This is a genomic window from Mucilaginibacter myungsuensis, assembly GCF_015222005.1.
Lineage (GTDB): Bacteria > Bacteroidota > Bacteroidia > Sphingobacteriales > Sphingobacteriaceae > Mucilaginibacter > Mucilaginibacter myungsuensis.
Genome location: NZ_JADFFL010000008.1, coordinates 173015 through 230685 on the forward strand (window position 1 = coordinate 173015; position 57671 = coordinate 230685).

General features: G+C 46.8%; 55 protein-coding genes, 1 tRNA gene and 1 riboswitch (2 of these 57 running past the window's edge). Of the genes, 26 read left to right on the forward strand and 30 right to left on the reverse strand.

Annotation, left to right across the window (positions count from 1 at the left end; all coding sequences use genetic code 11):
• The 4 genes from IRJ16_RS18645 to IRJ16_RS18660 form a co-directional block, all read right to left on the reverse strand.
• On the reverse strand, window positions 1-962 hold the 5' portion of the coding sequence (locus IRJ16_RS18645; RefSeq protein ID WP_194113158.1) for an alpha/beta hydrolase. Its footprint begins 28 nt before the window's first position; the window shows 962 of its 990 coding nt (coding positions 1-962); it begins with the start codon at window positions 960-962; its stop codon lies beyond the left edge, outside the window.
• 45 nt (window positions 963-1007) lie between these two features.
• A complete protein-coding gene (locus IRJ16_RS18650) occupies window positions 1008-1187 on the reverse strand; it encodes a hypothetical protein (protein WP_194113159.1) in 180 nt (59 codons plus the stop codon).
• Window positions 1188-1332: 145 nt separating this feature from the next.
• The gene (locus IRJ16_RS18655; RefSeq protein WP_194113160.1) at window positions 1333-3945 is read right to left on the reverse strand and encodes a DUF7133 domain-containing protein; all 2613 of its coding nucleotides are present in this window, start codon (window positions 3943-3945) and stop codon (window positions 1333-1335) included.
• 12 nt (window positions 3946-3957) lie between these two features.
• Entirely contained in the window at window positions 3958-4809 is an 852-nt protein-coding gene (locus IRJ16_RS18660; RefSeq protein WP_194113161.1) for a 3-keto-disaccharide hydrolase, read from the reverse strand.
• Between the two features lie 193 nt (window positions 4810-5002).
• Here IRJ16_RS18660 and IRJ16_RS18665 point away from each other — a divergent pair, with 193 nt between their 5' ends.
• Window positions 5003-5365, forward strand: a complete 363-nt coding sequence (locus IRJ16_RS18665) for a VOC family protein (RefSeq protein WP_194113162.1) — start codon at window positions 5003-5005, stop codon at window positions 5363-5365.
• Window positions 5366-5705: 340 nt separating this feature from the next.
• Entirely contained in the window at window positions 5706-6641 is a 936-nt protein-coding gene (locus tag IRJ16_RS18670; protein ID WP_194113163.1) for a formylglycine-generating enzyme family protein, read from the forward strand.
• Between the two features lie 376 nt (window positions 6642-7017).
• On the opposite strand, the gene IRJ16_RS18675 is transcribed toward IRJ16_RS18670, so the two are convergent.
• The 5 genes from IRJ16_RS18675 to IRJ16_RS18695 all read right to left on the reverse strand — a co-directional run bounded on the left by IRJ16_RS18675 (window position 7018) and on the right by IRJ16_RS18695 (window position 13347).
• Window positions 7018-8679 (reverse strand): serine hydrolase domain-containing protein, encoded by a 1662-nt coding sequence (locus tag IRJ16_RS18675; protein ID WP_194113164.1) that lies wholly within the window; start codon window positions 8677-8679, stop codon window positions 7018-7020.
• A 319-nt stretch (window positions 8680-8998) separates the two neighbouring features.
• Complete coding sequence (locus IRJ16_RS18680; RefSeq protein ID WP_194113165.1) at window positions 8999-9898, reverse strand: SDR family oxidoreductase; 900 nt, start codon at window positions 9896-9898, stop codon at window positions 8999-9001.
• 88 nt (window positions 9899-9986) lie between these two features.
• Window positions 9987-10565 (reverse strand): Crp/Fnr family transcriptional regulator, encoded by a 579-nt coding sequence (locus IRJ16_RS18685; protein ID WP_194113166.1) that lies wholly within the window; start codon window positions 10563-10565, stop codon window positions 9987-9989.
• A gap of 414 nt (window positions 10566-10979) precedes the next feature.
• A complete protein-coding gene (locus tag IRJ16_RS18690) occupies window positions 10980-12200 on the reverse strand; it encodes a peroxiredoxin family protein (RefSeq protein ID WP_194113167.1) in 1221 nt (406 codons plus the stop codon).
• A gap of 16 nt (window positions 12201-12216) precedes the next feature.
• Window positions 12217-13347 (reverse strand): cysteine desulfurase family protein, encoded by a 1131-nt coding sequence (locus IRJ16_RS18695; RefSeq protein ID WP_194113168.1) that lies wholly within the window; start codon window positions 13345-13347, stop codon window positions 12217-12219.
• 81 nt (window positions 13348-13428) lie between these two features.
• Window positions 13429-13533, reverse strand: a riboswitch (SAM riboswitch).
• Between the two features lie 260 nt (window positions 13534-13793).
• On the opposite strand from IRJ16_RS18695, the gene IRJ16_RS18700 reads away from it, so the two are divergent.
• The 4 genes from IRJ16_RS18700 to IRJ16_RS18715 all read left to right on the forward strand — a co-directional run bounded on the left by IRJ16_RS18700 (window position 13794) and on the right by IRJ16_RS18715 (window position 17007).
• Window positions 13794-15257, forward strand: coding sequence for a S10 family peptidase (locus IRJ16_RS18700; protein WP_194113169.1), 1464 nt, complete (start codon window positions 13794-13796; stop codon window positions 15255-15257).
• Between the two features lie 105 nt (window positions 15258-15362).
• On the forward strand, window positions 15363-15581 hold the full coding sequence (locus IRJ16_RS18705; RefSeq protein WP_194113170.1) for a hypothetical protein: 219 nt from the start codon (window positions 15363-15365) through the stop codon (window positions 15579-15581).
• 145 nt (window positions 15582-15726) lie between these two features.
• Window positions 15727-16614 (forward strand): bestrophin family protein, encoded by an 888-nt coding sequence (locus IRJ16_RS18710; RefSeq protein ID WP_194113171.1) that lies wholly within the window; start codon window positions 15727-15729, stop codon window positions 16612-16614.
• Between the two features lie 30 nt (window positions 16615-16644).
• Complete coding sequence (locus tag IRJ16_RS18715; protein WP_194113172.1) at window positions 16645-17007, forward strand: nuclear transport factor 2 family protein; 363 nt, start codon at window positions 16645-16647, stop codon at window positions 17005-17007.
• Window positions 17008-17045: 38 nt separating this feature from the next.
• On the opposite strand, the gene IRJ16_RS18720 is transcribed toward IRJ16_RS18715, so the two are convergent.
• Genes IRJ16_RS18720 through IRJ16_RS18735 form a run of 4 tightly spaced genes read right to left on the reverse strand, consistent with a single transcriptional unit; the run spans window position 17046 to window position 20466 of the window.
• On the reverse strand, window positions 17046-18029 hold the full coding sequence (locus IRJ16_RS18720; protein WP_194113173.1) for an SDR family oxidoreductase: 984 nt from the start codon (window positions 18027-18029) through the stop codon (window positions 17046-17048).
• A 1-nt stretch (window position 18030) separates the two neighbouring features.
• A complete protein-coding gene (locus IRJ16_RS18725; protein ID WP_194113174.1) occupies window positions 18031-18423 on the reverse strand; it encodes a DoxX family protein in 393 nt (130 codons plus the stop codon).
• Between the two features lie 4 nt (window positions 18424-18427).
• Entirely contained in the window at window positions 18428-19240 is an 813-nt protein-coding gene (locus IRJ16_RS18730) for an SDR family NAD(P)-dependent oxidoreductase (protein ID WP_194113175.1), read from the reverse strand.
• Window positions 19241-19257: 17 nt separating this feature from the next.
• Window positions 19258-20466 carry a zinc-dependent alcohol dehydrogenase gene (locus IRJ16_RS18735; RefSeq protein ID WP_194113176.1) on the reverse strand — a complete coding sequence of 403 codons (1209 nt, stop codon included), beginning with the start codon at window positions 20464-20466 and terminating at the stop codon, window positions 19258-19260.
• Window positions 20467-20661: 195 nt separating this feature from the next.
• Between IRJ16_RS18735 and IRJ16_RS18740 the strand changes: the two genes are divergently transcribed.
• The 4 genes from IRJ16_RS18740 (at window position 20662) to IRJ16_RS18755 (ending at window position 24765) form a co-directional block, all read left to right on the forward strand.
• Window positions 20662-22416, forward strand: a complete 1755-nt coding sequence (locus IRJ16_RS18740) for a tetratricopeptide repeat-containing sensor histidine kinase (protein WP_194113177.1) — start codon at window positions 20662-20664, stop codon at window positions 22414-22416.
• Window positions 22417-22467: 51 nt separating this feature from the next.
• Window positions 22468-23115: a response regulator transcription factor gene (locus IRJ16_RS18745; protein ID WP_194113178.1), complete on the forward strand. Its 648-nt coding sequence runs from the start codon at window positions 22468-22470 to the stop codon at window positions 23113-23115.
• Between the two features lie 263 nt (window positions 23116-23378).
• Entirely contained in the window at window positions 23379-24017 is a 639-nt protein-coding gene (locus IRJ16_RS18750) for a hypothetical protein (RefSeq protein WP_194113179.1), read from the forward strand.
• 103 nt (window positions 24018-24120) lie between these two features.
• Window positions 24121-24765 carry a hypothetical protein gene (locus tag IRJ16_RS18755; RefSeq protein ID WP_194113180.1) on the forward strand — a complete coding sequence of 215 codons (645 nt, stop codon included), beginning with the start codon at window positions 24121-24123 and terminating at the stop codon, window positions 24763-24765.
• A 93-nt stretch (window positions 24766-24858) separates the two neighbouring features.
• Here the strand turns inward: IRJ16_RS18755 and IRJ16_RS18760 are convergent, their stop codons facing one another.
• Window positions 24859-25455: a dihydrofolate reductase family protein gene (locus IRJ16_RS18760; protein ID WP_194113181.1), complete on the reverse strand. Its 597-nt coding sequence runs from the start codon at window positions 25453-25455 to the stop codon at window positions 24859-24861.
• 382 nt (window positions 25456-25837) lie between these two features.
• Here IRJ16_RS18760 and IRJ16_RS18765 point away from each other — a divergent pair, with 382 nt between their 5' ends.
• Both IRJ16_RS18765 and IRJ16_RS18770 read left to right on the forward strand, forming a co-directional pair.
• Window positions 25838-26695: a hypothetical protein gene (locus IRJ16_RS18765; protein ID WP_194113182.1), complete on the forward strand. Its 858-nt coding sequence runs from the start codon at window positions 25838-25840 to the stop codon at window positions 26693-26695.
• Between the two features lie 14 nt (window positions 26696-26709).
• Entirely contained in the window at window positions 26710-27894 is a 1185-nt protein-coding gene (locus IRJ16_RS18770; protein WP_194113183.1) for a TonB family protein, read from the forward strand.
• 84 nt (window positions 27895-27978) lie between these two features.
• Here the strand turns inward: IRJ16_RS18770 and IRJ16_RS18775 are convergent, their stop codons facing one another.
• From IRJ16_RS18775 to IRJ16_RS18785, 3 genes are all read right to left on the reverse strand, one after another.
• Complete coding sequence (locus IRJ16_RS18775) at window positions 27979-29001, reverse strand: LLM class flavin-dependent oxidoreductase (RefSeq protein ID WP_194113184.1); 1023 nt, start codon at window positions 28999-29001, stop codon at window positions 27979-27981.
• A gap of 114 nt (window positions 29002-29115) precedes the next feature.
• Window positions 29116-30054 (reverse strand): hypothetical protein, encoded by a 939-nt coding sequence (locus IRJ16_RS18780; protein ID WP_194113185.1) that lies wholly within the window; start codon window positions 30052-30054, stop codon window positions 29116-29118.
• A 93-nt stretch (window positions 30055-30147) separates the two neighbouring features.
• Window positions 30148-30864 (reverse strand): 3-ketoacyl-ACP reductase, encoded by a 717-nt coding sequence (locus IRJ16_RS18785; RefSeq protein ID WP_194113186.1) that lies wholly within the window; start codon window positions 30862-30864, stop codon window positions 30148-30150.
• Window positions 30865-31115: 251 nt separating this feature from the next.
• Between IRJ16_RS18785 and IRJ16_RS18790 the strand changes: the two genes are divergently transcribed.
• The 3 genes from IRJ16_RS18790 (at window position 31116) to IRJ16_RS18800 (ending at window position 32907) form a co-directional block, all read left to right on the forward strand.
• A complete protein-coding gene (locus tag IRJ16_RS18790) occupies window positions 31116-31931 on the forward strand; it encodes a hypothetical protein (protein WP_194113187.1) in 816 nt (271 codons plus the stop codon).
• 85 nt (window positions 31932-32016) lie between these two features.
• Window positions 32017-32601 carry a hypothetical protein gene (locus IRJ16_RS18795; RefSeq protein ID WP_194113188.1) on the forward strand — a complete coding sequence of 195 codons (585 nt, stop codon included), beginning with the start codon at window positions 32017-32019 and terminating at the stop codon, window positions 32599-32601.
• A gap of 108 nt (window positions 32602-32709) precedes the next feature.
• Entirely contained in the window at window positions 32710-32907 is a 198-nt protein-coding gene (locus IRJ16_RS18800; protein ID WP_194113189.1) for a hypothetical protein, read from the forward strand.
• A gap of 19 nt (window positions 32908-32926) precedes the next feature.
• Here the strand turns inward: IRJ16_RS18800 and IRJ16_RS18805 are convergent, their stop codons facing one another.
• Window positions 32927-34426, reverse strand: coding sequence for a hypothetical protein (locus IRJ16_RS18805; RefSeq protein WP_194113190.1), 1500 nt, complete (start codon window positions 34424-34426; stop codon window positions 32927-32929).
• Window positions 34427-34559: 133 nt separating this feature from the next.
• On the opposite strand from IRJ16_RS18805, the gene yiaA reads away from it, so the two are divergent.
• Window positions 34560-35027, forward strand: coding sequence for an inner membrane protein YiaA (gene yiaA, locus IRJ16_RS18810; RefSeq protein WP_194113191.1), 468 nt, complete (start codon window positions 34560-34562; stop codon window positions 35025-35027).
• 68 nt (window positions 35028-35095) lie between these two features.
• Here the strand turns inward: yiaA and IRJ16_RS18815 are convergent, their stop codons facing one another.
• From IRJ16_RS18815 to IRJ16_RS18825, 3 genes are all read right to left on the reverse strand, one after another.
• The gene (locus IRJ16_RS18815; protein WP_194113192.1) at window positions 35096-36730 is read right to left on the reverse strand and encodes an ABC-F family ATP-binding cassette domain-containing protein; all 1635 of its coding nucleotides are present in this window, start codon (window positions 36728-36730) and stop codon (window positions 35096-35098) included.
• Between the two features lie 299 nt (window positions 36731-37029).
• Entirely contained in the window at window positions 37030-38115 is a 1086-nt protein-coding gene (locus tag IRJ16_RS18820) for a hypothetical protein (protein WP_194113193.1), read from the reverse strand.
• A gap of 268 nt (window positions 38116-38383) precedes the next feature.
• Window positions 38384-38471, reverse strand: a tRNA-Ser gene (locus tag IRJ16_RS18825).
• Window positions 38472-38780: 309 nt separating this feature from the next.
• Here IRJ16_RS18825 and IRJ16_RS18830 point away from each other — a divergent pair.
• Entirely contained in the window at window positions 38781-39752 is a 972-nt protein-coding gene (locus IRJ16_RS18830; protein ID WP_194113194.1) for a polyprenyl synthetase family protein, read from the forward strand.
• Window positions 39753-39776: 24 nt separating this feature from the next.
• Window positions 39777-40826, forward strand: coding sequence for a TerC/Alx family metal homeostasis membrane protein (locus IRJ16_RS18835; RefSeq protein WP_194113195.1), 1050 nt, complete (start codon window positions 39777-39779; stop codon window positions 40824-40826).
• A gap of 50 nt (window positions 40827-40876) precedes the next feature.
• Here IRJ16_RS18835 and IRJ16_RS18840 read toward each other — a convergent pair whose 3' ends face one another.
• The 4 genes from IRJ16_RS18840 to IRJ16_RS18855 form a co-directional block, all read right to left on the reverse strand.
• Entirely contained in the window at window positions 40877-41047 is a 171-nt protein-coding gene (locus tag IRJ16_RS18840; protein WP_194113196.1) for a Sec-independent protein translocase subunit TatA/TatB, read from the reverse strand.
• A 34-nt stretch (window positions 41048-41081) separates the two neighbouring features.
• Entirely contained in the window at window positions 41082-41372 is a 291-nt protein-coding gene (locus IRJ16_RS18845; protein ID WP_290246097.1) for a helix-turn-helix domain-containing protein, read from the reverse strand.
• Between the two features lie 450 nt (window positions 41373-41822).
• Window positions 41823-42686: a carbohydrate kinase family protein gene (locus tag IRJ16_RS18850; RefSeq protein WP_194113197.1), complete on the reverse strand. Its 864-nt coding sequence runs from the start codon at window positions 42684-42686 to the stop codon at window positions 41823-41825.
• A gap of 60 nt (window positions 42687-42746) precedes the next feature.
• Window positions 42747-43061, reverse strand: a complete 315-nt coding sequence (locus tag IRJ16_RS18855) for a Dabb family protein (RefSeq protein ID WP_194113198.1) — start codon at window positions 43059-43061, stop codon at window positions 42747-42749.
• 38 nt (window positions 43062-43099) lie between these two features.
• Here IRJ16_RS18855 and IRJ16_RS18860 point away from each other — a divergent pair, with 38 nt between their 5' ends.
• Window positions 43100-43573: a hypothetical protein gene (locus IRJ16_RS18860; protein WP_194113199.1), complete on the forward strand. Its 474-nt coding sequence runs from the start codon at window positions 43100-43102 to the stop codon at window positions 43571-43573.
• Between the two features lie 147 nt (window positions 43574-43720).
• On the opposite strand, the gene IRJ16_RS18865 is transcribed toward IRJ16_RS18860, so the two are convergent.
• Together IRJ16_RS18865 and IRJ16_RS18870 are read right to left on the reverse strand one after the other, a co-directional pair.
• Window positions 43721-44587 (reverse strand): cupin-like domain-containing protein, encoded by an 867-nt coding sequence (locus IRJ16_RS18865; protein ID WP_194113200.1) that lies wholly within the window; start codon window positions 44585-44587, stop codon window positions 43721-43723.
• Between the two features lie 193 nt (window positions 44588-44780).
• Window positions 44781-45656 (reverse strand): cupin-like domain-containing protein, encoded by an 876-nt coding sequence (locus IRJ16_RS18870; protein WP_194113201.1) that lies wholly within the window; start codon window positions 45654-45656, stop codon window positions 44781-44783.
• Window positions 45657-46209: 553 nt separating this feature from the next.
• Between IRJ16_RS18870 and IRJ16_RS18875 the strand changes: the two genes are divergently transcribed.
• Window positions 46210-47298, forward strand: a complete 1089-nt coding sequence (locus IRJ16_RS18875) for a PKD domain-containing protein (protein WP_194113202.1) — start codon at window positions 46210-46212, stop codon at window positions 47296-47298.
• Window positions 47299-47367: 69 nt separating this feature from the next.
• Here the strand turns inward: IRJ16_RS18875 and hemW are convergent, their stop codons facing one another.
• The gene (gene hemW, locus IRJ16_RS18880; RefSeq protein WP_194113203.1) at window positions 47368-48489 is read right to left on the reverse strand and encodes a radical SAM family heme chaperone HemW; all 1122 of its coding nucleotides are present in this window, start codon (window positions 48487-48489) and stop codon (window positions 47368-47370) included.
• A 152-nt stretch (window positions 48490-48641) separates the two neighbouring features.
• Here hemW and IRJ16_RS18885 point away from each other — a divergent pair, with 152 nt between their 5' ends.
• The 6 genes from IRJ16_RS18885 to porN all read left to right on the forward strand — a co-directional run bounded on the left by IRJ16_RS18885 (window position 48642) and on the right by porN (window position 55512).
• Complete coding sequence (locus IRJ16_RS18885) at window positions 48642-49619, forward strand: DUF4271 domain-containing protein (RefSeq protein WP_194113204.1); 978 nt, start codon at window positions 48642-48644, stop codon at window positions 49617-49619.
• A gap of 32 nt (window positions 49620-49651) precedes the next feature.
• Window positions 49652-50410 (forward strand): uroporphyrinogen-III synthase, encoded by a 759-nt coding sequence (locus IRJ16_RS18890; RefSeq protein ID WP_194113205.1) that lies wholly within the window; start codon window positions 49652-49654, stop codon window positions 50408-50410.
• 290 nt (window positions 50411-50700) lie between these two features.
• Window positions 50701-52032 carry a T9SS ring complex lipoprotein PorK/GldK gene (gene porK / locus IRJ16_RS18895; RefSeq protein ID WP_194113206.1) on the forward strand — a complete coding sequence of 444 codons (1332 nt, stop codon included), beginning with the start codon at window positions 50701-50703 and terminating at the stop codon, window positions 52030-52032.
• Window positions 52033-52098: 66 nt separating this feature from the next.
• On the forward strand, window positions 52099-52905 hold the full coding sequence (gene porL / locus IRJ16_RS18900) for a type IX secretion system motor protein PorL/GldL (protein WP_194113207.1): 807 nt from the start codon (window positions 52099-52101) through the stop codon (window positions 52903-52905).
• 56 nt (window positions 52906-52961) lie between these two features.
• Window positions 52962-54485 (forward strand): type IX secretion system motor protein PorM/GldM, encoded by a 1524-nt coding sequence (gene porM / locus IRJ16_RS18905; RefSeq protein WP_194113208.1) that lies wholly within the window; start codon window positions 52962-52964, stop codon window positions 54483-54485.
• Window positions 54486-54492: 7 nt separating this feature from the next.
• Window positions 54493-55512 (forward strand): type IX secretion system ring subunit PorN/GldN, encoded by a 1020-nt coding sequence (porN, locus tag IRJ16_RS18910; RefSeq protein WP_194113209.1) that lies wholly within the window; start codon window positions 54493-54495, stop codon window positions 55510-55512.
• A 118-nt stretch (window positions 55513-55630) separates the two neighbouring features.
• Here porN and uvrC read toward each other — a convergent pair whose 3' ends face one another.
• Both uvrC and IRJ16_RS18920 read right to left on the reverse strand, forming a co-directional pair.
• Entirely contained in the window at window positions 55631-57433 is a 1803-nt protein-coding gene (gene uvrC, locus IRJ16_RS18915) for an excinuclease ABC subunit UvrC (protein WP_194113210.1), read from the reverse strand.
• A gap of 149 nt (window positions 57434-57582) precedes the next feature.
• Window positions 57583-57671, reverse strand: partial view of a transglycosylase domain-containing protein gene (locus IRJ16_RS18920; protein WP_194113211.1) — the final stretch only. The gene runs 2140 nt beyond the window's last position; the window shows 89 of its 2229 coding nt (coding positions 2141-2229); its start codon lies off the right edge, out of view — the gene reads right to left on this strand; it ends in the stop codon at window positions 57583-57585.

Genomic DNA, 57671 nt, shown 5'->3' on the forward strand with positions numbered 1-57671 from the left:
TACGCCCCGGTCTTAGCCGTTCCTTTCATCACCAGATGAAAAAAGCAAGCTGTATTACTGGCAATAACGGCGGCGGTATGCTCTTTAGGGCCGTGCTTGCCACCAATGGAGGTATTCAAAATAGCTACTTGCCCGGCAGCGATGGTTTGCCGGTACAAGCAGGCCGAGCCGTATAATTCGGGTACGCGGGTGCAATCGGGTATGTAATAGCCTTTATCGTAAGGGACGGTCTTATCGGCCGTGCCGTGGAAGAATATCGTTGGGACAGCGGTCTGTTTATTGATCAGGGTCGAGTCGGTCAACGCGCCCCATAGGTTACAGATGCCTTTGATCTTAAATTTAGCGGTCGACTTGTTGCTGGCTTTATCCAGGTCACCAAGGGTTTTGGCAATATCAGCCAATTGTTTGTCGGCGGTCTGTTGGTTCAGGTAGGCCACATCCAGGGCCATAACGCCACCGGCGCTGCCTCCGCCAATGAACATCCAGTTCTTGTCAATATGGTATTGCTTGGCATTGTCCGCAAGGTAGCGCATGGCAGCATGGGCATCCTGCACGGCGCGGTAAGTGGCCTTGGTCAGGCTGGCTACATCTACACCGTTGCAGCCGCTCATCATGCTTAGGGCGTTCCAACCCTTGCGGTAATTGATGGTGACGGCCACAAATCCCGAGTCGGCCATTTGCTTGCAGATGGGTACCATATTCTCTTTACTTCCGGTCAGGAAAGTACCGCCGTGTATCATCAGTACAAGAGGATAGGTTTTGCCTGTCGCCATGTTGGGCGGAAGGTATATATCCATGGTCAGGTCCTGCTTGTTGCCCTCAAAGTTGAGGTTGTTGCCGTAGATAACGTTGCGGATGATGCTGTCTGGCACCGTCGAGGGAATCGCGCGTGGTGCCGGGAGCATGGCGGCCAATGCCGTGATCGTGCAAAATATTAATAGCAAAAAGGTTAGCAGTTTCATTTTTTCGTGATCGTAGATAATTGTAGCCGGCTAATTGACGTTTATTCAGACCTGCGGACCAGCCCCTTGGTCCGTTCCATTATTACCCGGACCATCTTTCTTTTTGGCAGGTATCATTGCCCCGAATATGATACCAAAGCAAATACCCAAAGCCAGGTTGTGGAATAATAGCCCAAATACTACACCCAGAGCAATACCTAATCCAATGTTGCCTTCTCTTTTCATATGTGTGAAGATAAGCGATATAGATGTATTTTGAGTAGGCATTGCACAATATATTCGCCCCAAAATGGACTTAGCGGTCTTTCAAAACAAAATAGCCTGCCGATCTTACGACGGGCAGGCTATCTAAATTATAACTTGTGGATGCTTATTTCTTCTGCTTAGACAAGAAAGTCACCAATGATGCTAATTCCTCGTAAGACAAGGCGTTAGCCAAACCTGCCGGCATCATGGATTGTTCCATCTCTTTACGCGAAAGGATATCGCTCGACTTTACGGTGTAAACATTGCCGCCAATATCGCGCAATACTACACGCTCCGCGGTCTCTTCGGTCACGAAACCCATGTAGCTCTTTTTGCCTTTGGCTTCGATCATAACCGTAGCGAAACCTTGCGAGATAGACGCGCTGGGTTTCAGGATAGACTCGGCGATCTGCTCACGCGTCATGATCGAACCGATCTGACCCATGAACGGACCTTTCAGCTTTTCGCCTTTATCCAAGCTGTGGCAGGCGATGCAACCTTGCTGGGTGAACAGCGCGCGGCCTTTAGACGGATCGCCCTCTAATTTGATCACAGCCAGCAGCACGTCCTCGATAGACGACTTGCCTACCTGTCCTTTTTGGTTCTTGATCTTCTCCAGGTCAACCTTTGGCTCGTTAGCGGCGATAGGTTTTTCCTCTACACCAAACTCAGGGATCTGCATGCGGTGGCGTTCGTTCAGGTCTACAAATACTTGTTTACCGGCGGCATCAGCTTTGGTCCACTCGGCTTTTAGCAAATCGCCAATACGCGGCGATGCCGACCATGTAATGGCCTTATAGAACGGACCATGCGAATCGGGACGGGTACCCCACCACCATGATGCATCGTAAGGTGCTTCCTGACGGTACAGACGCGATAAGTTGGTCAGCAATTGCGACTTCAGCTTAGCGTCGTTAGTGTTTTTGTAAGCGGCGATCAAACCGTCGACAGCTTTATCGTTATACATGTAACGCAAAGCCCATAAAGCCAGCGTAGAATTTTCGGTACCTATGGCGGCAACACAAGCGTCGGTCGCGTTAAGCGCTACCAATGCCTTTACAGCCAGGTGGGCCGGGATGATAGCCGAATTTGGCGTAGCATGCGGACCTTCGGCCACGCCTTTAGCAGGCGCAACAAATGAGGCCGGGACTTTAGTTTTTAACAATTCAGCAATAGCAGCCGGGTTACCGATACGGCCCAAGCCAATGATAGCTTGTGCCTGTACCCGTGGATCTGCATCGCTCAAACCGGCCAGGAAAGGCTCGATAGGGGCTTTGGCAGCCCATTCCGGGCGGTCGGCTAAACAACGTAAAGCGAACTCGCGGATCTTAGGGTCTTTGCTCAAGGCTACTAATTTCTCGATACCTTTTTCGCCCACGATCTGCGCGTAGGTGAACACACCTGCGGCGCGGCCTTCCAAAATAATTTCAACGTCCGATGCGATCTTTAGTGCCACGTCAGCCGCTTTTTTAGGGTTGCGGGTCAGCAACTCTTGCGATGCGGTTTGGCGGGCAACCGCACTGGCCGATTTTAACAGTTCGCCTAATTTTTTCTCGTTCAGTTTAGCAACGTCTGGGAATGCTTTGTATTTCCAGTCGTTAGGTACAACACGCACCACGTAGCCTTTGCTTGGGCTGCCGTTGTAACCAGCGCCATCCCAGGCCGACATGAACAAACGGCCCGAACCGTCTACATCAAGGTCGGTGATCTGTGGCAGTTTGATAAATTCTTCGTCCTTTTGGGTAAACGATGCGCCATCAGGGGTAACACGGTGTATGTACAGCATGCTGCGGCCCCAGTCGGCCATCATCGGTACCTTATTGTATTTGGCAGGCCAGTTAGGCTCGTCCATAAACAGGTTACCTGTGCCTGATCCACCGCCAACGTCTACCAATGCAGGCAGCATCTCATCTGTAAAATGTTGGAACAACAGCGGATAGCCATACTCGCCCGATTGAATGTAGTGCGAGAAACGGATATTCCAACCGCCGCCATCGTTGGTATTTTCGCGGGTGAAGATGTTCATGAAAGGGTCGATAGTGACATCATACACGTTACGCGTACCGTGGATGAAAACCTCCATCCCGGTACCATCAGGGCGAACACGAACAACGCCGCCACCCAGCATGGTCAGCTTTTTGCCCGAACGATCGACCGCGTTATAGAAGCCAAAATCGCCTACGCCAACGTAGATCCAGCCATCAATACCCATTCGGATACCGTTGGTAGCGTGGTCCGTACCACGCTCCTGGATGTATTTGGTGTTACTGAAATTTTGGATCAGTGGCTGCGCCGGACCATCGGCTACGCCGTCGTGGTCTTTATCTTCAAACACTACCAGGTCCATGCCGGTAGCAAGCTTGGTCTCTTTAGAGAACGTGGTATGCAACACAAAAACCTTATCGCCATTGATGACGATACCGCGCGGGTTATCAACTACAGCAAAATCGGTATGCTTATCTATCGTGCCGTCGTTATTGCTGTCGATCAGCTTCACAATGCGGCCTTTGCCCGGGTCTTTACCCAGTGATCCGATCATATCCACACCAACATAAACCTCGCCATTCGGGGCCACGGCTAAACATGCCGGGCTTGGTACTAAACTTGGACCAGCGATCTGCGTAATGGTCAGTTCGGGCGGATTAACGAACTTTATTTTCGGCTCGTCCTCAAAGAATTTACCGGTAGTGATGAACACAAATAAGGCCGATACAAGGCCTGCGGTTACTTTTAACATATGGTTATTTTGTTACTGTACTGCTACTCTTTTTTGGGACATTAATTTCTCGATCACAGCTTTCAGTTTAGCTGGGTTCATAGCGTATTTCTCCAAATCAATGATCTCTATCTTGCGGAAATCCGTCGGGTGGCTTTCGGCCTGGATAGATATGGTGCCGCTCTTCAATAAAGTGCCTTCTTTTTGACCTTTGGCAGGGTCCGTCTGCGGCTTGTTATAACGCATAACTTCTTCGCCGTTGGCATAGTGAACTACTACTGAATCGCCCAATACCAACAACTCAGCGCGTACCCATTGGTCGCCGTTATAGGTCTGCGACTTAGAGTCGGTGCAGTGGTTGGTGATGATCTTGCCATCACGCTCAAATTGAGTACCCGGGGTGCAAAGGTTCACCGTGGTACGGTTGCCTTTACCCGTGCCGCCTAACAATTGCGCCTCCATAGAGTTAGGAAAATCCTGATCCTTGGTCATGCTCTCGGGCGTTTGGCCGTGGAACATGATACCATTGTTACGGAAAGCCCAACCCGGACCGCCTTTTACCTGATCGCCCACAAAGCGGTATTCGGCCGCAATGAGGTAGTGCGAATATGGCTTTTTATAAAACAGGTGACCGTAGGTCTCGTCGAACTTGTCCCACTTGTCGTAACGCACCTCCAGGATGCCGTTCTCTACACGGAAAGTATTGTTAAAGTTCTCGCCCAGATCATGATAGCGGAACTTTGGTGTCCAGCCTTTCATGTCCTTGCCGTTAAAAAGCTGCTCCCATTTTGGGTCGGCATAGTTGTTGTTGATGACAAAACCCGCCGTGACTACGAAAGTAAGGGCTAATAAAATGAAGTTACGTAAGTTGTAATACTTAGACATTGCTGAAATGGGTGAATATCGTTGTTGCTTGATCAAATTGGCAAAGCGTAAACTTACAACAATTTTATCTTTTAATAATTGGCTTTAACTTAACAGGATGCCAATATCACTGAATTTTTACCGCAAACGTTTGCATTTATTGGCTTATGTTTACGTTTAATTGGCATAGCCAACTAACCCATTATTGAACAACATGCACAACGCCACATCCATCCGCCCATTCATCGGTGCTAAGGATTTTGAGATATCCCGTCAGTTTTACCGCGATTGGGGTTTTGAAGAGGTAGCATTAGGTCCGCAAATGTCGGTCTTCAAGACCGGCGCATTGGCCTTTTACCTGCAGAACGCCTACGTAAAAGATTGGGTGGATAACACCATGCTGTTTTTAGAGGTCGACGATCTGGATCGCTACCATGCCGAACTATCCGCCTTAGGCTTGGCCGATAAATACCCCGGCGTAAAGTTATCGCCCATCCGTAACGAACCTTGGGGACGGGAATGTTTCCTGCATGATCCGTCGGGCGTGTTGTGGCATATCGGGGAGTTTGCGAATTAGTTTTTGGGCTCGTCAATGGCTGGCTTCTTCATTGGCAATAGCGAAATTTTCCGCCTTTTAAAGTGCTCGATATTTGGCGCGTTTTTGATCAAAAAAAGATCATTTTGATGCGTTTTTTCGCGTTTCGTAATTTTTTGAAAAAACGCGCAACCAAGTGGTTGCGGACGGGAATGACCAGCCCCAAAAGTTCCAATATTTTTTGCTATTTATTTTGGTAATTTGAAAATGTTTATGTATCTTGCATAGCAATAAAAACCTCCGACATCTAAACCCGAATTCTCAGGTTTGATCTCAACTAACTTTATAGACACTACATTCAGAACTTATCAAAGTTTCGTACATGAACACAAAACCATGCCCGTTTAAAAACTCGACCCTGATCTTGTCGATCATCCTCGGCATGTTATTGTTCGTTACACAAAACGCCTTGGCCCAGCAGTCCGTTAAATTAACGCTAAAGCTTGGCGGTAATGTTGATCTGCTATGCACTTATATCAAACCCGGAAAGTTTATGATGGGTTCGCCGGAGAATGATACGCTCGCGGATAAGATAGAAAGACCACAGCACGAGGTTGCCATTGATCGGGCGTTTTATATGGGTATTTATCCCATCACCATCAAACAGTTCAAGGTTTTTGTACAGGAGACCGGCTACAGAACGGTAGCCGAAACGGACGGCATCGGCGGTCACGGTTATAGTGAAGCGAACAGGAAATTTGAGGGCCTGTTCCCGCAATATAACTGGCAGCATCCCGGGTGGGAACAAAGCGATGAGCACCCGGTGGTGAATATCTCGTGGATAGATGCCAATAAGTTTTGCGAGTGGGCATCGGCCAGAACGGGTAAAAAGATAAGCTTACCTACCGAGGAGGAATGGGAGTACGCCTGCAGGGCGGGCACAACAACGTTGTTCTTTACCGGGGATGACCCCAACAGCCTTAAAGGTTATGCCAACATCAGCGACGACGCGCTTAGGGATAAACTGCAACAGGAGCAAAAACCCGATCGCACTTTTCCGTTCAATGATGGTTTTCCGTTCACATCGCCGGTGGGTAGTTTTAAACCCAACCCCTGGGGCTTGTACGATATGACGGGGAACGTTTGGCAAATATGCGATGGTACTCTACCCGGCAGTACGCCTAACCAGGTAGCGGGCCATGTAGCCAAAGGCGGCAGCTACAATGCCTATCCCGAGTTTGCCCGCTCGGCCGTTCGCGGGCGGATAAAGGCAAGCAGTAAGTACGGTTATTTCGGTTTTAGGGTAGTGGTGAAGTAAGACTGTATGCAAAGCCGCTCTGCTTATCGGGGAGCGTTAAGTGTGCTACCCATGCCATGTTTTGTTTTTAGGGTGTCATGGTGAGCCCGTCGAACCATGGTGGGGTGGGCTTGACGCTATGCAAGTGGTGACCATGCATAGCGACTATGCCCCGCGCACGTCGCCCTTCGACAGGCTCAGGGTGACAGCCCTTGTCATACTATGCCCGTCCAAGGCTGCGCCTTGGATGCCATCCTGATAAGCGTCCCGCTTATAGCCACTAAACATCAGCTGAGGAAATTTCCATTTAAGCGGAACGCTTAATTGGAAATTTATTACAAGTCACAGACTTGTACGGGCGGTAAAGAGAGGAAAGCAACAGGTAGCCCCGCCACACTCACCTACTCATCCTGTCAAATCGCAAATGCATCATCCCGCCTTTGTTCAACTCCAGGCCGATCAATTTGCCGGCTTTGTTCCTTATCCCTTTAAAATGTCCGAAGCTGTCGTTGTCGGTCGATAGGTGCCCATTGTGGTAAACACGAACTTTATATTCCTTCTGCTCTTTCGTTACGAACCAGAGCGCGCCGTTCTTTGACATGATGTCGAAACTATATCCCAATTCGGGCGAGGTATAACTGCCGATGTAGCTGCCCGATGCTTTTTTGTCGGTCAGTTCGGTCGATCTGTCCATTTCGATAGGGGTTGCCAGTGCCGGACTATATAGCAGCAGTTTATCTATGCCGCCCCCGGATACAAAAACGTAGCGGACGTATTGGTTATTCAGCAGGGAATAACTGTCTGCCGAGTCTTTCTTGAGCATCACCTGTCTGTTGATCCACAATTTATTGCGAATAAGTGAGATATCCACCCGGTAACCATCGTCGGCTATGTAAGTGCCGATGCGTTTGTCGGCTTCGGTACGGTCGGTCACCGTAGCTAGGGCCGAGTCGCGCCGGGCGGGTGTCGGCAGTGTAGGGGCAGTGCTTTTTTTAGGGGCGATGAAGAGGGCCGCTAATTGGGTCAGTTTGCCGGCCACTTCGCTTTCGCCGCCGTTACCGAATATCATAAAACCCATTTTTTGCTCAGGGAACACGCCAATGGCTGTGCGGTAACCCGCCAAACTACCGTTATGGAAATACTGTTTATGCCCTAACGACTCTTCGATACTTATCCCGAACGCGTATTTAATGCGCTCGCCATTGTTCAATATACCTTGCTGCAACAGTTGGTCCACTACGGCTTTATCGGCAGGGCGATAAAGGTTAATTGCCCATTTGGCCAGGTCATTCATGTTGGTGAACAAGCCGCCATCGCCCATGGTGTACACATCCTGCAAGGATAAGCTTAACTTGCCGTTTTGGCTGCTGTATGATGATGCCCGGTCGCTGATCAGCTCGTAAGGGTCGTCCACAAATTTGCTGCTGACCATGCCCAGCGGCTTAAATATCTGTTGTTCTGCCACCTGTCTAAAGGGTTTGCCCCACACGGCCTGCACGATCTCGGCCAATAAAACGTAGTTTGAATTAGAGTAAGCGAATTTTTGGCCGGGTGTAAAGTTGAGGGAGCGTTGTCTTTTTAATATTTCGATAGCCCCGGCTTCGGTCAGCATACCCTTATCCCATTTGTCGGTCATCCCGGCAATGGTAATATCATCGCGGATGCCGCTGGTGTGGTGCAGCAAGTTAGCTACTGTGACCTTAGCGCCCAAGTCGCCCATCCAGGGCAGGTAAGTGCGTATATCTGCGTTAACATCCACTTTGCCCTCTTTTACTAATTGGGCTATCAGGTAACCGGCAAATTGCTTGGACACCGAACACATATAATACATACTCGCGGCGGTATTAGGGGTGTTATGCTCCACATCGGCCAGGCCATAACCCTTGGTATAGATCAGCGAATCGTTACGGACAATGCCTATAACCGCGCCGGGTTTGGCCGGGTCGGCCCATTTTTTAAAGATGCTATCTATTTGTTGGCGCTGGTGGCCGGTAATTGGTTGGGCTTGGGTAAATAGCGAAATGGTTAAACAAAAGGCAATGGCGAAGCATTTTTTCATGCTCTAAGAGACGTAACGATCAGGAGAACGTTACATGTTGCGGGTAAATTAAGCGGGACGCTTATATGAGGAGTTTCGTACAAGTCACAGACTTGTACGGGCGGGGCGGGTGGTCGAAATTGCTTTAAAGTCTCGCTTCCCCGCTTGAGCGAGGTCAGGGGTGTGTCCTTCAATTGCAAGGTCTGCGAAAGGACACACCCCTATGAAAGGTTCTGCTTTACGTTCATTCATTGCTTCCCCGCTCGAGCGGGAAGACTTGGCTTGTCATCTCACCTTCAAAGTCCCTCGGGATTTACAAACTCACGATGACGGGATGTTGTTATTTCCCTTCAAAATAAGTCCCGTTCTCCACATCCTCTAACAAACCAACGTGCGTCGGCTGCCAATCCAGTTGTTGTTGGGTCTGCTCGCTTGATGATGGGTTGTCGACCCCGGCAAAGTGGGCCATCCAGCCAAAGTATTCGGCGGCTTGTTCTTTGGTTTTGGATACGACGGGGATGCCCAGCTTTTTGCCAATGATGGTGGCGATATCGCGGAACGCTACACCGCTGTCGGCTACGGCGTGGTATTTGGCACCTATGGCGCCTTTCTCCAAAGCTTTGCGGTACAGTGCTGCCGCGTCAAAACGGTGTACGCCGGGCCAGCGGTTATTGCCGTCGCCTACGTAGGCTGCTTCGCCTTTTTGGCGGGCAATGTCTATCAGCATGGGTACAAAGCCATGGTCGCCATCGCCGTGGGTAGAAGGGGACAGGCGCACGATAGACGCGTGGATCCCCTGCGCGGCCAAAGCGTCGGCTGCTTCTTCGGACGCGGCGCGAGGGATCAGGTCCGAACCGGCCGGAAGCCCGTCATCCTCTTTGGCAATCGGATCCGACTTTAATAAAGCCGTGCCCGATGTTACGATGAGCGGTTTTGTGGTCCCGGCCAATACCTCGCCCATGGCAGCGATCACGCCGCGGTCGGTCTCGCAATTTTGTTTGTACTTACTAAAGTCGTGGTCAAAGGCGGTGTGGATCACACCGTCGGCCAGGGCCACCCCGGCGCGGATGCTGTCCAGATCATAAATAGATCCGCGGTATACGTTGGCACCAACGGTCTCAAGGGCTTTAGCGCCCTCGTCGGTACGGGCAAGTCCGGTAACGGTATGCCCGTTGGCTAATAATTCTTTTACTATGGCCGAGCCTACAAAGCCCGTTGCGCCGGTCACAAATACGTGCATAATGCTTAAATTTTAATTACTGATAAAATGTTAAGCAAAGGTGCAGGTAAGCGGCGCGGCCAACGAGGACATTTGTCCTCATTTTAAATTAGCGTTGCAGTTGCGCGTGGCGGATGCGGGTAAGGGTTTTTACTGATACACCTAAATACGATGCCACCATATGCAAAGGTATGCGGCTGAGCAGGCCGGGATAAACCCGCATAAATTCATCATACTTTTCCTCGGGCGTGGCGCTGATGGCGCTGAAGATACGCTGACGGTGCAGATCCATATTATGGGCGATGATACCTTCGGAATAAGCCTTCAATCCGGGGATGTTGGCGTTCAGATGGTCAAAATCCTTTTTGGTCCATTGCAGCAGGTGGCTGTCCTCTACAGCATCAATGTAGTAGGATGATGGTGTTTGCTTGTTCAAGCTTTCGGGTTCGGTACACCAATATTGCTCGGGCGAAAATTGGATAATATGCTCGCTACCATCCTCGCGGGTACGGTAAATGCGCAGCAAACCCCCGGTCACGAACATTTTATGGCGGCATACCTCGCCCTCGCGCAGCAGAAAGGTCTTTTTAGATACTTTCTGCTCGGTAGCCAGCGATAGCATCAATTGAACGTCCTGATCGCTTAAAGAGATGTGTTGCCTAATGTATTCTTGAAAAGCCGCCTGCATAGGGGCCAAATGTAAAAAAAATATGCAGAGATGGTGAGTTGTGGGCAATGATGGCTTTTAAACTATAAGTTTATGTTGACCTTATAGGTCTTTAGAATATTGGAGGCAAGATAAGAGGGTGTTACCCTGAGTTTATAGATTCCCGCTGGGACCTTGAAGCTGTTATGGCAAGGGCTGTCATCCTGAGCCTGTCGAAGGGCGACGTGCGTGGGGCATGACCGATATGCATGGTCGCCACTTGCATAGTGTCAAGCCCACCGCACCATGGTTCGACGCGCTCACCATGACACCCTTAAAACAAAGAATCATGCTGAACTTGTTTCAGCACCCCACATGCATAGCTTGTTTGGCAAACCTGTATAATGGGGTCCCGAAACAAGTTCGGGACGACCTGTTTTGCGTATGTCCCGGTGTTTATATCGCAGGTTCTTTCAGCAACCTATCCACCTCATCGTTAAATTCTTTTACAAAGCGGGTGTAATATTCGCCGGTGGCAGGGCCGGTAAAGCCTGTGTAGATCTTGGCTACGTCGCCTTTTTTATCGATGAACAATATCGTTGGGAATGACAGGAAGGCATTCAGCGCAGGGAACGACTCGGCCACCGCTTTTTTATCTACCAGTCCGCCGATCACTTCGTCGTATTCTACACCGTAGCGTTTTTTAAAGCTGCCAATGGCGGTCTTTAAATATTCGGGATCCAGTTTGCGCTCGTAGTGCACGGCAATGGCTTCCACGCCGCGGGTCTTGTTCTTTTTGTACCAGGGTGCAAGGAAATTGGCCTCGTCTATACAGTTAGGGCACCAGGTGCCGGTGATGGTCACGATGGTCACCTTGTTCTTATACTTCGGGTCCTTTAGCGATATTTTTTTACCGTCCACATCCGGTAATGAAAAGTCGAAGCTGGTATAGCCTTCTTTCAGGTAGGTCAGCTTGTAGGGATCAGGCAGAGCGGCTGCCTCGCTTTTTGTGGCGGTAAATGGTTGACCGCTTGCTGTGCCGTTCAGTTTGCCGTCGCTGCCGATGTAGCCGGTATAGTAAGCCGCGCCGCTGCCAATGAAGGACGATAGGTAGAACTTGCTGCCCTGCACCACGCCTTCCAGATAACGCGAATCGCCGGTGATGCTAAGGAAAGTGGCGTATAGTTTACTGCCTTTTTGTTGGAACAGGCCCACTTTTTTATCCTCAGCGCCGCTCCGCGATTTGAATACTACCTCGTACTTGCCCGAAATATCTGCCAATGGTTTCTCGCCATTATCCGCAAAACGGAAGGTCTCGCCAAAAGTAGCGTCGATAGCTGTGGTGCGGCCATTTTGGTCTTTTTTGCGGAGTACGCCCGATAGCTTTTTGTCAGCGATCTTCAAAGCCAGCTCGTTATCGAACTGATCGAACGCTACAAATACCGAGTCGCCTTTTTGGGTGATGGAGCTGGCCTCGAAACGTTCCTCGCCGTTGATGAGATAGAGTTTCGCAGCGGCTTTTTTGCCTTTGGTCTCAAAGTTAAAAGGTACATCGGCATTTTGCTGGTGGAATACCCCGCGCCATGTGCCCTCGGGTAAGGTAGTTTGTGCCGATGCGCCTGCTGCTAAAAATGTTGATGTTAAAGTGAGGATACCTAATGTTGATGTGATCTTCATGATGATGGTGATGCTATTATGCTGCTATGAGTTGGTAAATGCCGGCCAGTTTATTGGCCACGTAGTCCAACTCTTGTTTAGTATTGAATTTGCTGAACGAGAAACGGATGGTGTCTCTACCCGGTGCAACGCCCAGCGCCTGTAACACGTGCGACGATGCCCCACTGCTGCAGGCACTCCCGCCCGAAACAGAAATTTCGTACCCGTCCAAACATCGCAGCAGATCCAGGTTAAGGGCGGGCACGTTAATGCTGAGCACCGTGTACAAACTTTTTTGCGCGATGGCCGAGTTGCCGTTAAAACTTACATCGGGCAATATCTCGGTCAGTTTGCCGATCAGCTGGTCCTTTAGTTTTTGGATGTGTTTTTGGTGCGCGTCCATATCGGCGTAAGCCAATTGCAGGGCTTTGGTGAGGCCGATGATGCCCGGGATATTTTCGGTACCTGCCCTCGACCGGCCTTCCTGCCCGCCGCCGTGGATGAGCTTGCTCAGCTTTAAACCTTTACGGGTGTACAAGAAACCGATGCCTTTTGGCCCGTGGAATTTATGTGCTGATGCGGTGAGGAAATGCACTTTCAGCTTCCTAAGATCGTGGCGGTAGTGGCCCATGGTCTGCACGGTATCGGTATGGAACAGAGCGTTATATTTTTCGCAGATGTTGCCAATACGACCGATATCGTTCAGGTTACCCACCTCGTTATTGGCGTGCATTACCGATACCAAACTACGCTGGCTGGTCTGCAACAGGTGTTCAAGATCGGCCAGGTCCAGGTTGCCGTCGGCATCGTTAGCGATGTAGCTCACAAAGATCTCGCCCGATCGCTCCAGTTCTTCTAATAGGTGCAGTACGGCGTGGTGCTCAAAACGAGTAGTGATCACGTGATGGATGCCCGATCCGCGCACGGCTGCCAGTACGGCGGTGTTATCGGCCTCGGTACCACCCGACGTAAAAATGATCTCGTCGGGCGAAGCGTTAATGAGTTGGGCGATAGCCTTGCGGCTGTTCTCGATAGCTTGTTTAGCCTCGCGGCCATGCTGGTGATGCGATGATGGATTGCCAAAATGTTGCAGCAGGTAAGGCGTCATGGCCTCAAAAACTTCTTTGTCAAGCGGGGTAGTGGCGGCGTTGTCTAAGTAAACTTTCATCGTGTATCAATTTTATGTCCTTATGATAGCTATCCGGAAAGCGCCCTAAGGCTGCCGCGCCTGCAAGTGTGGTAACTTGCTGTCTTATCTGTCTTCTGTATCGGGAAGAAGTTGGATTTAGCACCTTATCAATAATAGGTTGCTAAGACGTCATCGGGCCAATCCCTCGGTCTTTCTGGATAAGTATGTAAAGAACGTTCTGCTGCAAATATATATCAATTTCTATAAAGTCTATCTTTTTTGTAGATATTTTTTGCAATTGTAAAATGAAGCATTACTTTTGTCCTGTCCGCCACCCGCGGATGGCTATTTTAAAGATGTCAAAACACGATATTAAAGGTCAGTTTTTTATGCGAATGTCTCTTGCTCAAGAGGTCATGTGTTGCTGCTGTTGTTAACGCGCGCGCACTAATTCACATATCAAAAAACACTTTTAATATCTTTCCATGTCCGGCATAAAATTCCCTCGTACAAGCAACATTCAATTTTTCGGTAGCCTGTTTTTGGCAGGTTTGGTGGCATTGCTGTTCGGTTCGGCCAGCAGGTTAGCGTCCGATAAAGCCTTTAGGTTATCGGTTACCCGTCACCACATCAGCATCGATGGCCGCGATGTAGAATATCTGGCCAAGACCGGCTACCTTACCGTTAAAGACAAAGCCGATCAGCCTTTTGCACACATCTACTACACTGCTTACACTGCCGACAGCATCCGAAACCCTAACCGCCCCATCACCTTCGTTTTTAACGGCGGACCGGGTTCAGCATCTATTTGGCTGCACATGGGGGCGTTCGGTCCGGTAAGGGTAGACGGTAAAAATGGTCTCCGTAACAACCCGCATACCTGGCTGGGTTTTACCGATCTGGTATTTATAGATCCGGTTGGTACAGGTTACAGTAAACCAGCCGAGGGCATCGAAGCAAAACGTTTCTTCGGATACAAAGCTGATGTGCAGATCATAGCCGCGTTCATCAAGCTTTATCTGGACGAGCACCACCGCCAGGCAAGCCCTAAATTTATAGCCGGCGAAAGCTACGGTGCTTTGCGTGCGGTTGGCCTGGCCGATTATCTGAAAGATAGTTTGCAGGTAAAGCTTGCGGGCCTCACGCTGATATCGCCCGCGCTGGATTACAAGCTGATCAGTTTCCGTAAGGGTAACGATCTGCCGTTCGCCTATTACTTGCCAAGCTATGCGCTTACCGCCCATTATCATCAGCGCTTATCGCCTAAATTGCAAAAGCTAAGTGCGGCACAATTACAGACCAGGGCCGAGGCATTCAGCAAAGGTGTTTATGCCGAGTTTATCAGATCAGGTTCAACGGCAACAGCTGATATCATCGACAGCTTACATTATTTTACCGGATTAGATAAAGCTTTACTGACCACGCTTAACGGCCGTATCACCGATGGGCAATTCACCAGTGCTTTGTTAAGTGCAGATGGCAGGAAGATAGGCACCTTTGATAGCCGTGCTATAGGCAACGATCTTAATATCGACCCAAGCGAAACAGCTATCCGCGGCACATTCACCAAAGCGTTCGGAGATTATGTGCGGTCGGGTCTGAAATATGAGAATAGTCAGCCTTATTTGGCTACTGCCGCTGTCGGCAACTGGAATTACGGTCCGGACGTTACCAAAGGTTATTTAGATGTTTCGGCGACGCTGGAAAAAGTGATCAGGAATCAGCCTGAATTGCAGGTGAAAGTTGTTGTTGGCGATTACGATCTGGCTACACCATCGGCTACTACGGCCAAGGTGATCGGCGGATTGAAATTGGATGCATCGCAACGTGAGCGTGTCTCGGTAGATCGTTATCCGGCGGGGCACATGATCTACTTGAACGATCAAGCTAACGCCGGCTTTGCGGCTAACGGAAAAGTGTTTTACAAAAAGGCATCTAAAACAAGCTGAGCGCGTGTTAATAAAATAGCACATTTCATGGTGATCTAACGATAGCTTAACCGAACCATTGTACTATTGGCGTGTTATTCAATTGAACTAAAAACACAGTACGCCATGAAAAATGAATTTGCAGAACAAGAAGAACAAGATGTGATCTACGACGAGCGTCCGGAAGAAAACGATGATCTGGATACCGACGAGACCGATCTGGCCGACGACGAGGACGTGATCGAAGACGATGAGGAAGACCTGATCGACGATGATGACGATCTTGATCTGGATGAGGAAGACGACCTGCTTGACGAAGAAGTTGACGAGGACGACGAGTTGTAAGCCCTCCCCCACAAAAAATGCGGCCGCTATACCCGGCCGCATTTTTTGTGATACCAATGACATTTTTTGCCCGAACTTTTTTTTACCGGCCGTGTTATCAAGGCGTTCGCTATATTTAACTCAACCTAATTAGTTATAACGCTTTATGCTGTTAAAAAAGAATATCTCTATAGTTTACTTCCTTAAGCTTATTAAGTGGGATGTAATGGCCATTACCCTGTACTCAATCATGGTGGGTACGCTGGATCATTTTGCTTTTTTTAATGATATCGATATACCCTTGTCGGTCTCGGCATTGGTGGGTACGCTGCTTTCACTTTTGCTGGCTTTCCGTACCTCACAGTCGTACGAGCGTTGGTGGGAGGCCCGTAACATCTGGGGCGCTATTGTGAATGATAGCCGGTCTCTGATCCGCCAGCTGATCCATTTTTTACCTAACGACGATATGAAGACGCAGTACATACAGTCGTTCGCTATACGCCAGTACACCTGGTGCTATGCGCTGACCGAAGGTTTGCGTAAAGTACCGGCATCCGACAAAGTAGATAGTTATTTTAAAGCCTTAGGAGCCGATAGCGATAACCGTCCCAACCTGCTACTGACCAAACACGCTGAAGCAATGGCCGAAATTACAGACCATTACCAGCTCGACCCCAACAGACAGGTACAGATAGATAACACCATTGTGAAACTGACCGACGCGATGGGTAAATGCGAGCGTATCAAAAACACGGTGTTCCCGCGATCGTACAGTGTGATGATCCATTTTTTGATCTATGTGCTGATGACCATACTGCCTTTTGGTTTAGAGGATAATCACTACATCGTCGAGATCATGGTTGCCACTTTAGTGCCTGTACTATTCATCGCTATAGAGCGCACCGCGATCCTGATGCAGGACCCGTTCGAAAATAAACCGACCGACACGCCGATGTCATCCCTGTCGGCTACTATTGAGCGCAACCTTACCGAGATGGCTGAACTACCTGCCCATCCAAAACCTGCCGAGGCAGGGACTTTTTATGTGATGTAAACCTTTGGTGACCATAGCTGTTGCTTAATTATGGCAACAACAAAAGAACTGATCGAAAAGATCAACAGCTTTTTTAGCGACGGCAACATGGAAGCCTTTATGGACTATGCAGCCGATGACATGGTTTGGGAAATGTACAGCTCAACCACAGGGCACACCACGCTTAATGGCCGCGAAGCCATAAACAGCATGGAGATGCCGCCCAATATGCCCGAAAAGATGGAGTTTAAGTTCGATACCATTGTGATCGAGGGTGATATTGCTTCGGTACAAGGGAGCAGTAGCGGCACCCGCCCCGATGGCAAACCCTACAAAGGCCACTTTTGCGATGTGTACCATTTTAAGAATGATAAGATCGCGAAGATGGTATCGTATGTGATAGATAGTGAGTAAGGTTGTTTCCTTATGATCGCGGGCAGGTCGGTGTCTATCTATCTCCTTGCAAAAAACACACCCGCCAACACACCCGCGATCACCGCCGCAGCTAAATATTTGCGGTGCGCTTTAGGTTCGCCGGGTATGCCGGACACACCGTGGGTTGACATTCCGTAATCAACGGTTTGGAAAGCGTTCCCGTCTGATAAGGCTATTGGTTTGGCTACTTTAAAATAACGGCGCATTACCCAGGCGGTAGTGTTGGTTACTAACTGCGGGAACAGGGCATGGCTAAATTTCAGTAATGGTGATACACTGCCTATATACTTTGTGGCTACCGGCCAGGCCGCTACCTCTACCATAGCTTGGGCCAAGCGGGCAGGGTCGTAAACAGGTGGAGCGGGCTTTAGTTCCTTGCCGGTGTAGTTAGCTGCATGCTTTATCCCGGGCGTATCTAAAAATGCAGGGAACAGGTCGCACACGTGGATGCCGGGCCATGGTGTCAATTCGCCTTTCAGGGCTTCGCTGAAGCCACGCAACGCGAACTTGCTTGCGGTATAACCACTACCATAGGGTACGGGCAGAAAACCACCGATGGATATATTATTGATTAACACACCGGCTTTTTGCTTTTTAAAGAAAGGCAATACCGCATGTGCCCCATTCATATATCCCAATAAATTGGTTTTGATCACCTGCTCGTGCAAAGCCATTGGCATCTCATCGAACGGACCGGCGGCTAATACCCCCGCGTTATTTAGCCATACGTCTATGCTGCCCTGCCAATCATTAGCGGCATTAGCCAGGTTGATCATGGCTTTGGGGTCGGTAACATCTGTAGGGACTACCAAAACATCAGCGCCAAGTTCACGGCATTCGTCGGCGGCTTCTTCAAGCGCGGCCTGGTTTCGGGCTGCCAATACCAAATTTACCTGGTATTTAGAAAACTCCAATGCCGCTGCCCGGCCGGCACCGCTTGATGCGCCTGTGATCACGATGGTCTTTCCGCGTAATTTATCGGCAATGCTTTTGCTCTTCATCTTATTTGCTTTTTTCGGTGCTTTTAATAGCCCATAACATTAATACGGGCTGAAAGAATAACCGCGCCAAACGTTTGTTGTCGGTATCCAACCCAAAGCCATCCCGGTGATGTGTGTACTGTGCGATGTTACCGGGGAACACTGCAGCGAAAAATCCGGCCGCTGCTTTGCCTATAGTATCCTCATGCTTTTTTGGTGCAAATACCAACGCGGCACCTAACGCTATTTCTGCAAAGCCCGAGTATAACACGGTGTCATCCTTAGCTAATGGCACCCAATTGGGTACTTGCGCCCTAAACTCTTTTCGGGCAAAAGTGAGGTGACCGATCCCTGCAAATATCAAATTGGCGCCCAGCAAAATGCGGGCGCCTTTTTTTATGGTTTGCTCATCCATGCTGTTATTCGTTCTGTTGCTGTTCTTGCTCGGCCGGCTTTTGCATTTCGCGCATGTTGTTGGCGACCACACTGTCCGGCATAAGGTTAGACATGCCAACCTGCACTTTGTTTTTAAAGCCTGCTATCACTTTGTCATCGCCGTTCATCAGGGCGTCGTAACCAACTTTAGCAACATCAGCAGCCTTATCCAGCGACTCTTTATCCTGTACCACCTTGCTGCTCAGCATATCAGCTTTGTTAAAAAAGTCGGTATCAGTCGCACCCGGCATCAGCGCGGTGATGGTAATGTTGGTCTCGGCTAACTCGGCACGGATGGCCTCGGTGAAAGACAGCACAAAAGCTTTAGTACCATGATAAACCGATTGCCATGGCCCGGGCAGTTTACTGGCCACTGAGGCAAGGTTAAGGATCTTGCCATCGTTACGCTGCACCATTTGCTTAACAAAATGCTTGGTGAGCATCACCAGCGAATTGATGTTCAGGTTGATGATCGCTAACTCCCCTTCAATGTCGGTATCTTTAAATTCGCCGTATAGGCCTTGTCCGGCATTGTTCACTAACACGTCTACTTGTACACCAAGTGCCTCAACCTCTTGACACAAAGTATTGACCTCATCTTTATTAAAAAGGTCTTTAGCGATGGTGGTCACCTGAACGCCCGACTGGCGGAACTCGTTAGCCTTGTGTTCTAACTCATCGGTATTCCGGGCTACAATGATCAGGTTGTACTGATCTTGGGCAAATAGCTTAGCCAACTCGTAACCGATGCCGCTTGTGGCACCGGTTATTAACGCTGTTTTTATTTGGTTTTCCATTGGTATGGTCTTATTGCTTAGTTCTCTATTTTAACAGGTTCGGTATTTTCGGTCGGTTTTTGTTGCTCCCATGGTTTCAGTACCACTTTCACACAATCCTCTTCCTTTTTGTCAAATATCTCGTAACCGCGGGTCACCTCGCTTAAAGGTAAAGTGTGGCTGATGATGTCATCCAGTACCACTTTTTCGGTAGCCACCAGATCGATCAGATGGTCGATGTAATTTAACACCGGGGCTTGTCCCATTTTTAACGTAACGCCCTTATCAAAAATGCGGTGTAAAGGGAAGTTATCATAAGGGGATCCGTAAACGCCTACAATGGTCACCGTGCCGCTGCGGCGGACTGCTTTAAAAGCCATATCCAGCACCTTCATACTACCCACCTCAAAATTGATGAGTGCTTTGGCCTTATCCATAATGTTACGCTCCGGTTCAAAACCTACCGCGTCCACACAAACGTCGGCACCACGGCCGCCGGTCATTTCGCGGATAGCTTCAACTACGTCCACCTCATTCGGGTTCAGCGTTTCTACTTTATTTACTGCTTTAGCGCGCTCTAAACGGTAGTTCAGCGGGTCGATAGCGATCACCCGGCTTGCACCGTTCAGCCAAGCCGCTTTTTGTGCCATTAAACCGACAGGGCCTGAGCCGAAAATGGCCACTACCTCGCCGCCCTTAAGCTGCGCCCAGTCGATAGCCGACCAGCCGGTAGGGAAGATATCGGTTAGGAAAAGCACCTGCTCGTCGGTCATGTTATCGGGCACTATACGCGGACTAATGTCGGCATAAGGCACACGCACGTACTCTGCCTGACCACCCGAGTAACCGCCATACAGATCGGTGTAGCCAAATAAAGCCGCACCTTTTTGATCGGCAAGGTCGCCGTTAGGTCCGTAGTGCTTGTAGTTAGAGTTTTCGCAAGAAGGCGAAGCATCGTGCTTGCAAAAGAAACATTCGCCGCAAGAGATCGGGAACGGCACTACCACGCGGTCGCCTTTTTTGAGTTTGGTAACACCTTTACCAACTTCCTCTACTATACCCATAAACTCGTGCCCCATGATCATGGGCTTGGGTTGTGGTACACCTCCGCTCAGGATGTGCAGGTCAGATCCGCATATAGCGGTAGAGGTGACCCTTAAAATTACATCGGTGTCTTGTTCCAGACGCGGATCTTCGACGGTATCGTAGCGGATATCGCCGGGTTTGTGAAAAACAGCTGCTTTCATAGATATTTTGTTTGTGGTTTCTATGAGCAACTTGATAGCAGAGCTAAAAGTTTTACTATTTTGACAAATATTTTAATTAAAAATTAAATAAAAATAGAGTAAGAATAGTGACAGAAAGTTATGGTCATCAACACCGAGGGTCCCTTTCATAGAAGCTAAACCTACCATCTTACTTATAATTTCTATCTTTATTAAATGCTTAAGCCGCTCATCGTATTTTTGATATGCTTGCCCTCTCTGGTTTTTGCGCAACGCGATCAGCTACCGCAAAGCGCCGGCGGCGACAAGCAGATCCTAAATGCCTTTAATAAAGCCGATGCCCACATGACTACCGGTCAATATGATTCGGCGCAGTTTTGGCTAAATAAGATCTACACCCAGGTGAGTTATCGCCGGCCGTCGCTATTCTCCTACTACCTTACTTCGCGGCAGGCCGAGGTTTACTACTACAACAACCTGCACGAGCTTGGCCTGCTGGAAGCCAACAAAGCGGAGACCATTGCCCGTGTGCTTAAAGACAGTACGCTGCTGTTAGATGCCTACAATTTTAAGGGCCTGTTCAACCTGAACAAGAATAAATATGTAGAAGCTATCCGGAATTTCAAGTTGGGGTTAAAAGCAGCGCCTAAGTTGCCGCATAAACCACACCACATCGAACTGTCCGAACTATACCATATCTACGGCAACCTGGCCGAAGCTTTTGAGAAATCGAACCAACCCGATAGCGCTATCCGTTACTGTCGACTGTCATTAAAAAAAGCTAAAGAGATCGCATCAGGCAGGGGCGAAGCTACCGCGACACTTAACCTGGGTATGGCTTTTATCCAAAAACAAAGTGTGGATAGTGCTTTAAAATACTTTGAACTTAGTCGACAATATGCCGACGCGAGCAAGGCCTTTGATGTGGAACTAACTACCTATGGCGGTTTGGCCGAGTGCGCCGCTATCAGCAATAACAGGCCACTGGCTTTAGCGCAATTGGATAAAGGCTTCGCGCTGTTGAAGGCGTACCCGCAAACCAATGATTATTACTTGTCTATCTTTTTAGATGCGGCTGTAAAGATCTACCGAAAGTATAGCGACAACGCCGCCCTGAGCAGGACACTGCAACTACGGACCGACATACAGAAGGCTACTTACGATCGTAGTAACATGCAGATACAATCGCTGGTGTTGATGGGCTTGCAGAACGAAAAAAAGATCTTCGAACTTGAACTGGCCGAATCGCAAAACAAGCAGAATTTGGCCATTACGCGGTCATACATTTTAATGCTGATCATCCTCGTGATCGTGATTGCCTTTATCGCTTACCGATACTACGCTTTGCAACGATTGAAAATGGCCAACGTACGCAGTAAGATCAGTCAGGATCTGCACGATGAAGTTGGGGCGACCCTCAGCGGAATTGCCATGTACAGCTACATCACCAAAGAGCAGGTAAAAAATGGCGAAGCCGTCGCGGTAAATAACTCACTGGATATCATCAAAGATAACGCCGGCGAGATGGTAGCCAAACTGAATGATATTGTTTGGGCGGTCAACCCTATCCAAGACCACCTTTCGGCTTTGATCGATCGTTTAAAAGAATTTGCCATCCAGATAGCCGCCGCAAAAAACATTAAGGCCGAATTTGTTTACGATCCCGGTATGGAAGATCTGAAGCTACCGATGGAGGCACGGCAGAACGTCTACCTAATCTGTAAGGAGGCGATCAACAATAGCGTAAAGTATAGCTGCGGCAATTTGTTAAGGGTTACTATAACGGTATCGGGCAGGCAGTTAGAAATAGAGATACAAGATAACGGCGATGGTTTTGCGGTCGATAACGGCGGTAGCGGTAACGGCTTGATGAACATGCGCAACCGGGCCAAAGATATCGGCGGAAAATTGACAATAGATAGCAAATCGGGTAATGGCACCCGCATCAATTTAAATTGCAAAATCACCTAATGGGGTATGTTGGCTTAGCGGTAAAACCATAATATTTGAGGCACACTAACAATGGAAATTAAAGTAGCCATATTTGAGGATAATAAGCTGATACGCGAGGCCTTGCAAACCATTATTAATGGTACGCCGGGGTTTATCTGTACGGGCACTTTCGCCAATGTGAACCAGGTAGAGGCCGATATCCTTTTTTGCCGCCCCGATGTGGTGCTAATGGATATCGAGATGCCCGGCCGCAACGGCATCGAAGCTACGCAGATCATTACCGATAATTTCCCGGATGTTAAGGTGCTTATCCAAACCGTTTTTAACGATAACGATAAGATATTTAAGGCACTTTGTGCGGGCGCGTCGGGCTACATTTTAAAGGCCGATTCGCCGTTGAAACTGTTGCAGGCATTGGAAGAGGTGCATAAAGGCGGCGCTTCTATGTCGTCGGCCATAGCACAAAAGGTGCTGCAATTTTTTGTGCGTAAAAATGTGATCCTGGTACAACCCGAAGAGACCGACTTTGCCCTGAGCGCCCGCGAAAAAGAGATCCTATCCCTGATGATGGAAGGCTACAACTACCGCGATCTGGCCGATAAAGCCTTTATCAGTTACGAGACCGTGCGCACCCATATTAAGCGCATCTACAAAAAATTGCACGTGGCCTCCCGCTCCGAGGCTATTATGAAGGCAAAGCAGCAGGGGTTCGTATAATTATCTATTCTAATACCCAATGCCAGTTCAAGTGTCTACGCCTGAAATATGCTATCTTTCGAGCGTCCACGCTCCCGTAGCTATGCCTTATATGTAAGCTTAGACGCTTAGATGGCTAAAGGTTTTTTATATCGCCACCTTATACCCCAACGCAACATTCCTATAACAAAAACCGCATTTAAATCACCCAATGTGGTATTTCCTGCCCCGTCCATAAACCTCAATTTTGGGTATCATTCAAAAACATTAAAAATACCCGAGACATGAAAACATTTACACAAAATTTACGATGGACCTTGGCGACCGTAATGGTTGTTATAGTTGCTTTTGCATCTTGTAAAAAAGACACACAAAATGAAGCGGTGGATGCAATAGTTAAACAAGAGGAACTAAAGAAAAAGATAGCTGATATCATTCCCAAACAATATCAGGATACGCTGGCCAAACTGGGTCTGGTGTTGAATACCGAGACAGCCCCACCAGCATTAGAAGGGTCGTTCGCATTTAAACCGTTAAGGTTATTAAAGAGTAACCGGCCACAGGATAGCCCAAATCTTTCATTTGCAGATGCATCCGTTAGATTCTTTGCTCAGGATAAAGACAACAACATCAAGATAATAGGCAATAACCTGCTAAATACGGCCGATACCAGCATTGTTACCGCCATTAGTGGAACCGGTAACAGCTTCACGGTGTATGGAAAAGTTAAGTCGGTAGCGGGCACCAACTCTGCCATATTCGGCATCATTATTTCGGGCGAGAAAAATGGCGCTACGCTTAGCAACATCCGTTATGGGATAATCAATATCGACAACTCTAATGGTGGCACCCGATTCATTAAGCAAGGTGATGCACGGGCGGTATTCGATACAGACTTTGTTTCCCAGGCCATCACATTTTAACCACCCGTTGAATCAAAACTTTTGAGTATTAGAGATCACCATCTCTATGTAATATTTCCAACTTGGTCATTAATACCAATTACCGTTAACAAATAAAATTAACATGAAAACCATAACACAGAACCTAAAACAGTTAAGTGTAATTACACTGTTAACTATAATCGCTTTTACATCCTGTAAAAAAGATACCCAGAACGAGGTTGTCGACCAGATCAATAAGGAACAGATCCTGGAGAAAAAGATATTGGATATCATCCCTCAGCAATATCAGGACACGCTGGCTAAATTGGGTATAACCCTTAACCGCGAGACCACCCCGCCTGATATGCAAGGCGCGTTTACTTTTAAACCTTTGCGTTTGCTGAAAAGTAACCGACCGACCGATCAGGCAAACATGACCTTTAAGGATGCCGACATTAAATTCTTCGAGCAGGATAAAGAGACCGGAAGCATCAAGCTGATCAGTAAATTTTTGCTGAACGATGCCGACACCAGCATAGCTACTGCCGTAAGCGGTAAGGGTAACGCTTTTACCATTTATGGTAAGGTGAAGTCGGTAAGCGGATCTAACTCAGCCATATTTGGGGTGATCATATCCGGCGAGCGGAACGGCGCGCTGATCAATAACCTCCGTTTTGGTTTGATCAATATCGATAATACCAACGGTGGTACCCGTTTCATTAAGCAAGGAGAAGCGCGCGCCATTGTCGATGCTGACTTTGTTTCGCAAAGCATTCCTATGTTTTAAAATCCTGAGCGTATTCTTGTCGTGATAGTTAATAGTTAAGCAAAAAGCCTTGTACCGTCGCACGTACAAGGCTTTGCTATTCAAGGCTGGCAGCTATTCTGGTCCCGCTTTGCCCGTTTTTACTTCTCCGTCTTTTTTATAGTTCACCATGATAACCCCTGTAGATGTGATGGTACTTTCTACGATCCGGAAAGAGGCCGGGACAGCGCTATCATCGAACAGGCGTTTACCCTTACCCAATATCACCGGGTGAATGTTTAGCCAAAACTCATCTACCAGATCGTGCGCTAACAAAAGTTGCACGAGGCCGCTGCTTCCCCAGATCCTGATCTCGGGTCCGTCGGATGCTTTTACTTTTTTGATGTCCTCGATATCTTTAACGAAAACTACATTGGTCCATTCGGTACTTTCTACGGTGTTGGTCAGTACGTATTTGGTTACCTCGTTTACGCCGGGCCAGTATTCGGCGTGTTTGGGCCAATAGTTTTCCCAAATATCAAAGGTTTTGCGGCCCAGCATCAGGTCGGCGCGTTGCAGTTGTTTTTCCATAATGGGGCCGGAGTCCCCGTCTCCAAAAGGCGCTACCCATCCCCCGAGTTTAAAATCGTTGGCGGTATCCTCATCCGGGCCACCCGGGCCTTGCATCACACCATCCAGGGTGATGAATGACAGAACGGTTATCTTTCTCATGTCGCTATGGTTTTAATTGTAACAATGTAAAAGTCGGTATTGTCAGTTCATGAAAAGCGGTGCAGATACGTCTAAGTTAGGGTTTAATGCGACAGCAGCGGAAAACGGAAGAACCAACGAGACTGATTAAGTTATGTTTTACTTTAACGCCTCACTTGCTTATCTTTACAACAATTTACTCATGAGATCACCTATACCTATTCTGTCTTTTTTGTTGCTTTTATCTGCGGCCAATTGTTTTGCCCAATCATTGGCGGATGTTAAAGCAGTACCCTTACCATATGATATTACGCCTTATATCGGGCAGCGATCGCAAAGGTCTGTCAAGAAAAGTGTTCTGATATCGGAACTTGATGTTAACAAGCCCAACCGTGCAGATACCATGGCAATAACCGAATATGACAGACAAGGGAGGCCCCTGAGCATGGTCTCTTTTTTATACGGTAAGCGCTCGTTAATTGCAAACTATAGTTATCCTATGCCCGGGGTTGCCATTTGGCGCAGTCAAAGGCCCGGCAGCCGCTCAACAACGGTATGCAAGATCGTAACTCTGCCTTCGGGCAAAACAGATTATTTTATTACCTGGGAGTTAATGGATGCAGACACCACCTCGCGCGTCTTGTCCAGGTTCTTTTATGATAAGGATAGCCTGTTAGTAGCCGCAGAAGATAGCCGCCTGGGTAAACCATACCAGGTAACCAACTATCAGTATAAAGATAAACGTTTGGTAATGGCTGAATTTAAGACTTTAAGCAGCCCTAATACCCGTTGGATAGGTCTTATTTACGATAAAGAACATTTGCTGCAAAAACAGATACAGTATGGTTTAAGGGGGAGCATCGTAGATTCGACCACGATAGGGACTTACGAGTATTTAGGTAAGAACATATTTGCGCAAACCCGGCCGGACGGTTCAGACCCTAACAAAATGATCCGGACAACTTACGCTTACGATCTGCAGAGTCGCATAGTTGGGCTAAGCGCTACGCTTGATACACTTTATCAAAAGATAATTTACGAGTATAAGGATAAATATTTAAGCCGAACTACGGTAAGCACCAATACAGGCAGGACGTTGGCTCCCGGCTTTTATTCACCGTACATCAATTATTCAAATAAGGCCTCCGTAACACTGGTTACAACCTATAATTACGATAATAAGGGCTATCTGGTCAGGACAGAGGAGACGCTAAACGGCGTTCTGCAGTCGCGAAGACAAAATGTTATCGAATATTATTAAGCTTTACCTCAGCAATGAAAAATGTAAATTATGCAAAGATCGGCTTGCTTGCGATCTGCTTTTTATCAAGCCCGATCATAGCGTCGGCACAAACAGCCGCAGAGAAGGTATACAGTGTGGTAGACATCCCCGCTGCCTTTCAGGGTGGAGAGGCCGCGCTATCGAGATATATTAAAAGCAATACTAATTATCCGGCCAAGGCACTTGAAAACGGCATTAGCGGAAAGGTGTCCCTGTATTTTACAGTAGAAAAAGATGGCAGTTTAACTGATATCAAAATAGCCCGTGGCCTTGGCTACGGCTGCGATGAAGAGGCGATCAGGCTGTTCAAAGCTTCACCAAAATGGATGCCCGCTAAAAATAACGGTGTTGTGGTAAGGCAACTTGTTACAACCTTGGTCCCGTTTGGCACAGGCACCGAACTGAGCGCGGAAAAAAGGGCCCGTATCACTCTGGCTAACATGGACGGTGTCAGGATAGATGAGCCTGTGGGAAGCAGTGAACGCAAACAACCAAGCACTAATGAGATATTTAGCGCTGTAGAACAAAGCGCCGAGTATCCGGGTGGTATAAGTGTTTTTTATGATCAGGTTGAAAAGAACCTTCGTCGCCCTAAAGACCAGGAGAGCAATAGGGGTTACGGTAAAGTGTTTGTAACTTTTGTGGTTGAAAAAGATGGCAGCCTTACCGCGTTTAAAGTACTACGCGGTATCGGCACTTTTTATGACGAAGAAGCCCAACGGGTTATAAAGTCGCTGGGTAAATGGAACCCGGGAAAGAACAATAACACCGTAGTAAGGCAGCAATATACGATCCCGATAAATTTTGCCGAAAGCAATAGCCCCCAAGCCACAGCTGTAGCAACACCGCGTATGGATAAAAATACTACGATCTACAGCGCTGTGGAACAGCAAGCTTCGTATCCGGATGGGGCCCAAAAGTTTGTTGAGTATGTTAAGAGCAACATGCGCTATCCGACCGCGGCCCGGGCCAACAATGTGCAAGGGAAAGTATTTTTAACTTTTGTGGTAGAGCAGGATGGCTCTTTAACCGATATTAAAGTACTGCGCGGTGTCAGTAAGGATATAGATGAGGAGGCTGTGAGGCTGGTAAAAGCTTCCGGTAAGTGGCAGCCCGCAAAACTTGGCAGCTCGGTAGTTCGTCAGCAATATACTTTGCCTATTTCTTTTGATCTTTAGTAAAGGCCAAAACCGGATATGAAAAAAGGCTTTGATGCAGGGATGCCCTCATCAAAGCCTTTTTTAATTATAGATCTATAGTGCTTACTTCCAACCCAATCCCGGAGCCACATGCTCCAGTATGGATGATAGTACATGCACATTATAATCAACACCCAAGGTATTCGGGATGGTCAACAATAGCGTGTCCGCTTCCTGGATGGCCTCGTCCTCGGCTAATTGTTTGATCAGCTTGTCCGGTTCAGCGGCGTAGCTTTTGCCAAAGACGGCACGTTTTTCGGGTTCAATGTACCCGAACTTGTCGCTGCCTTCGCCTTGCTGACCAAAGTACATCCTGTCCCGATCATTCATCAAGGCAAATATCGAACGACTTACCGATACCCTTGGCTCGCCTTTATGACCGGCTTTTTTCCAGGCCTCTTTGTACAGACGGATCTGTTCGGCCTGTTGGATGTGGAACGGCTTACCGTTCTCGTCAAACTTCAAGGTCGAGCTTTGCAGATGCATGCCTTGTTCGGCAGCCCAGATGGCAGTAGCGTTAGATGCAGCCCCCCACCAAATGCGATCGCGCAAACCGGCCGAATGCGGTTCTAAACGCAACAGACCAGGAGGGTTAGGGAACATGGGGTAGGGGTTCGGGTTAGCAAAACCTTCGCCCTTTAGCAGATCCAAAAACTCCAGGGCTTTACTGCGGCCCATCTCAGCATCGGTCTCGCCTTCGGCAGGTTCGTAACCAAAATAACGCCAGCCATCGATCACCTGCTCGGGCGAACCGCGGCTAATGCCTAATTGCAACCGCCCGCCTGATATCAGGTCGGCAGCGCCGGCATCCTCAACCATGTACATTGGGTTTTCGTAGCGCATATCGATCACGCCCGTGCCTATCTCTATTTTGCTGGTCTTAGCGCCAATGGCCGATAGCAGCGGGAACGGCGATGCCAGCTGCGCAGCAAAGTGGTGTACCCTAAAGTACGCCCCGTCCACACCGATCTGCTCGGCAGCCACCGCCAGATCTATGGATTGCAGCAAAGTATCGCTGGCAGTTTGGGCCTTGTAGGCCGGATGGTTAGACCAATGGCCGAAGGATAAAAATCCTATCTTTTTCATATAACCTCTCTTTGTAATAGCCTAATGATAACTTATTCAAATTTACGTGTTGTAACCGATATTTCAAAGAGCGGTTTGTCATGGACGGGGCATTTTTGTGTGAATCTAAGACGACTATTTTTTTAAGTGGATCTTCCAGGCAACATCCAAACTGATCAAATGCTCATATGTTGACGTGTTATTACCAAATCCGACAAAACTTGGGCGATAGATAGCGCCAACATTGAACGCGTTACTAAGCCGCCAATAGCTATTAAATAATAGTCCGCCGGCATAATTAACCATAGTGGTCTGCCGATCAGGGTTTGCGGGGATGCCTGTAACATCAGAGGTATAGATCCAAATATTTTTACTGTACGACAGGCCGTATCCTAAAGTGAACCGCCCCAAAACATGGTTATTCGTCGCCCCTAACCAAACAGAGCGCATATCGTCGTAGGTGCCCAGTCTGTCGTACGGTGCTGGGAATGGGAGTGCGAAGTCCAAAGCGCCACCAGCCGTCAGGCTAATGAATCTGTTTTTGCTGTAGTACTTGTCCAAGCCCATCGAAAAACCTAAGAAGCCGATACTGTTTTTTCGTGGTTCGTTAGCCGGCACCATGCTGAAAGTATTTACATAAGGTAGGGAAACGTGCAGTAACAGATCGCCTTTTTTTGCGTTACGGAACGGCTTATGATTGAATACGGTATCGGTAGTGATGTAAACGTTGCCGGGGTAAGTGTATCTTTTAGGGTGATGACGAACCAATATCCCCGTCCCGAACATGGCCATATCTGTATAATAAGTAAGCGCGTTTTTAGGTTTGACGGTTACCGTGCGTTGCCCGGTATCCAAAACAGCAGTAACGGGTAGCGGAACACTGTCTTTCACCAACGTAAATTCGGCCCTGTTCTTTTTCGTCTTTTTAGATGTATTGCCTATGGTAACCGTCGCCGGGCGGGTGGTGTGTATGGTAGTTACTTTGTTGCGTTCTTGTAATAGTGTAAAGCACGATGATAACAAACTGCCGCAAATGATCATGGCGATAGTACTAAAGGTTCGGTTAAGTAGCATACGGATAGTGTGGATCAGAAAAACGGTGAAAATAACTAAGCCTGACGCTGTTTTTGCCGACTTAAATAAGTACGTGTTAAACCTGTTATCCGTTTACGGATTCGTTGAAAATATCGACCCGTTAGCGATCAGCGCCCTGCGGTTCATTTTCAGGATGTCGCGTACCCATTCGGCAAAGTCTTCGGGTTGCAGTACTTTTTCAGGGTCGCCGTTGGTCAATCCGGCGGTGATGCTCATGTCGCTGGCAATGGTGCTCGGGGTTAGGGTGATCACGCGGATGTTCTGCTTACGCCATTCGGCCATCATGGATTGTGATAGCGATATCAAGGCCGATTTAGATGCCGCATAAGCCGACATGCCCGCGCCACCTTTTAACCCTGCCGATGACGATACATTGACCACATCGCCCTGGCCATTCTGTAACAAGTGCGGATATGCTGCCATAGCCACATGATAGGCGCCGAACAGGTTGGTCTGTATCACCTGTTTCCAATCGGCAGATGACATGTCGGTAAGGCTACCCATATTGCCTATACCGGCATTGTTGATCAGGATATCCAAACCGCCAAGTTGGGCTACCAGCTTGTCAATGTTGGTCTTTACGGCGGCCTCGTCGTCCACATTAAAAACCGCGTAGGCGGCGTTAACGCCAAGGGCCTCGATCTCGGATGTTACGGTTTTAAGATGTTCCTCGTTCCGGCCGGTAATGGCTACGTCGGCACCGTCGGCTGCTAATAGCAGCGCCACGGCTTTGCCCAAACCGCGACCGCCGCCGGTCACTATTACTTTTTTCCCTTTTAATGTTTGCATAGGTTTGATGTGTTGGTATGATGAATGTTTATCTGTCGTCCAAAAATAAGTGTTAAGACGGATACGGGAATCAGGTGTTTGTCATGATGGTAGAATTTTCTCATCGATAGCTTGGATATGTCAAAACGACCTAATATATTAGTTCAACAATTGCAAACTAAGCCGGATCGTAGATAGATCTTGAAGACCAATATCACATTACCAATTACTTTTTATAATTATCCCTTATCAACTTATAAGCTTTGATTTTTATGAAAAAAAGATCGATCGTACTTATACTGATTTTAACATTTAGTTATATCGCTTTGTATAGCCAAAAACTCCCCACTATCCAGTCGAAATATTTACAAGCACCAAAAAACGTAAAGATCGACGGGAGACCAGATGAATATGAAGTTTTGGGTGCGTATAATAAATTCAATAGATTTTATTATGCCATCTCAAATGATGACAATGCTTTATACTTAATGGTTAAAGTTGACGACAATAAAACCATGCGAAAATTGGTCAACGGGGGTATCACTTTGCGGATAGCTCCTGAAAAAGCATCGTTAAAGGAGGCTGGTGCTATTACTTTCCCTAAATTTTTGGTTCATGAAAAACCGTTGTTTATGACATTCTCCTATCAACCTAAGATATTGGCTGAGAATGAGGGAGATCAAGAACAAGAAGCTAAGAGACGATCCTACATCGACCTGCTGGGTACGCGACTGAAGTTGATCGGCCTTAGAAATGTAAAAGATGTTCAAGATAGTGTTGTCTCTATCTATAACGACCAGGGGGTTAAAGCAGCGATAAGTTTTGATAGAAACTTGTCATGCTGTCTCGAATTAGCTTTACCATTACGGTTATTGAACTTTGATCTGAGAAGCGAGAAGTCATTTCAATACCAGTTGCAATTGAACGGGTTAGCAGTTAACGGATCTGATGTGCGGCAAGCTCCAAGAGGCGATATGCTGGTTTACACAAGGTCCGACGGGATGATTCAGGAAATTGGTCAAGGCAGCGCAACGCTTGACCTTGCTTATCCAACATCGTTTAAAGGATTAATACACTTAAAGAAATAAATACTGCTGTCGGATGATCTATAAACCAGCCTGTATGATCTCTATTAAAGTGCATAAGTGTCTGATGTTAAAGTTTTTTTTAATCATGATAATAACCGCTTGGGGTTTGACAGCTTGTGCCCAACCTATGGCCGAGGCCCCGCCAAAAAGATTTAAGCCCTGCCCTTGCGCCGGTTTTAGTTTAGACCGTAGTGGCGTATGGCAACCCGACCCGATCGTGAACTCAACAGCCGATATTGAATTGAGACTTTTGACCAAAGGGAAGTACGAGGACCGACTAACGATCTTGAAAAGTTTGAATGGTAGGTGGAGGTCATTCATTTATTACAGAAAAGGTATGGATTATGGGGTGGTTTTGAATAGACCAATAAACCCCAAACAGTATTTCCAATACGAATTGCCAACACCCAATACCGAAACGCTCTTCTCTAAATTAGATTCTATGGGGGTATTTGATCTGAATGCTGAACGTAGCAAACGTTTTCCGGAACCGGATGCCTGCAAGTTCGAATTTAAGATAGGCACTAAGACGGGCGCAATCAATTTTCCATACCCCGACGTAGTTAACGGTAATCCTAATTTACCTGACCTTCAGATCGAAAAACAGATGCTTGACCTTTTCCACGATCTTACCAAAAAGCATTTCCCGCAAAGTTGGCGAGACTATTGATCTGTAACGGACCGTCTTGGTCCAATTGAATTTAACTGATATTTAAATTAATTCGTATTGTTTTAAACCAAGCGGGCTTATTCTTGTTAGGAATGTTCAAATTAACCCATGAAAAGAAAATTGACTAAAAGTTTTAACTCTACAGATATTTCCTTTGATGATTTTATGTCGCATCCGGATTCACTTGGTAAGACCGATAAGTCGGTTGCTGAACTTGCCTTGGAAGCACAGGAAGCCGAACTCATTGCAAAAAAGAAAGACCGCGAACTAAAGGCGGCTAAACAGCGGGAGAAGCGTGCCAAATGATCTGACGGCAAATTTTGGTTTAGGGCTGCTTGCCGGGTTGAATGATCTTCAGTATTACATCGTAGGCAGTAGCTTTCTCCCAACGCGCTATTAACCAGGCGATAAAGCTCAGGGTGAAAATGTCATCATTCCCTACGGTGTTGAGCAGGTCCAAAACTCTTTTTTGGTAGGCTGTATCGGTCGCCATGTCGGGCCTGATCAAATATTGTTCAACCAGCTTCAGGTAGGCTAATACGCGCTCCTCTGATGTTTGTATCAAATACTTTTTGTATCTCCGGCGAAAACTGCTTAACCGCGACATGGCCGGTTCTATATTGCCGAACTGCGCCTGCACCAATATCTCCATCAAACTTTTGCGGATGATCCACAGCATGCCTAATTTCTTTTCATACCAGGCATCGGTGCGGGTGAGCAGGTTCAGTTGTTTTATACATCCGCGATCGTTGCATAATGCTAAGAACATGGCCAGGCAGATCCGCAGGTCTTCTATATCCTCGGGTTTGTGTGCTTTTGTAATTTCAGCGAGCGACGTTTGCAATAGTTCGATCGCATCCGGGGCCGAACCGGTAAAAAATAAGTTAAGTGCTGATAGTAATTGATAACGCAAATAAAACGAGGTATGGTAGCGGCTATCCTTTTGCATTAAAGCTATCATTTCTTGCAGGTATGACCGGCTCTTTGCAAACCCCTTTTGCCTTAAATGAAAGTTGGCCAAATAATACAGGATGGATATGTGGTAGAACAGATAGATCCGTTTATATCCGCTTTGCGTCTGCATAAATTTATTGGCCCGGTCAACATAGCGCTCTATGGTTGCATAGTTTTGCTGTATGGCCGCGTATTCGTTAGCGATGTACAAGATCTGGTAAATGGACTTGTAGGTCATCAGGTCCTGCTCGGATATCTTGTATTTGCGGATGGTGGTGAGCATTAGTGCCTTCAGGTTTATCACTTTGCCTTGTAGATGTACAGCCTTAAGTTCTTGTCTTAAAAAGGCATAGGCCAGGTTAAGTCTGGCTTCGCGCTGCATATCGGTCTGGTTGCCGAGGAAACGAGCGGTCAATTTCTCCAGGTCTTCGGCCCGGGGTAAATGCGCGTATTGTATCCTTAATAGCAAGATCTCATTCAGCAGGTTGAATTGTTCCAGCTCCTCCGCTAAACGTTCGGCTTTAGCCAAACACTTAAAGGCGATCTTGGGTACATTATTCTCTAACAAAAACCGACCTACAACCAGCAGGCGCAGGGCATCATAGCTTTGCGAATGGTCATTCTCGAACGTGCGTTGCGATAGGAACTGGAGCAAGCTATCCTGCAATCTTTTGCGTAAGGCGTGATAAGCATCCTTGTTTTTAGCGGTTTCATATAGTTTATTTTCGCTATTTATATCATCAGTTTCTATTAATTTAAGGAACTGAAGATTTTTTACGTCTGTGCGTTTGTTTTTACGCGTTAAAAACTCTTTAAATAGCTTTATATCCGAACTATCAAACAAATTTACTAACTCCGAAAGTGGGTCCATGACGATATGATCTGACTTAGGTAAATGTAATATATCTATTTAATATATTGTCAGTATTTTGATGATATTGATTTCTCCGGCATTATTTTGCACCGCACATTTGCTTCCATATTAACAACAAAAACAACATATTATGGAATCGCTACAAAACCGTACAGAAGAAAATTCAGCTTACGCTAATTTTGGTCAAAAGAAAAACAACCCATTTAAGCCTACCGGCGCATTTATAGGCGCATCATGGTTGGCTTTATTATTAGGCGTGGCAGGTTACTGCATAGGTTTGGGCAACGCCGCCATGGGCCTGAACGAAAAGGGCTATTATTTTACCATCTTGTTATTCGGCCTGTTTGCCGTGATATCGGTACAGAAAAGTGTGCGCGATCGCGCCGAGGGACTGGCCGTGACCGACCTTTATTACGGCATCAGCTGGTTTGCCACCATTGCCGCCATGGTGCTGCTGACCATCGGCCTGTGGAATGCCGATATTGACCGAAGCGAAAAAGGATTTTATGCCATGGCGTTTTGCCTAAGCATGTTCTCGGCCATCGCCGTACAAAAAAATACCCGCGACGCTAAGATGTTCGCGGATAAAGAGCAGTAACGTAGCGGTTGCCAAACCCGCGGTGCTTTGCCTTAGGCAAGCCCGCGGGTTGTTTTATTAAAAGGTGTTTAGCTTTGCTCTATTTGCTTTAAGCTGTCCATCTTTTTGTAAGCCAAAAAGCCTTTAATATCTTCAAAGTGCTCGCGCACGCGCTTGTTGCCAAATTCAAATACTTTGGTTGCAAGTCCGTCTAAGAAATCACGATCGTGAGATACCAGGATCAACGTGCCATCAAAATCCTTAAGAGCATCCTTGATGATGTCTTTGGTTTTCATGTCCAGGTGGTTGGTGGGCTCATCCAGTATCAGCAGGTTCACAGGCTCCAACAACAGTTTGATCATGGCTAAACGGGTCTTTTCACCCCCCGAAAGTACCTTTACTTTCTTAGTGGTATCATCGCCGCTGAACATGAATGCGCCTAACAGGTCTTTGACCTTTACCGTGCCATCACTCAACGGGATCTGATCAATGGTCTCAAATACGGTCGCGTTCTCATCCAGCAACGCGGCCTGGTTTTGGGCAAAGTAACCGATCTTGGCATTGTGGCCAACTTTTAAGCTGCCTTCAAAGTCAATTTCGCCCATAATGGCTTTGATCATGGTAGATTTACCTTCGCCATTCTTACCAACAAAGGCCACTTTCTCGCCACGTTCTATCACCATAGCTGCGTTCTTGAACACCACATGGTCGCCATAGCTTTTGCTCATGTCTTCCACGATCAAAGGGTATTGACCCGAGCGCGGCGACGGTGGGAATTTCAATCTTAAAGCCGAAGTATCAACCTCGTCTATCTCAATGATCTCCAACTTCTCCAGCATCTTTACGCGCGATTGTACCTGTAAAGTTTTAGAATAGGTACCTCTAAAGCGGTCTATAAACTCCTGGTTATCGGCAATAAAGCGTTGTTGCTCTTCGTAAGCTTTCAGTTGGTGTACGCGTCGGTCGGCACGTAGCGTAAGGTAATGACTATATTTAGCTTTATAGTCATATATGCGGCCCATGGTCACCTCGATTGTGCGGTTGGTGATATTGTCGACAAAAGCCCTGTCGTGCGATATGACCATTACCGCCTTGGCCGAGTTGATCAGGAAATCTTCCAGCCATTGGATACTCTCGATATCCATGTGGTTGGTAGGCTCATCCAATAGGATCAGGTCGGGCTTTTTCAGCAGAATCTTAGCCAGCTCGATACGCATTCGCCACCCACCCGAAAATTCCGATGTCGGCCGGGTAAAATCCTTACGCTCGAAGCCTAAGCCTTTCAGCACTTTCTCGGCTTCGGCATCGTAGTTGGTATCCTCAACACTGTAAACTTGTTCGCTTAATTCCGACACGCGTTCGATCAGTTTCATGTACTCGTCACTCTCGTAATCGGTGCGGGTGTTCAGTTGCTCGTTCACGTAGTCCAGTTCTTTTTGCAGTTTGTTAACTTCGGCAAAGGCTTTCATGGTCTCTTCAAAAACGGTAGCCTTATCTTCGGTAAGCAAGTGCTGCGGCAGATAAGCGATCACTGCTTCTTTTGGTCCGGTCACGTTACCGGTGGTGGGCTTGGTCTCGCCGGCAATTATCTTAAGGATGGTTGATTTACCGGCACCGTTTTTACCCATCAGGGCTATTTTATCGTTCTCGTTGATGGGGAAGGTAACGTCACTAAAAAGGGTGGTCCCGCCAAAAGAAACAGAAATGTTATTTACGTTGATCACAGTGTGCTGTTTTGAAATTTGGCGCAAAGATAACTTTAATTAAGGGGTTTGCGGAATGGAGTGCGGAAATATCCGAGTAAGCGAAAAGCTTGACGGGCCGGCAGTTTGGCGTAAATATAGATGTTGTTTGTTTTATAGACCGAGCGACCCGCTGAGGATGCAAATAGCACCCGGCAGCATTCAGCAAGCTATTTGAACAGAAAACAGATTATCCCCTTGGACTTAGGGCGGTCTTTTAATTGACTTTCACCGTAAAACATCGGTAGTGGCGATCCACTACCGATGTTAAGTATATTTTATTAGTGTTCAGACTGCCCCGGTATCTCAGGTATCCCCGGGTCATCTAATACCTGCACTGCGGTCCCGTCGCCTACGGCTTTCCAGTCGTGCAGTACCCAAACCACCTTTTTATCTTTAGTTACCTCGATCATTTGAGGCCCTTTGCCATTTTCGCCGCGCGAGGTGAAGATCGTATTCCCGTTAGCCAGCCTGGTACAGGTTTGCGGTGCCGATGCAAATTGATATTGGGCCGGTAGGTCTGTCTTGCAATTGAACTCCCACACGGTCTCTTTTTTAGCGTTAACTTCAAAGGTGCGCCATTCATTTTCGTCGGTTATCAGTGTGTTGCCGTTCTTCAGGCGGATGGCGGCCCATGGCTTTGATGTATTGTAACTCCATATCTCGTTAAAGTCCTTATCGTATTCAACTACTTTTCCCTGGCTCAGATAGGATAATAGATAGGTACCCTGGGCGGTCAGCCTGCCACGCCTGAACTGGCCATGCACACCACGCAGATCCGCGTTTTGATAGGGTATCTCGCGCTCCAGTTCTGTTTTACCTGTCTTATAATTAACAATGTATATTTTAGGCTTTGCAGCATTCACTACAAACATCACTTTATCTAAGCCGATAGGTTGGCAGGCATGCACTTCGGCATGATCCGGACCGGTAGTAGGGAAGTCCATTTTCCATAATACCTTTTTATCAGGCGTAATGATGGAAATGTACTTCATGCGTGTAAATACGATGTTGCCGTTCGATAGCATCCATACATCGTCATACTCATAACCCTTGCCTGTTTGGTATGTCCATATCACTTTACCGTCTTTGATCAGCGACATGCGGGTATTGTTCTCACCCACATACAGCATTGGATGCTGTGCAAGACCTTTCCCCGGAAGGTTGGCCGGTTGTTCTTCGCCCGGCTTGATCATGGTCGATGGCTCTTCTTGAGGTGCCATTGCGGGTACGCCCGGGGATGTGAATAGATGAAGCACGTCCATACAAGGCGTTGCGCTTGGTTTGTCTTTTTTTTGCGCCGACACAGGCACGGCCGAGGCTGATAATAACAATGCTATCATCAAGGTGTTCTTCTTGGTCTTCATAAAAGGTTGAATAAGATCTGTAATTTTTTTAGGCTAATTGGTGACGCTATATTACCGGTTTTTATAACATAAAACGCTCAATGCCAGTGTTAAATCAACGCAATCGTTGCCGTTAGCTAACAAGGTGTCCGGACAAAAAAGCCCTGACGCAGGATGGTCTGCCGAAAGATCTATGTCTTAGTTTTGAGGAAATTGAACAGTGTAGAAATTGAAAAACCCACTTAATTGTAGTTTTAAGTGGGTTTGACCTGAATTGGATATTGATCTGCGGAGAGGGAGGGATTCGAACCCTCGATACACTTTTGGCGTATACACACTTTCCAGGCGTGCTCTTTCGACCACTCAGACACCTCTCCGTGTCGCGATAAACAAAGTAAACACTCTGTTTTGCGGAGGGCAAATGTAATACAATTACCAACCATATTCAACAGAAAAAGCGCTTGCTTACGCAAACGCTTTACAAACAAAATTCTATATGCTAAATATCAATGCGTCCGGCCAACGCACCACCATAAGCCGAGGCATTTATAGGTAAGACGATGCCATTAAGCTAAGGTTTAACCGTCAAAAAAATATTTGTGTAAATGGTGTACGGTTTTTTTAACTTATGTTTGCCGATAATATAACACTAACATCATCAACGGAAACTACGCTGCTACCGCCCAATGCTAAGCATTAACGAGATCAAGAAACCCATTGCTACCGATATTGACGTTTTTGAGGGCCGTTTCAAGGCCTCGATGCAAAGTTCGGTGCCGCTGCTTGATCGCATTACTCACTACATCGTTAAGCGCAAAGGCAAGCAGATCCGCCCCATGTTCGTATTCTTTTCGGCCAGTTTGTGCGGCGGCATTAATGAGTCGACACACCGCGGGGCCGCTTTGGTAGAACTACTGCATACCGCTACTCTGGTGCATGACGATGTGGTAGACAACTCGTACCAACGCCGGGGCTTTTTCTCTATCAACGCTTTGTGGAAAAATAAGATAGCTGTACTGGTAGGCGATTACCTGCTATCTAAGGGGTTGCTACTCTCTATCGATAACGGCGATTTCGGCCTGCTCAAGATCGTATCCGAAGCGGTAAAACAAATGAGCGAGGGCGAATTGTTACAGGTAGAGAAAGTGCGCCGGATGGATATAGACGAGCCGGTGTATTACGATGTTATCCGCCAAAAAACGGCATCGCTTATTGCGGCTTGTTGCGCTTGCGGGGCCGCATCGGGAGGTGCTGATGAGGCTACGGTAGAGAAGATGCGTTTGTTTGGCGAGCATATTGGCATCGCGTTCCAGATCAAGGATGATATGTTCGATTTTGGTACCGACGATGTGGGTAAACCTTTGGGTATCGACATCAAGGAGAAAAAAGTGACCCTCCCGCTCATCTACGCGCTGAAGAATTGTACATCGGCCGAGAAGAAGGAGATGATCAACCTGGTGAAGAACCATAACGACGACCCGATCAAGATCGGCCGTATCATCGATTTTGTAAAAAGCAAAGGCGGACTTGAATATGCCGGCACACAAATGAAGGTTTATCAGGATGCCGCTTTCGAGATACTGAACACTTTCCCCGCCGGCGACGCACGCACGGGTTTAGAGCAATTGGTACGGTACACTACCGAGCGTAATAAATAATACAATACCCCACCACATAGATATATGAGCAACGAGCTTTGGATAATGATAGGTTTTGTAGCCTTCATTTTTTTAATGATGGCTATAGATATGGGCTTGTTCGGCAAGTCTGAGCATGCCGTGTCGCTTAAACAGGCTGGTATTACCAGCGCCGTTTGGGTGGGTATGGCTATCGGGTTCTACTTTTTGGTACTCAACTTTGGTGATAGGATACATGGGGTGGACAATATGGCCCGCCTGCAACAGATCAACGCCGACCACTTTCATAAACTCAAACTCCCTGATAGTTTTGACGCGGCATTGTTGCTCTATAAAAAGAACCTCGCGTTGGAGTTCATTACGGGTTACACTATCGAGTACGCGTTATCGGTAGATAATATCTTTGTGATGGTGCTCATCTTTTCGGCGTTTGGGGTAGAATCAAAATACTATCATAAGGTATTGATATGGGGCATTATCGGTGCGCTTATTATGCGGTTCCTGTTTATTTTTGTGGGTGCGGCATTGATCAATAATTTCCATTGGATATTGTACGTGTTCGGCGTGTTCCTCATTTATACGGGCGTGACCATGTTCATTAACCGTAATAAAGAAGACAAGGTGGATCCGCAAAACCACCCGGTAGTTAAATTTGCTTCGCGATATTTCTCTGTTCACCCACGGTTCGAGGGCGGCAAGTTCTTTATTAAGATAGATAAAAAGAAACTGATCACGCCGCTATTCTTAGTACTGCTGATCATTGAGGCTACGGATCTGGTATTCGCTATCGATTCTATCCCGGCTATCTTCTCGGTCACTAAAGATCCTTACATCGTGTTCTTTTCAAACATTTTTGCCATTATGGGCTTAAGGTCGATGTTCTTTCTATTAGTGAATGTGATAGATAAGTTCCATTACTTAAAGACAGGACTGGCGGTGCTTTTGGCTTTCATCGGTGTAAAAATGCTGGTGGGTGAGTATGCCGAACACATCGGGTTGACGACCATGCGGTCGCTCATTATCATATTGGCCATTTTGGTGGTCAGCGTGGTGGCATCGTTGGTGTTCCCTAAAAAGAAGGTCGGGCGCGCTTAAAAAAAGCTTTAAAACAAATAAGGGGCATCTTTTGGATGCCCCTCTCTTTTTTAGACCGCCTTGGCCTCTTCGGCTTTCGGCTCCACTTCATCTTTCCCTTCCTGGGCGGTCTTAAACTCTTTTACGCCTTTGCCTAAGCCGCGCATTAGCTCCGGTATCTTTTTACCTCCGAACAGCAGTAATACCGCGCCGGCTATCAACATTATTTCGGGTGCTCCCATGGTGTTATTGTTTTAGAGTGAATGAGTAATTTTATCAGGCTACCTTTTCCATAACGGCAGGCGATGTCTTTCTGTTGTTAAGAGCCGGCCCTAACAGGTCAAGCAGGTCTATATTTAATATGTTGGCTATGCCGGCCAATCGCTCAACCGTGATCTTGCACTTACCAAGTTCTATTTTACTGTAAGCATTTTGGCCGATGCCTAATTTAACGCCCATATACTCCTGTGAATAATAAAGGCTTTCGCGTAGTTGCCTAATGCTGGTGGCTAATTGTTTAATGTCTATCGCGTTCATTTTAATGTTGTGCGATGATATCGTTGTCACCGCTTTATTGGTTTATATGGTTATGTACGATAAAAACACCCGGCAGATCTTAACTATTGATAAAATTGAACGTTTATACTACTCTGAAAAGTAGTGATCGGCGCGCTCCTATCAATTAGCCTGATACTCCGTTGTGGACCATCGTGTTAACACAACCAGCGGCTATATACAATGTTTAACAATAACTTAACCTTTTTAGGAATAGGTAAGGTTGGGCTTTTAGCCATGAATATCGCGGTAATATTCACGAATGTTGGTGTTCGGTCAAATAGGTAGATGGAGCACAAAAAGCTACGAACGGGAGTCCTGATCGACACTATTTTTATCTGAACCCGATCTATCGAGTCAAGTAACTGCCGGAATTACCTTGTAGACCGTCTACTGGTCAGAGCATTTAACCCCGACCAGTAAACGATCATTGTGTAGCAAATGAAGCCGAAGGCGTAATGACTACAGTAATCCTTCGGGATATACCGGATTTGCGCCGCGTTGGGTGGCAACGTAAGCGCCTACTTTGCAGGCGCGGTCCAATATTTCGGGAATCGGGCGTTCATCCAGCAACCCGGCAATAAACGTGGCCAAAAACGAGTCGCCGGCGCCAACGGTGTCTACAGCGTTAACGGGCACTCCTGCATGTTCGTATAGCTTTTCATCATGCCAAACAATAGCGCCATCGCCACCACGAGTGATCACAATGGTATCGTTATGGTACGTTTTTTGGAACTCAATGATCTTGGTTTGCAAAGCATCGCCGTTGCTGCTGCCGATGAGTAGGTTGGCCTCATCCTCGTTCATCTTAATAATGTCGGCCTTGGCAGCAAAGAGTTCTAAAGTACTTAGTTCATAATGTGGTGCACGCAGGTTAACGTCAAAAACCTTTATCGCGTCGCTTTCATCCAGTAGGGTGTGTAAGGTATCGCGGGTAGTTTTATCGCGTGCGGCCAGGCTGCCAAAAACGATCACGTCGGTCGCTTTGGCGGCATCCAGCAGCTTATCATCGGCTTTAATGTTATCCCATGATACGGGCTGAGGGATAATATAGGTAGCATGCCCGTGATCATCCAATTGAACGGTCACCTCGCAGGTGGGTAATTCCTTGTCGTGCTGGATCAGGTCCGAATACAGACCATTATTTTTCAGGAAACCGGCCAGGTCATAGCCCGATGCATCGGTACCGATCCTGCTGGCGAATAAGGTATCCACGCCTTGCTGCACCAGGTGGCGGGCCACATTCATAGGCGCGCCGCCTGCCATTTTCTCTTCGCCAAAGGCGTCCCACAAAACTTCGCCGAAGCTTAAAACTTGTTTTCCCATAAAAGGATGGTCATCTATTATTGATGAGTTGTTGTATCGTCAAATTGTTTTGATAGTAGCTTACGCGTCCACGCTATCCAGCACCATCACTTTTTTACAAAGCGGACCTGCATATTGCTCACGGAAGATATCGTGCAGCGGATCTACCTGATAATGATCGTGATCGGCCAGGCTGTCAAATAATACCAGCAGCGATATATCGTAGCTGCGTTCTATTACTTCGCGCTCTTCGCTCTCGGCAGGTACACCGATGTGGATCTGGCGGATAGAGGTAATGGGTAACATGATCTTAAGGCCCTCGATCAGTTTGGCTTTGTCGGCTTTATCGTTCAGCCAAAAGTAAACCTGGTGGCTAAAGGTGTTGGTTAATAGCATAGGTCAGTAAAAATTGATATCGGTAAATATAGAATAAAATGGCGGCGTGCAAGGTAGCCGATCGATGCAAGAATAAAATTGATAATTTTGTGGCGATGAATATCGTACCATTTACATCTGTTGGCAACCTTTATTTTACCGATACACGGGAAGGATTGCGCGAGAAAATAGGCGAGGAGTATCAATCAGGCATCGATGACCTGGGCGGATATAAGTCGTACTACGATTTTTACCAGGGCCGCGACCTGCTGATCTATTTTGACGAGCAGGACGTAGTGACCGCTTTCGAGTTCTTCTCTCCCGAGGCTGAATATCGTGATATCGATATCCTAAGTGAAAGTTATGATAAGCTGATCGGCTTATTTAAAGTATTCGACCCGGGGATCACCATTGATGAAGGTGGTTTTGATGCTCCCGAATTAGGCTTACGTGTACACACGCCCGATTCGGAACAAGGTGGGGACGTGCCCGAGTCGGTACTGATCTACAGGCGGGATTATTATGAGGACTGAGGTTTGAGGAATACGGCACCAAAGGCCTTCAAAAGATCATTTGCATTGGATGGTCAGAAATATCTGCCGCAGAATTATTAAAACGGTAAAATTCAGTGGTAATTTAAGGGTATATAGTGTATACACTCGCTCCGTATACACCTACGGTCATCGTATCGACCGCTCTGCCCGCTTAATTGCCACTCGTTCACGGTAGTTAGCATACTTGCCTTTAAAAGCCATCTTAAGCATACTATCCAAGCCCCCTTTAACCGCCAAATTGTACAAACTTGCTAATTTTCGACTGATAGAAGCATCCCAGGCGCGCAGGCTAAGGGAGTAGGACCCGTCTACATATTTCATCCAATGCCAGTAGCCTGTCGGCATAAACAGGGTGTCGCCGTGCTCTAAAAATACTTCCTGACCTTCAACGCCTTCCAATGCCGGGAATTTTTCGGTGTTGGGGTTGGCTACGTCGTAATCTTCTAAGGCGTAGGTGGCATTGGGCAGGCAATACAGGCGGCGTTTCCATTTGTTCTCGAACAGGATGATATGCTTGCGGCCACCAAAGTGAGTATGGAAAATATGCGGCAGGTCGATATCATAGTGCAGGAAAGTTACCGAATTAGATCCGCCGAAGAACATGCCGGGCATGCTCTCAATAAAACCACCCATCAATTCTTTAGGCATCTTAATGTCGTTCAGCAGTTGCGGGGCGTGTTTAAAAATGTTGAAGAAGAAGATGCGTAGCTCTGTCGGCTTTGAGCGGATCAGGTCCATATAGTCGCCAAATTTCATCTCGGCTACCGACGAGTTGATTGGTTTGGTAGGGTCGGCCTTAGCGTTATTGTAAAGCGGGACGGTGCGGTCGCCTACCACTTGTTTTAAATATTCGGGGGTCCATTTATCGCGGGCGGGCCAATCTTTGGTCAGCCCTTTGATCACCAATGGACGGCGCGGTTTCAGGTAATGTTTAACAAAATCCTCCCTGCTGATGGTGTCTACCACATCAACTGGTGCCAACTTAAAGCCCATGCTAATATATAAGTGTATTGATGCGCTGAAAGCCGAACGCCCGGTCCGCGAAATACGAGCCAAAGAAACAAATTAAAACTTTGGCGAATATTATCGGTGGGTTAAGTTAAGGTTAGATTTAAGATGTGAGACATGAGATGTGAGATAGGAAAGGGGCTAACCCTTTCACCTTTCACCTTTCACCTTTCACCTTTCACCTTTCACCTTCTATGGCTTTGTTAGCACGCTTGATCGCCAACTGTTCTTTCCAGTCCATGTATTTGCCCTTGAAGTTCCTTTTCATGATATCATCGAACTTGCGCTGGATGGTAAGGTTGTATAAACTCTTAGCCTTAATAGCCCAAGACTTATCCCAAGCCCTCAGCGATATAGAGAACGATCCATCCAGGTACTTCATCCAATGCCAAAAACCGGTCGGCATAAATAGCGTGTCGCCATGCTCCAGAATGACCTCTTGGCCTTCTACACCGTCCAATGCAGGGAACTTATTAAAGTCGGGTTTCTCGATGTCGTAATCCTCTAACGCATAAGTGGCAAATGGTATCTTGTATAGGCGCTCACTCCATTTATTGTCGAACAAGATCACATGTTTGCGACCGTTGAAATGGGTATGAAAGATATGCGCCAGGTCGATATCGTAATGCAGGAACGTAATAGATCCCGCACCACCGAAGAACATATTTGGGTATTTATCTAAAAAGCCACCCATCAGGTCGGTAGGGGAGCGGTAATCATCCAGCAGGGCAGGGGCATGTTTGATCGGGTCGAACAGGAATATCCGCAGATTGGTCGGTTGGGTTTGGATCAGGTCGATATAATCCGCGAATTTCATTTCGGCCGCCGATGCATTGATCGGTTTTGACGGGTCGGCTTTAGAGCTATCGTAAAGCGGTACAATTTGGTCGCCCACTGCTTCTTTCAGGTATTCAAAGGTCCACTTTTGCAGGGCGGGCCAGGTCTCGGTAGCCTTGCGGATGACCAAAGGGCGGCGTGGTTCTAAATAGTTCTTTACAAAATCTTCTTTACTGATGGTATCGACACGGTCGATAGGGGTAAGTATCAAACCCATAACAATAATTTAAACGCGCCAAAATTAGGCAAAAATACAAATGCTCGAAACCCAAAATAGTTTTTGATATCCTGTTGACAAATTTGTCCTCACCATTAAAAGTTGTAGCCAATTGGCGAGTGGTTCGATAATAAAATACACTAACTGTAATTGGATTGGTTGCCGGTTGAAATTAATTAAAAGTGGTTAAATGTGATAAATACATTTATTTTCGGTATCGATTGCGTAAACTTTTGGGAACGTTTGCGTGAATTTATATAGAGGTTTCGGTACACTATCCCAATAAAAACTACTAATATAGTTTAACCAAAGGCCCGTCCCCGGGGCTAATAACCAAAAGAAACCATTTATGAAAAACCACCAGACCCCTATCTCCACCCTAAAGTCAGGCTGATAATGCCCGCCAACTTCGTGCCTCGGTACTGATCAGTTCCTGAGGGTGTCCTTCTTAACAACATCCAATAGGTGTTGACAGGATAACCATTGCCCAAATTCTGGGCTTGCAATTCATAAAATAACCCTTTATAAACCTTTTAATTTTAAAGAACCTATCATGAAAAAGATGTTGACCAACGCGCGCAACTTACGTGCGCTACTATTTGCCGGCTGCCTTATCGGGGCATCGGCCTGTAAAAAGACTGATCTAATAGTACTGCCTGAACCCAATGTGGTAAACCCGATAACCGATTTCGAGATCACTCGCGATCCTAACGATATCTTTAAATACACATTCAAGAACAAGTCAGAAAAGTTCAAAAAACTGGAATGGCGCTTTGGCGACGATACGCTTAAGACCGACAGTAACCCAACCCATCGTTATTTTACTACCGGTAAATACCTAATGAATTTGACCACCATATCGGCCACCGGTCATAGGTCAAAAAAGCAGATCGATATCAATATCCACCCGGATAGTGTAATGCGCATCACTACCCAAAAGCTGCCGGGTAATCAGATCAGATATGGTTTGGTTGCAAAAGCGCCGATCGGATCGGTAACATGGACGTTTAATGAGGTATCACCGGCGGTTACCACCACAGAGGCTAACCCAGTGCGCACATATGAGCCGGGTACTTTTAATACTTTCACTGTAAAAGTGACCACTGTGGCCGGGTCTACGGTAAGCATCACCAGTAATAATGCCACAGCCGAAGGCGTTTTGCAGGACATTACTCAACTTAGGGAGGGCTACACCATATCGGCCGAAAATACTTACGGCGCTAATGAGAACTCGACCAAATTGCTTGATGGTAGCGTAGAGACCAAGCTTACCATGGGCGGCCGGGACGGGCGTTGGTTCACCTACCCGTTGCAAGTGAGTTTGAATTATACAGTGGCGCAAACGGTTAAGATGTATTGCATTGGTAACGCTAACGATCTGCCCAATCGTGATGTAAAAAGCTGGAGCGTACAAGGATCTAACGATGGTATCACTTGGGAAATCCTTGATCAGCGGGTAATGGCGAAAACATTTTTTGCGCAAATGACGGACAAGGGCGCTACCACCGATGCACAACGGTATAAGAAATTATTTTTCTACGCCATAGCGGATCCAAAACCATTCTTTAAGTATCGCTTGTCTATCGAATCTAACTGGGGCGAAGCTGCCGTACACATAAGCGAGTTCAGAATATACCGATAGATCGGTATCCGGCCATATGTTAAAGCCCTTATCCGCAACATGCTGGTAGGGGCTTTTTGATGATAGACGTTAAAAGAATAATTCGCCCGCAATGTGGTCGGCGTATAGTTTGCCGCTAAGGGTAAGTGTTAGTGTATCGTTATCTTGTTTCAGCCAGTCCTTGGTAAAAAATGGGCGGGCCTCTTTTTGCAGGATGGTTTTGGTACCGGCTGCAATTTGCTCCAACTTGCTTAGGTCCAGCCCCCATTGGGTACGGAGCGATGTCATGATGTATTCGTTCAACCTGTTCTCTTCAGTCAACTCTTCTACCTCAAATGGTAATTTATTATCGGCAAGTGCGGCTAAGTATTTTGCGTTGTTGGCAACGTTCCATTGGCGGGTATCGCCGTTAAAACTGTGTGCCGACGGGCCTACGCCAAGGTATTTTACACCTTTCCAATAATTAGTGTTATGGCGCGAGTATTGGCCGGGTTTGGCAAAGTTAGATATCTCGTAATGTTCAAAGCCGCGTTTTTCCATCTGCTCCATCAACATCAGAAACTGGCCAGCGCTCTGCTGGTCACTAAGAGGAGGTGTTTTTTTGTTCTTTACAAAGGTTGCCAACGCGGTGCGCGGCTCTACCGTAAGTGAGTAGGCCGATACATGTGGTATATCAAGGCCGAACAAGGTATCCATATTATGCTTCCATTTAACGTCAGTAAGCATGGGGTAGCCATAGATCAGGTCGGCGGTGATATTCTCGAAGCCTGCATCCTGCGCCCGTTTTACCGATGCTTCGGCCTCGGCGGCGTGATGTGCACGGTTCATCCAAAGCAGGTCCTCGTCAAAAAAAGACTGTATCCCAATACTGAACCTGGTCACCGGCGTTCGGCGTAAACTTTTAACTGCGGCGGCATGCAGGTCATCCGGGTTAGCTTCGAGGGTGATCTCTGCGTCCGACGCTACCGTGTGCAAGCCTGTGATGGTATTAATAATGCGGTTTATCTCATCCGCATTTAATAACGAGGGTGTGCCCCCGCCAAAATAAATGGTGTTGATGGTCTCGCCCCCAAGGTAATCCTTTTGCAGGGTGATCTCCTTTGCGATCGATCCTACCATTTCGTCCCGGTACTTCAGCGAGGTGCTAAAATGGAAATCGCAATAGTGGCAAGCTTGCTTGCAAAAGGGGATATGGATATAAATGCCTGCCATGGAAGGGACAAAGGTAGGTATTTTGCTTTGTTGTCATGTGTTAGGCTCTCATTAGTCTAAATACCAAAGGTAGAATGACAGCGCAGCGAAATGACAACGAAGTAAATGACAGCACAGCTTAATGACCCAATTAAAATTTTTACCTTTGCGCCGTGAAGCGGTTTATGATCCTTTGTTTATTGATGCTCGGGTTTTTCGGGCAGGTCAAAGCACAGGATACATCTGCCGTTACAGCGGTTGTTCAACAACGCCGCGATTCCCTGCCACGTTATCGTAATGCGGTGATAGACAGTGTTACAGCCGCTATGGCAGCCCGCCAAAAATTTGTCGAAGATTCCATCCGGATGCATTATATCGCTTACCCCGATTCTAACCGGGTGAATATGATGATGGTGCAGATCATGAACGATAGTAACCTTGTTTATAAAGGTTATGGTTTTTTAGATGTGAAGCTTAAGCCCAAAACCATCGTAAAAGAAGGCCATGCCAAGCTAACGCGCGACCCATGGATCATTGGGGTTATCCTGCTCTTATTATTATTTGGCGGGGTAGTAAATGTATTTATGGGTAAGGATGTAGAAACAGTTTTACGATCTTTTTACATTAAGCGATCTACCCAGGCCGGTAAAGAAGAAAGTTTGCTTAACTCGCAGGCATTCATTGTACTTTTTATCCTGTTCGGGTTAATATCCGGGCTGTTCATCTATCAGGTGTCGGTGGTAAAGGAGCGTTATTATCCGGTGTCGGGCATTCAGCTGTTTTTATGGCTGGCGCTTGTGGTAGTATTGGCTTTTGCGCTTAAGTTGTTGGTATTGTGGCTTATAGGTTTTATTTTTGATATGGGAAAAGTTGTGGGCGAATATATCTCGATACTATATCTTACCTACTTTAATATCGCCTTTGTTTTTTTACCGCTCACGTTGTGTTTTTGCTTATTGCCGGTCCGTTATTCGGGTTATATACTAAATGTTGCGCTCGTACTTGCCGTGGTGATCTTTATATGGCAATACCTTAGGAGCAGCGTAAATATAATTTCCAATTTTAGATTTCATAAGTTTTATTTATTTATCTATCTTTGTGCCCTCGAAATTTGCCCTGTCTTAATACTGATAAAGGCGTTAAATATATAGTACGGTAAACTAATTGTTAGAACGATCTTAAGTTGGAAGAGAGAAAGAAAAAGGTTAAAAGTATCCTTGTTACTTTGCCAAAACCGGAGAATGATAAAAATCCTTATGCCGAATTGGCTAAGAAATACAATCTGAAGATCGATTTTAGGTCGTTCATTCATGTTGAGGGTGTACCTGCAAGTGTTTTCCGTAAAGAGAAGATCGCTTTGGCTGATTTTAGCGCGGTGATCTTCACCAGCCGTAACTCTGCCGATCACTTTTTCCGCATTTGCGAGGAAATGCGTTTTGAGGTACCGGTTGATATGAAGTATTTCTGCTTGACAGAGAACATCGCCCTGTATCTTCAAAAATATATCCAATACCGTAAACGCAAGATCTTTTTTGGCAAACAGACCGCAGCCGATCTGGCCGAGGTACTGAAAAAGCACAACGCAGAGAAATTCCTTTACCCATGCTCGGACGTGGCTGCCGAGGAGACCCAAAAGTTCTTGTTAGATAATGGTTATGATTTTACGCCTGCAGTGCTTTTCCGTACCGTTTGCAGCGACCTGTCTGACCTGGCCGAGGTGTTTTATGATATCATCGCGTTCTTTAGCCCGTCCAGTATCCAATCATTGTACAAAAATTTCCCCGATTTTAAGCAGAATAATACCCGTTTAGCGGCATTTGGTGCAACCACGCACAAAGCACTTGTCGAGGCCGGGCTTATCCTGGATATCCCTGCGCCAACTCCGAATGCGCCATCTATGACCATGGCCATCGAACAATACATCAAACAAGTGAATAAGTAAGCGGTTATCCTTGTAATGGTACAACTTTTGCGTTTGCTTTTAAATTAGTCTAAAAGCGTAACTTTCGCGGCTTAACTGCGTAAAAAGGGGTACTAATTACATTTAGATTAACGGTTGAGCATAGCTTATTTATTTAACCCGCATGGCAATAAAATGACAATATTTGTGTTACTTGAAACATAAACCCCTTGGTGTATAAAATTTATTTTGTGGTTTAATAATTCTAAAATTAATATATTCGGGGGCTAATTGGGGCTATTGCTTATATATGAACCGATTTGATTTTTAAGATGAAGCAGATATACTTTCTATTTACTTTACTGGTCTGTGCAATTATCAGCGGTTGCGGTATTCTCGGCAATTCGGGTGGTGATAATGGTGAATTAAGGCCACCTCCGCAACGGGCCTTCCGCGCTACTATGCCTTACGGCATGGTTTATATCCCCGGCGGATCGTTCCTGATGGGAGAGACCGACCAAGATATTACGTTCGGTCAAATATCACAAAAAAAGCAAGTTACGCTGGCGCCGTTCTTTATGGACATGACCGAGGTAACCAACTCACAATACCGCATGTTCGTTAACTGGGTGCGCGATTCTATTGCTGTTAACTGGCTTAACGATCCCCGTTATTACATCAAACCTAAGGGTGCTGCCGGTGCTGCTTCGGGCAAGCAATTTATTAACTGGGATGCTGTTAATAAAAAGTACCCTCTTTGGAAATCGTCAAAAAATGCTGTTAACCCAAATACGGCAAAACTGCAAGGTATGTTCTATCAGAACGATGACCGCGTTTTTGACCGCGATGAGATAGATGTACGCTTGTTAAAATATACCTATTCAGATCTTGATCTGCGTGCCGCTGCTAATGGCCGTAGCGATAAGTCTAAAAAACGTTCGGACTATATCAGTCGCGATACCGTGGCTATCTATCCGGATACGTTAGTTTGGTTAAGCGATTTTTCTTATGCCGCTAACGAGCCAATGGTGCAGGATTATTTTTCGCACCCGGCCTATCAAAACTATCCGGTTGTAGGTGTTACCTGGCGCCAGGCTGTTGCTTTCAATAAATGGAGGTCGGCTTATAATAACGCTTACATGGATAAAACCGGGCGTGCAAAATATCACCGTGCACCTTACAACTTGCCTACTGAGGCCGAGTTTGAGTATGCCGCCCGTGGCGGCCGTTTAGCTGCAGATTTCCCTTGGGGCGGCCCTTACATCAAAAATGCTAAAGGTTGTTTAATGGCCAACTTTAAACCGGGCCGTGGCGATTATGCTACCGATGGTGGTTATTACACCGTTAACGTTCGCTCATACTTCCCTAACGACTATGGTTTGTATAACATGGCGGGTAACGTAGCCGAGTGGACCGTATCTGCCTGGGACGAGTCTGCATCTTCTTTCGTTCATGACCTGTCGCCAACGTTTACCTATAAAGCCAAAGCAACAGATTCTGAAGTTTTGAAACGTAAAGTTGTTAAGGGCGGATCTTGGAAAGATATCGGCTGGTTCTTACAGAACGCGCACAAAACTTACGAGTATCAGGATACTGCAAAATCTTATATCGGTTTCCGCAGTGTGACCAGCTATCAGGGACGCGATATTAACGACAAACGCTAAATAGCGCTCTATTCTTATCACGATCGGTCTATAATCGAAAACTAAAAACGAACTATTTATAACTGTATGGCTTTGAAAAAAAAACCTTTCGGTCTTGGTAACGTGATCTCTATCGGCGCTACCGTTGTGATCATTGGATTGTTGTTTAAAATACAACACTGGAAATTTGCCGAGATCTTTATCACTGTAGGATTGGGTGCCGAGGCGGTGCTGTTCTTACTGATAGGCTTGTTTCAGCGTGAGGACGAAGATGTGGATTGGACAAGGGCATACCCCGAGTTAAATAACGATTTTAAAGGAGAATTGCCTGTAGCTACCACCCGTGGTGGCGGTGGTTCAGCCCCGGCGCAGTCTACAGCTGCTTTAGATAAAATGCTGGCCGATGCCAAGATCGGTCCGGAACTGATCGGTAGCTTAGGCGAAGGCCTGCGTACCTTTGGCGATAAGGTAGCCACTATCTCAAAAGTATCTGATGCCAGCATCGCTACTAACGAGTTTACCGCCAGCGTTAAAGCAGCCAGCGTTAGCTACAATAACCTAAGTGTTTCTTTCGAGAAAGCATCAGCCAACTTAAGCGAGATGGCAAATTCTAACATCGACTCTAAAGCGTATCACGATCAGATCAACTCGTTAGCCAAAAATCTTTCGGCTTTAAATGCGGTGTACGAGTTGGAATTACAGGATTCGAGCGCGCACTTAAAATCGATGAACAAGTTCTATGCTAACTTGTCGTTAACGATGCAAAACTTTAACGAGTCGATAGCTGATACGCAATTGTTTAAAGAAGAAGTTGGCCGTTTAGCTAAAAACCTGGCATCACTTAATGCGGTGTATGGGAACATGCTTACTGCGATGAACCAGCCACGCACTTAATACGATACCTAACATTAGTCTAATAACACATCATCTTTAAAAACTAAAGGATACAGATGGCCGGAGGTAAAGAAACCCCAAGACAGCGAATGATAGGTATACTATACCTGGTATTGCTGGGCTTAATTGCCCTGAGTGTACCGGATAGTTTGCTGGATGCGTTCAAAAATATAACGAATAGCTTAGACCAATCCCGCGCTAATGTTACCGAAAGCTTGAACGATACGTACAAAGCTTTCGAGGCTAACAAGTTAAAGCAGGAAGGCGAGCGTGCCCAAAAGATATTGACAGAAGCCCGTAAAGCGAGCGCTATTACCGAGGATCTGGATAAATACATTGAAGAAGTAAAGGCCGAACTGATCAAAGAAGGCGGCGGTATCAACCCCGAGATCAATGACGTGGATGCCCGCGATAACCTTGACATTTCTCCGCGTTTAATGGTGGATGGAAAAAAAGCCGACGTACTGCGCGAAAAGATCGATGCCACCCGCGAAGGGTTGTTAGCCCTTTTGGGCAAGGACCGTAATGGTGTTAACTTCTCTTTAAATACTTCTGATCCTTTGCAAAAACCGGGATCGGTTAAAAAGAACTGGCAAGAAGGTTATTTTGGTAATGGTATCCCATTGGGCGCTGCATTGACCACGCTTGCTAAGATACAAGCCGATAACAAGAATGCCGAGAACGAAGTCGTTAAAAAGATATTAGGTAAGGTAGACAAAGCTGAGATCAACTTAGATCAGTTTAAAGCGGTTGTTGTTGCGCCAAGCAGCTATATTATTGCCGGCCAGCCATACACTGCCGAGGTTTTCCTGACGGCTTACGATAAAAATGCTACCCCGACCATTACGGTTGACGGCAGATCGGTACCGGTCAGCAATGGCACAGGTAAATTCACATCTACCTACGGCGAGGGTGTACATAAGTTCCGTGCATCAGTTTCGGTACGTGGTACCGATGGCCAGATCAAAACCTATATGTCTGATGAGCAAAGTCTGACAGTAGCCCGTCCATCGGCAACTATCTCGCCAACTAAAATGAATGTATTATACATTGGCGTGGAAAACCCGTTGTCTATCTCGGCACCCGGCGTTCCTGTTGGAAGCATCAGGGCGTCTATCAGCGGTGCAGGTGGTGATCTTTCTGGTTCGGGTGGAGGTTATTCTGCAACTGTTAGGTCTATCGGTACTGCCAAGATCACCGTGTCTGATGATAAAGGCCACGTGTTGGGCGCTATGGATTTCCGTACTAAACGTATCCCGCCGCCAAAGGCGCAATTTGCCGGTAAGAATGGCGGTTCGATCAGCGCGGCTAATGCCAGGGCGCAGGATCGTTTGTTTGCCGTGTTAGAAGGTTTTGATTTCGCGGCTAAATACAGCATTACTCGTTTCCAGATGTATGTTGCCAAACGCGGTCAAGATCTGATCCAAAAAACGAATACAGGAGCGGAACTTTCGGGCGACGTTAAGGCATTGCTTAACACGGTGACCCCAGGTTCACTTATTTACTTTGAAGGGATCATTGCTGTTGGGCCGGACGGTATCCAGCAGGAAATAGATCCTATAGCTATTAAAGTTAATTAATGTTGTTATGAAGAAGCAACTTTTTATAGTAGGCTTGTGTTTGTTAAGTGTTAGTGCTTTTGCTCAAAAAGGAAAGACGACCACTAAAAAGGCAACCCCTACAAAGAAAACCAATACTGCTGCTAAAAAGCCCGCAGCAAAGCCTACCACATTGGGCGGTGCTGGTAATGCCGGTAATGGTGGCGCAGGGCAATCGCTTACAGATACTTTGCCAAAGAATGCAAAGTTGACCGATACTACTGCTTTTGAGCGCCCTATGGATGGCTATTTTAAAAAGGCCACTATCCTAAGCGCCAAAGTGACCCCTTACGCCCCGTTGCGAGAGGCCGACATTGCCATGAAAAAGCGTGTTTGGAGAGAAATAGATACTCGCGAGAAGTTAAATAATTACCTGTCCTCGCCCAAAGCGCGTTTGATAGACGTTTTGTTAGAGGCTATTAAGCGAGGTGAGCTGACTGCTTACGACCCAACCCCGAATCCCGATCCGAAAAAGGAAGACCCGGATGGTGATGCTTTTGCAACACCATTGAGCAGCGAAGCTGCACTGGCCAAACTATCCGAAAGCACTTTGGTAGAAAAAAGGGACGCTGATAATAATGTTATCAGCAGTAAATTGGAGGCAAACCCGGTAAATCCTGATAGTATCATACGTTTCAGGATCAAAGAGGATTGGTTGTTTGATAAACAACGTTCGGTTTGGGAGCCGCGTATCATTGGTATTGCCCCGCTGGTAAAACCAAAAACCAATTTTGAAGGTGCAGATTTTACGCCTGCTTTTTGGATCCATTTCCCTTCGGCGCGTGATATCCTTGCCCATAAAGAGGTAGTTGTTCAGGACAATGACGCGACCGGCTTAAGCTTCGACGATATTTTTATGAAGCGTATTTTTGCAAGTTACATTGTAAAAGTATCTAACAATAAGAACGAGCGTATTCGCGATAATTACAATGGTTTGGATAGGTTGTACGAATCAGAACGTTTGAAAAAGCAACTGATGGATTGGGAGCTTGACCTTTGGCAATATTAAGATATAGATATAAGTAGCTAAGAGCCTCCCTGTTTTGGGGAGGCTTTTTTGTTGGATGATGTTGTATCTATGATCGGCCGACGATGTCCTCAAAAAATTCGGATGGCTGGGACTATAATTATTGAGCCGCCTGAGCAAAATACTCTTTTACGGTCTTTGTCTGCTTTAGCGTCAATACTTCCATCAATTCTTCCTCGGTAGCCTCTTTGATCTTACGTACCGAACGGAAATGTTTCAGCAGTTTATCGGCTGTCACTTTACCAATACCGGGAATGATGTGTAACTCGGTAACCAACGTAGCTTTGTCGCGTTTTTTACGGTGGGCGGTGATACCGAAACGGTGGGCCTCGTCGCGCAGTTGCTGGATGATCTTTAACGTTTCCGACCTTTTATCCAAATAAAGCGGATACTGATCGCCTGGGTAGAATAATTCTTCCAGCCTTTTGGCAATACCGATCACGGTTACTTGCGATTCGATACCCAGCAACCTTAAACTCTTCAGAGCAGACGATAACTGCCCTTTACCGCCGTCGATAATGATCAGCTGGGGTAATTCTGTTCCCTCATCCAACATGCGCCTGTAGCGGCGGAAAACGGCCTCTTCCATGGTGGCAAAGTCGTTCGGGCCTTCTACTGTTTTCACGTTAAAAAATCGGTAATCTTTTTTAGATGCCTTGCCATCCTTGAAAACCACAATGGCAGATACTGGGTGCTTGCCCTGAAAGTTAGAGTTATCAAAACACTCGATGTGGCGCGGCTGCCTGTTCATGCGCAGGTCCTTCATCATCACATTCATCAGGCGGTCTACCCGTACATCAGGGTTTAGCTTTTCGTACTGATCTATACGTTCGGTCTTAAAGAAGATCACATTTTTAGTTGACAGGTCCAGCAGTTTTTTCTTTTCGCCTAATTTGGGTACGGTGAATTTAATGCGCGGGTCATCCAATTCGATATCGAAGGGAACAACGATCTCTTTCGATTGGCTATTGAACCTCGTGCGGAACTCAGATATCGCGAAGCTCAATAACTCGTCGTCGCTCTCATCCAGTTTCTTTTTCAATTCGATGGTCTGCGTTTGGGTGATCGTGCCGTTCATCACCTTTAGGAAGTTGACAAAAGCATACTTCTCTTCGGACGCGATGCTGAACACATCCACATCCGTGATAGAGGAGTTAACCACGGTCGACTTACTTTGGTAATTCTCCAACACATCGAACTTACGCTTCAACCTATGCGCCAATTCAAAATCGAGATTGGCCACGGCCGCTTCTATCTCGGCCTTTAATCCGCGCACTACGGCACCGGTCTTGCCGTTAAGGATGTCAGTTATTTCTTCGAGGTTATGGTCATAATCCTCCTCGGACTGATAATTCTGACAAGGACCTTTACAGTTGCCCAACTGATATTCCAGGCAAACTTTAAACTTGCCTGCATCGATGTTGGCCCTTGTAAGCGGCAGGTTACAGGTACGCAGGGCGTAGGTTTCGCGGATCAGATCTAAAATGGTATGCATCATGCCAACCGAGCCATAAGGCCCTAAGTATTTAGACCCGTCCCGAATGATCTTGCGGGTCCAAAAGATCCGCGGGAAATTCTCGTTCTTGATGATGATCCAGGGGTAGGTCTTATCATCTTTTAAGTTGATGTTATAGCGCGGCTGATGCTTTTTGATCAGGCTGTTCTCCAGCAACCAGGCATCTATCTCGGTATCAACAATAGTAAAAGTGATATTGCGGATCTTGGACACCAGCACACGTGTTTTGCCGCTTTGCTGTATATCCTTATTAAAATAGGATCCCACACGGTTGCGCAGGTCCTTTGCTTTACCAATATAGATCAGCTCGTTATTGCTGTCCCAATATTGGTAAACCCCCGGCTTATGCGGTATTTTTTTTAATTCTTCTCTGTAGTCGAATGCCATAGCCCCCTAACCCCCTAAAGGGGGAACAAGTTTAAGCTTTTTATAAACAATTAACCACCGCCTTTTGAGCGGTGGCCTATTTTTAACTCTTTTTGGACTCTTTGTCTATCATCTTTCGGACTTCCGGTCTTCCCGTCTTTCGGACTTCCCTAAAATCCTAACTTCTTTTCAGCTGCCGCCGGTGCTTGCTGATCTTGGTTGTACAGGCCGCAATCGGTTACGATATCTACATTGGGTG

Coding starts and splice junctions, on each gene's coding strand:
- IRJ16_RS18740 (WP_194113177.1), top strand. CDS start 20,662: ATGCTTAAGCCGCTCATCGTATTTTTGATATGCTTGCCCTCTCTGGTT.
- IRJ16_RS18770 (WP_194113183.1), top strand. CDS start 26,710: ATGAAAAATGTAAATTATGCAAAGATCGGCTTGCTTGCGATCTGCTTT.
- IRJ16_RS18680 (WP_194113165.1), bottom strand. CDS start 9,898: ATGCACGTATTTGTGACCGGCGCAACGGGCTTTGTAGGCTCGGCCATA.
- IRJ16_RS18650 (WP_194113159.1), bottom strand. CDS start 1,187: ATGAAAAGAGAAGGCAACATTGGATTAGGTATTGCTCTGGGTGTAGTA.
- porM (WP_194113208.1), top strand. CDS start 52,962: ATGGCCGGAGGTAAAGAAACCCCAAGACAGCGAATGATAGGTATACTA.
- IRJ16_RS18790 (WP_194113187.1), top strand. CDS start 31,116: ATGAAAAAAAGATCGATCGTACTTATACTGATTTTAACATTTAGTTAT.
- IRJ16_RS18685 (WP_194113166.1), bottom strand. CDS start 10,565: ATGCAGGCGGCTTTTCAAGAATACATTAGGCAACACATCTCTTTAAGC.
- IRJ16_RS18850 (WP_194113197.1), bottom strand. CDS start 42,686: ATGGGAAAACAAGTTTTAAGCTTCGGCGAAGTTTTGTGGGACGCCTTT.
- IRJ16_RS18830 (WP_194113194.1), top strand. CDS start 38,781: ATGCTAAGCATTAACGAGATCAAGAAACCCATTGCTACCGATATTGAC.
- IRJ16_RS18855 (WP_194113198.1), bottom strand. CDS start 43,061: ATGCTATTAACCAACACCTTTAGCCACCAGGTTTACTTTTGGCTGAAC.
- IRJ16_RS18870 (WP_194113201.1), bottom strand. CDS start 45,656: ATGGGTTTGATACTTACCCCTATCGACCGTGTCGATACCATCAGTAAA.
- IRJ16_RS18695 (WP_194113168.1), bottom strand. CDS start 13,347: ATGAAAGTTTACTTAGACAACGCCGCCACTACCCCGCTTGACAAAGAA.
- IRJ16_RS18745 (WP_194113178.1), top strand. CDS start 22,468: ATGGAAATTAAAGTAGCCATATTTGAGGATAATAAGCTGATACGCGAG.
- IRJ16_RS18820 (WP_194113193.1), bottom strand. CDS start 38,115: ATGAAGACCAAGAAGAACACCTTGATGATAGCATTGTTATTATCAGCC.
- IRJ16_RS18700 (WP_194113169.1), top strand. CDS start 13,794: ATGTCCGGCATAAAATTCCCTCGTACAAGCAACATTCAATTTTTCGGT.
- IRJ16_RS18840 (WP_194113196.1), bottom strand. CDS start 41,047: ATGGGAGCACCCGAAATAATGTTGATAGCCGGCGCGGTATTACTGCTG.
- IRJ16_RS18665 (WP_194113162.1), top strand. CDS start 5,003: ATGCACAACGCCACATCCATCCGCCCATTCATCGGTGCTAAGGATTTT.
- IRJ16_RS18710 (WP_194113171.1), top strand. CDS start 15,727: ATGCTGTTAAAAAAGAATATCTCTATAGTTTACTTCCTTAAGCTTATT.
- IRJ16_RS18705 (WP_194113170.1), top strand. CDS start 15,363: ATGAAAAATGAATTTGCAGAACAAGAAGAACAAGATGTGATCTACGAC.
- porK (WP_194113206.1), top strand. CDS start 50,701: ATGAAGCAGATATACTTTCTATTTACTTTACTGGTCTGTGCAATTATC.
- uvrC (WP_194113210.1), bottom strand. CDS start 57,433: ATGGCATTCGACTACAGAGAAGAATTAAAAAAAATACCGCATAAGCCG.
- yiaA (WP_194113191.1), top strand. CDS start 34,560: ATGGAATCGCTACAAAACCGTACAGAAGAAAATTCAGCTTACGCTAAT.
- IRJ16_RS18720 (WP_194113173.1), bottom strand. CDS start 18,029: ATGAAGAGCAAAAGCATTGCCGATAAATTACGCGGAAAGACCATCGTG.
- IRJ16_RS18655 (WP_194113160.1), bottom strand. CDS start 3,945: ATGTTAAAAGTAACCGCAGGCCTTGTATCGGCCTTATTTGTGTTCATC.
- IRJ16_RS18780 (WP_194113185.1), bottom strand. CDS start 30,054: ATGCTACTTAACCGAACCTTTAGTACTATCGCCATGATCATTTGCGGC.
- IRJ16_RS18660 (WP_194113161.1), bottom strand. CDS start 4,809: ATGTCTAAGTATTACAACTTACGTAACTTCATTTTATTAGCCCTTACT.
- IRJ16_RS18865 (WP_194113200.1), bottom strand. CDS start 44,587: ATGGGCTTTAAGTTGGCACCAGTTGATGTGGTAGACACCATCAGCAGG.
- porL (WP_194113207.1), top strand. CDS start 52,099: ATGGCTTTGAAAAAAAAACCTTTCGGTCTTGGTAACGTGATCTCTATC.
- IRJ16_RS18755 (WP_194113180.1), top strand. CDS start 24,121: ATGAAAACCATAACACAGAACCTAAAACAGTTAAGTGTAATTACACTG.
- IRJ16_RS18835 (WP_194113195.1), top strand. CDS start 39,777: ATGAGCAACGAGCTTTGGATAATGATAGGTTTTGTAGCCTTCATTTTT.
- IRJ16_RS18725 (WP_194113174.1), bottom strand. CDS start 18,423: ATGGATGAGCAAACCATAAAAAAAGGCGCCCGCATTTTGCTGGGCGCC.
- IRJ16_RS18800 (WP_194113189.1), top strand. CDS start 32,710: ATGAAAAGAAAATTGACTAAAAGTTTTAACTCTACAGATATTTCCTTT.
- IRJ16_RS18690 (WP_194113167.1), bottom strand. CDS start 12,200: ATGAAGATCACATCAACATTAGGTATCCTCACTTTAACATCAACATTT.
- IRJ16_RS18675 (WP_194113164.1), bottom strand. CDS start 8,679: ATGAAAAAATGCTTCGCCATTGCCTTTTGTTTAACCATTTCGCTATTT.
- IRJ16_RS18715 (WP_194113172.1), top strand. CDS start 16,645: ATGGCAACAACAAAAGAACTGATCGAAAAGATCAACAGCTTTTTTAGC.
- hemW (WP_194113203.1), bottom strand. CDS start 48,489: ATGGCAGGCATTTATATCCATATCCCCTTTTGCAAGCAAGCTTGCCAC.
- IRJ16_RS18875 (WP_194113202.1), top strand. CDS start 46,210: ATGAAAAAGATGTTGACCAACGCGCGCAACTTACGTGCGCTACTATTT.
- IRJ16_RS18670 (WP_194113163.1), top strand. CDS start 5,706: ATGAACACAAAACCATGCCCGTTTAAAAACTCGACCCTGATCTTGTCG.
- IRJ16_RS18765 (WP_194113182.1), top strand. CDS start 25,838: ATGGCAATAACCGAATATGACAGACAAGGGAGGCCCCTGAGCATGGTC.
- IRJ16_RS18750 (WP_194113179.1), top strand. CDS start 23,379: ATGAAAACATTTACACAAAATTTACGATGGACCTTGGCGACCGTAATG.
- IRJ16_RS18785 (WP_194113186.1), bottom strand. CDS start 30,864: ATGCAAACATTAAAAGGGAAAAAAGTAATAGTGACCGGCGGCGGTCGC.
- IRJ16_RS18735 (WP_194113176.1), bottom strand. CDS start 20,466: ATGAAAGCAGCTGTTTTTCACAAACCCGGCGATATCCGCTACGATACC.
- IRJ16_RS18860 (WP_194113199.1), top strand. CDS start 43,100: ATGGCGGCGTGCAAGGTAGCCGATCGATGCAAGAATAAAATTGATAAT.
- IRJ16_RS18775 (WP_194113184.1), bottom strand. CDS start 29,001: ATGAAAAAGATAGGATTTTTATCCTTCGGCCATTGGTCTAACCATCCG.
- IRJ16_RS18795 (WP_194113188.1), top strand. CDS start 32,017: ATGATAATAACCGCTTGGGGTTTGACAGCTTGTGCCCAACCTATGGCC.
- IRJ16_RS18760 (WP_194113181.1), bottom strand. CDS start 25,455: ATGAGAAAGATAACCGTTCTGTCATTCATCACCCTGGATGGTGTGATG.
- IRJ16_RS18805 (WP_194113190.1), bottom strand. CDS start 34,426: ATGGACCCACTTTCGGAGTTAGTAAATTTGTTTGATAGTTCGGATATA.
- porN (WP_194113209.1), top strand. CDS start 54,493: ATGAAGAAGCAACTTTTTATAGTAGGCTTGTGTTTGTTAAGTGTTAGT.
- IRJ16_RS18730 (WP_194113175.1), bottom strand. CDS start 19,240: ATGGAAAACCAAATAAAAACAGCGTTAATAACCGGTGCCACAAGCGGC.